Source organism: Pseudoalteromonas sp. CuT4-3 (assembly GCF_035666335.1).
In the GTDB taxonomy this organism is placed as follows: domain Bacteria; phylum Pseudomonadota; class Gammaproteobacteria; order Enterobacterales; family Alteromonadaceae; genus Pseudoalteromonas; species Pseudoalteromonas atlantica.
Genome location: NZ_CP142030.1, coordinates 2,419,845 through 2,477,515 on the forward strand (window position 1 = coordinate 2,419,845; position 57,671 = coordinate 2,477,515).

Consider the following 57,671-nt stretch of genomic DNA (forward strand, 5'->3'; position numbering starts at 1 on the left):
AGCTAAGCCATCGACCATTGAAAAGTCTGAGTGAACCCGTAAATGTACAAAATCTGGAGCAGCCATTATTTATGCCTCGCCCTTTGCTTGCATTAGCACACGTTGTACCGGCTTAAAGCTTTTACGGTGCTCATCAATAGCGCCGTATTGCTCAAGCGCTGCAAAATGTGCTTTAGTTGGGTACCCTTTGTGCCCTGCAAACCCGTATTGCGGGTAGCGAGTATCAAGCTCAAGCATTTCATCATCACGCGCTACTTTGGCTAAAATAGAGGCTGCTGAAATTTCAGCCACTAAACTATCGCCTTTAACAACTGCTTGAGCCGGCATAGCTAATTTAGGTAAGCGGTTACCATCTACAAATACAAACTCTGGTTGCGTACTTAACCCCTCAACTGCACGTGTCATTGCAAGCATAGTTGCATGCAAAATGTTTAACTCGTCAATTTCTGTTGGGCTACAACGACCAATGGCATAACACAGCGCTTTTTGTTTTATTTCTATAGCCAGTGCTTGGCGCTTTTTGTCGGTTAGCTTTTTAGAGTCAGCTAAACCTGCAATAGGATTCGCTGGGTCAAGTATTACCGCAGCGGTAACAACATCGCCGACAAGCGGGCCACGCCCTACTTCATCTACACCGGCAATTAAGGTTACGTTGGGTCGTTCAATTTGCATTTATTAACTCCGCCACAGCCTTGGCTGCTTGTTTGCTGGCATTTAATCTAATTTTTTCGTGGATGGCTAAAAAGCGTGCTTTTAGTTCTTTATTATCGGTATTTAGCATAGGCGTAAGTGCGCCCATTAAATTAGCCACGTTACATTCACTTTGTAAAAACTCCGGCACTAGCTCTTCATCGGCTAATAAGTTTGGCAGTGAAAAATATTTAATATTAAAGGTAAACAAGGTTTTAAAAATCCAATAGCTCATTGGCTTAATTTTATAACCCACCACCATAGGCTTTTTATACAGCATGCCTTCAAGCGTTGCTGTGCCTGATGCAAGTAAAATGGCATCAGCTGCTTGCATGGCTAGTTTTGACTGACCATCGAGTAGGTTTACATTTAAATTTGGTGCAGTGGCATTTAAAATCTCACTAAATTGCGCTTTGCGTTTTTCGTTAACCAGCGGCACCACTATTTTAAGGTCTGGGTTTTGCGCTTGTAACTGCGCAGCTGTATTTATATAGGTTTCGCTGAGTAAGCCTACTTCTGAGCCACGGCTACCTGGCAGTAAAGCCAGTACTTTGTCGTCGGTATTTAGGCCAAGTTCTTGGCGAGCTTGGCTATCGTCGTGCTCAAGCGCTATATCGTCAGCTAAGGTGTGTCCTACAAATGTACACGGTACTTGGTGCTTATCGTAAAATTCTTTTTCAAATGGCAGCAAAGCAAGCACTAAATTTGTGGCAGCACTAATGGTATGAATGCGTTTTTCGCGCCACGCCCAAACCGACGGGCTTACGTATTGAATGGTTTTAATACCGGCATCTTTTAAAGGCTTTTCTACGCGTAGGTTAAAATCGGGCGCATCAATACCTATAAATACATCGGGTGGGTTATCTTTAAAGTGCTGCACCAGCTGCTTACGTATTTTAAGTAAACGCGGTAAACGCCCTAATACTTCAACCAGCCCCATTACCGAGAGCTCGTCCATGTCGTAAAGCGTTTTACAGCCTTGCGCCTGCATTTTTGGCCCTGCAATGCCTTCAAATATGGCATCTGGAAAGTGCGTTTTAAGTGCTTTAATTAAGCCTTCGCCTAAAATATCGCCCGACAGCTCACCTGCCACAATACCAATACGTAGTTGTTTTTTCTCTTTATTCATTCGACTTTATTTATCAGGCGTTCATAGCGGTTAGTTTACCGTGTTTTAATGTTTGGTTAAACGCTTTAAATTAACGATTATTTGTAACTAATTTAGTACCAAACGATTGTTTGTATTTCATACTGATGTAGCATGGTGAATATATATTAACTTTTTCTAATATGTTTATTGACAAAAATTGTGCAAACGTAAATAATATTCCAAACTTTCAGTAATTACTGAAAGTTCATTAATTTTAACTTTGCCAATTATTAATTGCCTTGTTAACCCGTCACCCTCAAGGAGCCAAAAATGATAGATGAAACCTTTGTGGATCTATCGCGATTACAGTTTGCTGTTACCGCACTCTTCCATTTCTTATTCGTACCTTTAACCATAGGTATGACCTGGATTTTAGTTATTATGGAATCGGTTTATGTTATGACCGGTCGCGAAATTTATCGTGATATGACTAAGTTTTGGGGAAAATTGTTTGGTATTAACTTTGCTATTGGGGTGGCAACGGGCCTGACCATGGAGTTTGAGTTTGGTACTAACTGGTCTTATTACTCGCATTACGTAGGCGATGTATTTGGCGCCCCGCTCGCTATTGAAGGCTTAATGGCATTCTTTTTAGAATCGACCTTTGTGGGTATGTTCTTTTTAGGCTGGGATAGGTTAACTAAACGCCAACATTTGGGCGCTACATTTTTAATGGCGCTAGGTACTAATATGTCGGCGCTGTGGATATTAATAGCTAACGGGTGGATGCAAAACCCAGTAGGGGCAGAGTTTAACTATCAAACCATGCGTATGGAAATGACCAGCTTTGCAGAGCTTGTATTTAACCCTGTAGCGCAGGTTAAGTTTATTCATACGGTATCGGCAGGTTACGTAGCCGCTTCTATGTTTGTACTGGGCATTAGTAGCTGGTACATATTAAAAGGCCGTGATTTAGCCTTTGCTAAGCGCTCGTTCTCTGTGGCATCGGGCTTTGGTTTAGCATCAATACTGTGTGTTATTTTATTAGGTGACGAATCAGGCTACGAAGTAGGCGAAGTTCAAAAAGTAAAACTAGCAACAATAGAAGCTGAGTGGCATACAGAAGAGGCCCCTGCTGCGTTTACCGCGCTTGGTTTTCCTGACTCAGATGAGCAGGTAACTCATGCAGCAGTAAAAATACCTTACGCACTGGGTATTATTGCTACCCGCTCTTTAGATGAGCAAGTTATTGGTATTTCTGATTTAGAGAAAAAACACGAGGTACGCATTCGTAACGGAATGATAGCGTACGAATACCTCCAAAAGCTAAGAAATGGCGATGACAGCGAAGAAAACATAGCTAAATTTGATTCTCTTAAAGCCGATTTAGGTTATGGCTTGCTGCTTAAGCGCTATACCCCCAATGTAGTAGATGCCACAGAAGAGCACATTCAAATGGCAGTTAAAGACTCGTTCCCTAAAGTGGGGCCTATGTTTTGGTCATTTAGGATTATGGTGGCCTGTGGTGTAGCTATGCTGGCCGTATTTGTATTGGCATTTTATTACAACGCACACCGTATTATTGAGCAAAAACGTTGGCTACTGTGGGCTGCAGTATTAAGTATTCCGCTACCATGGATTGCAATAGAATTTGGTTGGATCGTTGCTGAATATGGTCGCCAGCCTTGGGCTATATCAGAAATATTACCGACCTTTTTAGCCACCTCGTCACTCACGGTAAACGATATTTTGATTAGCTTAACTGGGTTTATTATTTTTTACACTGGCCTTGCCATTGTAGAAGGTTGGTTAATGGTGCGTTTTATTAAACAAGGCCCAAGCTCGTTACATACAGGTAAGTATCACTTTGAGTTACCAAACAAAGCAGATAAAGACGCAGGAGAGCAATTATGATTTTTGATTATGAAACATTAAAAATGCTGTGGTGGTTGCTCATTGGCGTACTGCTAATAGGCTTTGCAATTACCGATGGCATGGATATGGGCGTAGCGATGCTGCTTCGCCTAGTTGGTAAAACAGACTCAGAGCGCCGCACGGTAATCAACACCATTGGCGCCCACTGGGACGGTAACCAAGTATGGTTTATTACCGCAGGCGGCGCTTTATTTGCAGCGTGGCCTATGGTGTATGCCGCTGCATTTTCGGGTTTTTACTTTGCCATGATGCTGGTCTTGTTTGCGCTATTTTTTAGACCTTTAGGTTTTGATTACCGCTCAAAAATAGACTCTAAACGCTGGCGTAATAACTGGGATTGGGGCTTATTTGCAGGCAGCGCCATTCCGGCTTTAGTATTTGGTGTGGCATTTGGTAACTTATTTTTAGGTGTACCGTTTAATATTGATAACTTACTGCGTGTAAGTTACCAAGGCTCGTTTTTTGGCTTACTCAACCCATTTGGCCTACTGGCAGGTTTAATTAGTATCACCATGTTAATTGCCCATGCAGGCATGTGGCTACAACTGCGCACAGCAGATGCCGTTGCAGCGCGCTCAGCGCAATATGGCCGCTACGCATTAGTGGTATTTATTGTACTGTTTGCGGCTGCTGGTTTTTGGGTGGCAAACATAAATGGCTACCAAATTGTTTCTATGCCTGATACGCAAAGCCATGCAGATCCGTTGGCAAAAGTTGTAAGCACAGCGCAAGGTGCGTGGCTTAATAATTACAGCGAGCGTCCATGGACAATGACCTTCCCTATTTTAGGCTTTGTTATGGCACTCAGTGCTTTACTGTTCTCTAAACTAAACAAGCCAGCGCTTGGGCTTATTTCAACCAGCATTATGTTAATTGGCGTTATTATGACGGCGGGTGTGTCGCTGTTCCCATTTATTATGCCATCTGTTAATAACCCAGATATTAGCTTAACTATTTGGGATGCGGTGTCGAGCCACAGAACGCTTAATATTATGTTTGTTGCTGTTGTTATATTTATTCCGTTAATTTTGGCCTACACCACCTGGTGTTACGTAAAAATGTGGCGCAGAGTAACGGTAGACGAAATTGAAAACAACACGCACGGTAGCTACTAAGGAGACTAAATTATGTGGTATTTCGCTTGGATTTTAGGTGTACTTTTAGCCTGTACCTTAGGTGTTATAAATGTAATGTGGTACGAGTTTCATCAAAATAAAAACAGCATAGCTGATGATGAACAACCGATGCACGATTTACTAAACGAAGCTAACAACACAAAAGATGACGACTAATCCCCGACCAAATCGCGCGCAGCAGCAATCTCTGCGCGCTTTTTTAAAGCGGCAAAGTAAGCCTGCGGGTGCATGGTTAAAGTTAAGTATTGCACTGGGCACATTTAACGCTATTTTAATGATTGCAGGCGCCTATTTAGTGGCACAAACTATTCATAACGTAATGTTTGAAGGTGCAAGCCTTAGCCAAGTAACCCACTTACTTTGGCCACTTACGGGTATTATTTTACTCAGAGCCCTGTTTTTAGCTATCAGTGAAAGGCTCAGTGCTTATGCGGCACTTAAAATAAAGTCGGCTATGCGCCAAACCTTATTGACCAAATTAACGCAACTTGGCCCAAGTTATATTGAACAACACGGCCAAGGAGCAACGCTCAACACCGTGCACGATGGCGTTGAAGCACTGCACGACTACTACGCTAAATACTTGCCTGGCGTTGCTTATAGCGCGCTTATTCCGCTGGCAATATTGATGGTTATTTTTCCAACCGACTATAAAGCAGGCTTAATATTTTTATTAACCGCCCCGCTTATTCCGTTTTTTATGATTTTGGTGGGCTCAAAGGCCGAGGCGTTAAATCAAAAAAGATGGCAGCAACTAGCCGTACTAGGTAATTACTTTTTTGACCGCGTACAAGGTTTAACACAACTTAAATTGTTTAACGCAACACAAAAAGAGCTTAAACAAATAGCCAAAATTTCTGATGACTTTAGGCACGCTACACTCGGTGTGTTAAAAATTGCCTTTTTATCATCATTTGCGCTGGAATTTTTAGCCACAATTAGTGTGGCGCTGGTGGCGGTAATCATTGGTTTTAGACTGTTTTTTGGCACGCTTGATTTTGCAACCGGCTTTGTTGTTTTACTACTTGCCCCAGAATTTTACTTACCACTGCGCCAATTAGGCAGCCACTACCATGCCCGCTTGCAAGGTATAAGCGCAGCGGCCGATATGGTCACTATTTTAAATGCCCCACTTCCTGAGCAATCACAGCAACATGAAACAAAGTTTGAGGAGCATATAAGCTCAATAAACATAAACAACTTAAACTTTACCTACCCAAACAGTAACGAAGGCATAAAAAATATAAACCTTACGCTACCCGCTAAAGGATTAGTGGCAGTAGTAGGTGCTAGTGGCTCAGGTAAAAGTACTTTATTTGATTGTTTATTAGGGTTTCATCCGCAGGTGATTGAACAAATAAGCATTAATAATAAACCACTTGATGCTACAAGCATTAGCACATTACAAAACGCAATTGCGTGGATCCCACAAACCCCAACGCTTTTTTACCAAAGCATTAGCGATAACATAAAAATAGCCAAGCCAGCCGCTACGCAACTAGAGCTTGAGCAAGCCGCACACCAAGCGGGCGCCTTAGATTTTATAAAGACGTTAGAGAATGGGTTCGACACCCTGATAGGTGAGCAAGGTGAAGGGCTCTCTGGCGGTCAAAAGCAGCGTATAGCCCTCGCGCGGGCGTTTTTAAAACAAGCGCCTATTTTAGTGCTTGACGAACCGACAGCCCACCTTGATAGCCAAACCGAGCAGCTTATTCAGCAGGCTATAAATAATTACGCTAAAAACCACTTAGTGTTGGTCATTGCCCACCGGCTAAATACAGTCAAAAACGCAAGCAATATCCTTGTTATGCAAAATGGCGAAATAGCACAGCAAGGTACTTACAGCCAACTTGAGCAACAACAAGGCGCATTTAAATCACTCCTTAATTTACAAGCGCAAGGAGCAAACAATGACTAATTTTATAAGGCTATTAAAGCTTTGCCGCCCGCATTATAAAGCCATGCTACTGGGTACTTTTTTAGCAACGCTAACGGTACTTGCAAACGTGGGCTTATTAGCTATATCGGGGTGGTTTTTAGCCTCAATGGCGGCAGCGGGTATCGCAGGCGTACAAATGAATTACTTTACACCTGCAGGAACCATTCGATTTTTAGCGATTGTACGAACTGCATCACGCTATGGTGAGCGCTTAGTAACACATAACGCGACGTTTTTATTACTTAGTGAAATACGCGTTAATATGTTTGCCACGCTAAGTAAGCTAAACAATGTAGATTTAGCAATGAGCCGCAGCGCCGATTTAGTTAACCGCTTACAAAATGACGTGGATGCGCTTGATAAGTTTTACTTAAACATATTACTGCCAATGCTGGTAGCGCTGTTGAGTGTGCCCATAATTATGGTGTTTATGGCGGCTTATAACGCCAATGTTGCGCTTATTTGTTTTATAGGCATTTTATTAATTGGTGTTGTTTTACCTGCGCTGTTAAGTGCTAAATTAAATAAAAATAGCCATAAAGAAACACAGCTCAGTGCACAACTTAGAGCTGAGCTTTCTGACACCCTAACCGGCCTTAGAGAGCTGAGTATTTATCAGGCACGTGCTGGGCAAATTTCAAAATGTAATGAACTAAATGAGCAATATAACCAACAACTTTATAGTCGCCATAAAGCACTCGCAAATAGCGACGGTTTAAGTTTGCTGGTTGTGCAGCTAGCTATGCTTGGCGCCATAGTCACTATTGTGCCTTTGGTTTACAGCGGCGCTATGGTAAATGTTGAGCTTGCTATGTTAAGCCTATTTGTATTAGCAAGCTTTGAAACTGTATTGCTGTTGCCAAATGCATTTATAGAGCTGCCCACTGTACTCAAAGCCGCTGAGCGGCTATTTACACTGGAAGATAAAGTCACAGCGCAAGAAGCTAATAGCGCTGAGTTAATTGAGATGCAGTTTGATAAAAACAATACAACTTTGGCGCTTAATAACATTGGCTATAAATACCAGGAGCACAGTGCTTTAACTAATATCAGCTTTACCCTTAAAGCACAGCAAAAAGTAGCGATTGTAGGCAGAAGCGGCAGTGGTAAAAGCACCTTGGTTAATTTACTCACAGGGTTATGGCCAGTGCAGCAAGGCAGTATTAGGCTAAGCGATGAAAATAACGCAGAAGAACTCCACGCACTAAGCAGCAACACCCGCGCAAGCGTTATTAATATACTCGCGCAGCAGCATCATATTTTTGATGGCACATTAAGTGAAAACTTACGCTATGCAAAGCCAAGCGCCACAAAAGAAGAAATGCTTGAAGCCATTAACCTTGCACAGCTAAAACCTTGGTTTAATGAGCTACAAGATGGATTAAAAACCCGTTTAGGCACAGGTGGGAGAAGTGTTTCTCAAGGCCAATCAAGGCGCATAGCCATTGCGCAAGCTTTATTACAAAACCCAGCTATTTTAGTCCTTGATGAGCCTACAGAAGGGCTTGATAACCAATCTAAGCAAACGGTAATGAGCGCTATTATGCAGGTAATGAGTAACGCAAGCGTACTTACCATTACCCACGACCCTGCTCTTTTAGCGCAAATGGATAACATTATTTGGCTAGAAAATGGCAGCCTTGTAGCGCAAGGCACTCATAAAGAGCTTAGCGAAACATATACCGATTATGTTGCCTTAACTACTCGGTTCTAATACGCTGATTGATACATCTATAACGCCGACTTTAGGGTCGGCAATTTTTTTAAACATACCTAACGATAAATCAATAACCCGCCCTCTAACGTACGGGCCTCTATCGTTTATTCGCACGATCACCGATTTGTTATTTGCCAAGTTTGTAACCTTCACTTTTGTACCAAAGGGTAATTCTAAATGCGCAGCAGTGGATGCGTTTTGGCTAAATGTTTCGCCGTTTGCTGTTGTGCGACCATGGTATTTATTAGCGTAATAAGAGGCTTTACCTAACTGAGTACGCTCGCCATTAGTAGAGGTAACTATAGGTTGGCTGCTACACGCAGCTAAAATTGATAAAAAACTGAGGGTAAAAATTAACTTAGTAAAAGACATAGATGCGCTTTAATTATAAAAATTCGCGCAAAGGTTAACCTTACGTGGCTGAGTGTGTACTGAATTAAAATATTTTATAGGCAATAAAAAACCACCGTCGATTACTCTTAGGTGGTTTTTTTAAAAAGCATAAGGCGTTTATCTTACGATACCGCGCTCAGAGCTTTGCACAAAATCAATCATGGTTTGTACTGCAGGGTACTTAGCGGCATCTTCATTTAGTGAGGCAATTGCTTCGTCCACACTTAAGCTCTTACGATAAAACGCTTTATAAGCACGGCGTACGGCCATAATTTCGTCGCTTTCAAAGCCACGACGCTTCATACCTTCTTTATTGGTCGCTGCAGGGCCTGCTGGCATACCAATGGTGGTTACAAATGGCGGTACGTCTTTATTAACACCTGAGTACATGCCAATAAATGCGTGTTCACCAATTTTACAAAATTGATGCACACCTGAGTTACCACCTAAAATAACCCAATCGCCTACATGCACGTGCCCTGCAACGCTTGCGTTATTAGCAAATATAACGTTATTACCAATTACGGCATCGTGAGCAACGTGGGTATACGCCATAAATAAGTTATTGCTACCAATTTTAGTCACACCTTGGTCTTGAATAGTACCACGGTGAATGGTTGCACACTCACGTATAACGTTGTTATCGCCCATAATAAGAGTGGTTGGTTCGTTGTTATATTTTTTGTCTTGGCAGGCTTCGCCTACTGACGCAAATTGAAAAATATGATTGCCAGAGCCAATAGTAGATGGCCCTTTAATAACAACGTGAGACTCAATAATACAGTCATCACCGATCACAACATCATTGCCAATATAGCTATATGGACCAACTGAGACATTGTTGCCTAGTTTAGCGCCAGGTTCGATTATTGCTGTAGAATGGATCACTATTAAAACTCTCTTCTCGCACACATAATTTCGGCACTACATACAACCTTGCCGTCGACTCTTGCTTCAGCGGCAAATTTCCATATATTGCGACGCTCTTTTAAAAACTCTACATGCAAATGCATTGTATCGCCCGGTATAACTGGCTGTTTAAAACGTGCGTTATCTACTGCAGCAAATAAGTAAAGCTCGTTATCGCTACGGTTTTCTACTGTTTTAAATCCTAATAAACCGGTGGCTTGCGCCATGGCTTCTAATATTAGCACACCAGGGAAAATTGGCTGATTTGGAAAGTGGCCAGTAAAAATAGGCTCGTTAACCGATACATTTTTAATCGCATGAAGTGACTCGCCAGGCGTAAAGTCAATTACACGATCAATTAAAAGCATCGGGTAGCGGTGTGGTAATAAACTTAAAATTTCTTGAATATCAAGGCTATTTAATTCGTTTGCCAAAATAGCATCCTTATTAGTGTTCAACGTTATGACTTAGCCAATGCTTCAAGCGCTTTGAGACGTGATTTCATGTCTGAAAGATTACGCAAGTGGGCAATTGATTTACGCCATTCTTTATTAGTTGTATGGGGCATACCAGATGAGTAAATACCCGGCTCGGTGATCGATTTAGTCACCATACTCATGCCGGTAATTATAACACCATCACATACTGACATGTGACCATTAATTGCGGTCATGCCACCTATTTGGCAGTTTTTACCAATGGTTACACTACCTGCTAGTACAGTACAGCCTGCAATTGCAGTACCCGAGTTAACTTCAACGTTGTGTGCTATTTGACATTGGTTATCGATGATCACATTACTATGAATAATCGTGTTATCGAGTGCGCCGCGGTCAATTGTTGTGCTTGCGCCCACTTCTACCTTGTCGCCGATAATCACAGAGCCTAGCTGAGGAATTTTAACCCACTGCCCGCGCTCGTTTGCATAGCCAAATCCGTCACTGCCAACCACACTGTTTGCTTGAAATAAACAATCAGCGCCAATTTCAACATCGTGATAAATAGTCACACTCGGCCAAAGCTTTGTGCCAGAGCCTATTTTAACACGTTCACCGATGAAACTGTTCGGACCAATTTGTGCGTTATCACCAATTACAGCACCGGCTTCTATAACAACATTTGCGCCAATGGCAGCACTTGTGCTTACCGTTGCATTTGGGTGAATAGTCGCACTAGCGTGTATACCTTGCTGCGCCGCTTGCGGGGTTGTATCCATAAATTGTGCAAGCTTTGCGTAGCTCACATACGGATTTCCAACAATGATTTTTGCGCCACTAAAATACGGTGCATCGGCTTCGCTAAGAATCACTGCGCTGGCTTGTGTGGTTTCAAGCTGCGTACGATATTTTGAGTTCGCTAAAAATGCAATATGCCCAGAACGGGCATTTGCAAGTGTAGCTATTTTTGTAATTTCTAAAGCGCCATCACCTTGAAGTTCGGCGCCTAGAAGTTCCGCAATGTGCGAAAGCGTATAATTTTGCATAGAGTGATTATTTCTTACTAACTGCTGATACAACTTTGCTTGAAAGATCAGTTACTTCTTTAGGGTTAAAGTAAATAGTAGTGTCTTTAACTTTAACTTCATCGAAGTCGCCATCTTTAGCAATTTCTTCAATTGTTTTAATAATTAAACCCTGAACTTTAGCAAGTTCTTGGTTTTGACGTGCTTTGATTTCTTGCTCTAAAGGACGACCTTTTTCAGCAAGGTTTTGTTGCATGCCTTGAATTTTATCACGTAGTGCATCTTTTTGAGCTTGGCTCATTGTAGTGCTTTCACGCTTAAATTTTTCTGCTTCAAAGCGAATGTCGCCTTGTAGTTTTTCAAGCTCTTGACGACGCTCAGCAAACTCAGTTTGTAAAGACTGCTCAATTTTAGCCATTTGAGGAATTTGCTTGTAGATCTCTTGCATATCAACAATGCCTACTTTGTGGGCAAATGCACTTGCAGAGGTGCCCATCATCAATGTTGCTAACACGGCTACTGCTGTTGATTTAAATAATTTTTTCACAAAAAACTCCTTTAGAAAGTGTTACTAATATTAAAGCTGATGGTCTTTGTATCGTCATCTTCTTCTTTTTGCAATGGATACGCAAAACTAATCAGCATTGGACCCATTGGAGAGATCCATTGTAAAGATAAACCGGTTGATACCCTAAAGCGCATTGGATCAGAGTAATCATCTAACTTAGCACGCTCATCTGGCGCTAAGTTTTGGAAACGGTCAACGTTAAATTCAGTATCCCATACGTTGGCAGCATCTACAAAGAAACTGGTACGTACAGAGCTGGTATTTTCTTCATCTAAGAACGGCGTAGGTACAATGAGCTCCATACCTGCAACCGCTTTTGCATTACCACCAATACGCCCTTGCGGTACTAAAATATCAAACTCATCAGAGCCACCGATGCTACCGGTTGTAGTACCATCAGCACCTGGCGTACCAGGGATTGATAAAGGAACACGTGATACAGCACGCGGCAGTATAGTATTACGATCAAAGCCACGTAGTTCCATTTCCGTTATACGGAAGAACTCTTGGAATGGCAGTGTTTGCTCATAACCATTGGTTGACCCATAACCATTACCGTAACCAAGCGCTGCACGTGTTGAGAACACCCAACGGTGGTCATTAGATATTGGCCAGTAAAAACGCGAATCGTAGTTCAGTTTAAAATACTGAAGATCAGAGTTAGGCGTTGTGGCTGTTAAATTTAATGTTTGGCGCGAACCCGCTGTTGGGAATAAACCACGGTTAACTGTGATACGCGACCAACCAACGCTTAGCTCATATTTAGTAAAGTCAAAGCCAGCATCTGGGTTTTCTTCATCTAAGAAGGTTTCGCGTAGTACGCGAGTTTGTTCGTACTCGGCAATTTCTGAAAGTTCTTCTTGAATCCAACGTACGCCAAAGTTAACACGGTTTACCGCATCAATTGGGAAACCAATATTGGTACCAATACCGTAACTTGTTGATTTATAATCTACTAAGCTAAATTTACTGGCATCGTAGTTGTTGTAAAAAATACTGCTGCCTTGCGATACACCATCTGGCGTAAAGTAAGGGTCGGTGTACGACAAGCTAATGCTTTCAGAACCAGTAGAGGTATTTAAGTTTAAGCCAATTTGATTACCCGTACCTAAAAAGTTAGATTCGGTTACACCAATATTAAACTGAAGCCCTGCGTATGAGCCATACGCTAAGCCCGCGTTAAAGCTACCGGCCGATTGCTCTTTTACTGTAAAGTCTACGTCTACTTGGTCATCTACACCCGGTACTGGTACTACGTTAAAGTCAACAGTTTCCATGTACGGTAAACGTTGAATTTGCAGCTTTGAGCGCTCAAGGTTTTGATTAGATAACCAGGCACCTTCAAGTTGTGTCATTTCGCGACGAAGTACTTCATCAGCGGTATTTTGGTTACCACCAACGATGATACGACGTACGTACACACGCTTGCCCGGATTTACCGACAGCGTAAGTTGCACTTCTTGTTTTTCATCATCAATTTCTGGAATTGTGCGTACTTCGGCATTGGCATAACCAAAGCGCGCTAAGTAGCTTTTGATAAATTCTTCAGATGAGGTCACCACTGAGCCATTGTAAAGCTCGCCGGCGCGAAGTGGGATAACGCTTTTGATTAGCTCTTCTCGGCCAAGTAAATCACCGATAAAGTCAAAACCTTTAACTGTGTACTTAACACCTTCTGTTAAGTTAGCAGTTACATACACAGATTCGCGCTCAGGACTTACTGATACTTGCGTAGAGTCGATATTAAAACGTAAGTAACCGCGGTCTAAGTAAAAGCTGCGAATTTTTTCTAAATCGCCTTCAATGGTTTGTTTTTGGTAACGGTCGCTACCCATAAACTGCCACCACGGTAAATCTTGTTGCGATTCAGCAAGCTTTAAAAGCTCTTCGTTAGAGAATAATTCGTTACCCACTAAGTTGATTTGACGAATAGAGGCGGCTTCGCCTTCGTCAAATTCTAGCTTAAGCTTTACACGGTTACGTGGCAGCTTAGTTACGCTAATATCAACGGTGGCATTGTATTTACCAATACTGTGGAAAAACTCAACCAACCCTTTTTCGATATTATCGATAACGGTTTTATCAAGCGGTTCACCTTGGCGAATATCTTGCTGATCGAGTGATTCGTTAAGCTGCTCGTCTTTTATATCTTTATTGCCTTCAAATTCAATAAAGCTAATAGTAGGACGCTCAGTCACTTTAAAAATAACGTTATTACCATCGCGTAACGCTTTGATGTTGTCAAAGTGACCTGAACGATAAAGTGACTTTATTGTTTTTGAAATCGTATAGTCATCAACGTTATCGCCCACATTGATAGGAACATGCGTTAGTGCTGCACCAAGTGCTACACGTTGCAAACCTTCAATTTTTAAATCTTCAACAATAAAGGAGTTTTGGCCCAGGGCTGCAAAACTTGCACCCAATAAACTTGAAACTGCCAAATGTTTTTTTATAGCCATTTTATTATCTTTATCCTTTACAACTGTATTACCGCTTAACATCAAAACTAATAATTAGTGATGCTTACAATCGTGTTCTAATTAGTAATTGTCACGCTGTAACTACAAACGCGATACATCATTGAACAAAGCGAAACATGTTAAAAATATGAGCAGCAATGCGCCCACTTTAAAACCAAATTCTTGTGTCTTTTCAGAGACCGGCTTTTTACGGAAAAGTTCAATTATGTAATACATTAAGTGTCCACCATCAAGCACTGGCAGAGGTAATAAATTAAATACACCCAAGTTAACGCTTATTAGCGCTAAAAAGCTTAAAAAGGCGACTAGCCCGTAGCTTACGCTAGTTCCTGCACCAACTGCAATGCCCACAGGGCCACTTAAATTTTTAACCGAAACCTGACCTGTAATTAAATTACCAATCATGTCAAAGCTAAGCGTTATAAGGCGCCAGGTCTCTTGGGTACCACGAGCAATACTATCAAGCGGACCAAAGCTTCGGGTTTCAACATAGCCCTCAGGCCAAGGTTGAACAACCGGCGCAACACCTAAAAACCCTTGTTCAATACCGTGCTCATTAATGCGCGATTTAGGCGTTACTGTTACGCTATTTATACTATCTTGTCTTTTTACACTAAATTGTAAAGATTTGTTAGCCGATTGCGTAATAAGATTAACTAATTGCTGCCAATCGCTTATTGTTTCACCATTTACAGCGATAATCGTATCGTTAACCTGCAAATTAGCCAGTTCGGCTGCTGAATTTTTAGTAATAGCCGCAATGGTTAATGTGGCTTGCGGTCTAAACGGTACAATACCCAACGAACTCAGTGGCGGCACGTCTTGTTGATCGAGCTTCCAACCCTCTACGTTAAGCATTTTTGTTTGCTCTTGGTAGTTTTTGTTACGCACTACTACGGGCACGCTTTGCTCACCTAAGCTCGACATAAGTGCAAAAGTTGCATCTTGCCAGGTGGCAATTGTGTCATCACCAATTTTAATAATTTGTTCAGAGGGCATAATGCCCGCCTGCTCTGCTCTGCTACCTTCGGTAATACTACCCACTACAGGTTTTACCGATTGCACGCCCACCATGTACATAGCCGCCAACGCCACAATAGCAAATAAAAAATTAGCCAGCGGGCCGGCTGCTACTATGGCTATACGGGCCTGAACCGATTTAGCGTTAAATGACAAATGGCGCTCATTTTCAGGTACCTCATCCACGCGTTCATCAAGCATTTTAACGTAGCCACCCAGCGGAATAGCGGCAATTACGTATTCTGTATTGTATTTATCGTGCCACTTTAAAAGCGGTTTACCAAAACCAATCGAAAAGCGCAGCACTTTAACACCCATTTTACGGGCCACCCAAAAGTGCCCATATTCATGAATAGCAACTAAAATGCCCAGCGCTAAAATAAACGAGCCAAGATTCCAAAAAAAATCTAACATATTAATGAGTCACTTTTGTTATTAGGTCCGCTGCACGTTGGCGGGCTTGTTGGTTACACGCTAATATTTCATCTAGGCTTTGTACGTTAGTGAATGTGGCCGCATCAAGCGTTTGTGCATTAATTTTATAAATGTCAGTAAAGCCAATTTGGCCTTTTAAAAATGCCGCAACCGCTATTTCGTTTGCTGCATTTACCGTTGTGGTTGCGCCTTGCCCTGCGCTGCACGCATCAATAGCAAGTTGTAAATTTGGATAACGCGCAAAATCAGGTTTTGTGAACGAAAAATCACAAATATCCGAAAAGTTGAGTGGTTTTACACCCGCGTTAATTCGATCTGGGTAAGCGAGTGCGTGTGCAATAGGTGTGCGCATATCGGGGTTACCCATTTGCGCTAAAATGGAGCCATCGTGGTATTGCACCATAGAATGAATAATACTTTGCGGGTGGATCACCACATCAATATCGCTGGTGTCACAATTAAACAGCCATTTAGCTTCAATAAATTCAAGCCCTTTGTTCATCATGGTGGCTGAATCTACCGATATTTTTTGCCCCATAGACCAATTAGGGTGAGCGACGGCTTCACTAACCGTAACCTCTTTTAAGGTATTTATATCGCGCGTTAAAAATGGCCCACCAGAGCCGGTAAGCAATATTTTACTTACGCCATGCTCTTGTAAATTTTGATCAGCGTTTGCGTTTTGAAGTGAATGAGGTAAGCACTGAAAAATAGCGTTATGCTCGCTATCAATAGGCAACAACGTGGCTTTATGCTGTTTTACTTTATCAATAAACAACTGCCCTGACATAACCAACGATTCTTTATTGGCAAGCAGTACTTTTTTACCTGCTTCAACGGCGCTTAGTGTAGGCAGTAAACCGGCAGCGCCAACAATAGCTGACATGACGGTATCGACATCGGGATGCGCACATAAATCGCTCATAGCCTGCGGTGAATGCATTACTAAGGTTTGGCATGGCGTATTATTTAAATACGATGATAGTTGCTCTGCAGCGCTTTGTGTGGCCATAACCGCATATAACGGTTCGTGCTCAATACACAGCTCTGCCATTTTTTTTGCATTGTGGCCTGCAGTGAGGGCAAATACGTTAAATAGCGCTTTGTTTCGCGCTATAACATCTAATGTACTTAACCCAATTGAACCTGTAGCGCCTAAAATAACAAGTTGTTGCTGTTGGCTCATAAACTCAAGGTCCATGCATAGCACATTACAAACATTGGGGCTGCTGCGGTTAAGCTGTCAATTCTATCTAAAATACCGCCGTGGCCGGGTAAACAGCGACCACTGTCTTTTAGGCCGGCTTCACGTTTAAACATGCTTTCGAGTAAATCACCAACAGCCGAAAACAAGGCTATAAAGGCGGTCATTACGGCATAAATAGGCCATACAGCAAAATCCACACCGGTAAAGTGACAAAAAGCTAAAACAAATATAATCGATGCAACCACACCGCCTGCTAGGCCTTCGATGGTTTTATTTGGGCTCACCTTTGGCATAAGCTTGTGCTTACCAAAACTTTTGCCTGTAAAATAAGCCCCTACATCGGCGCTCCACACAATACCAAGTACCACTAAAATCAGTACCGAGCCAAAGTGCGTTGATTCAGCGTATTGCGCGCTACGTAAGGTATTGAGTGCAAGCCAAAGTGGGATTAAAGTAAGCAACCCGGCAATGCCGCGCATTACCAAGCCTTCGTTCCATGCTTTGGCCATGGCTGGGTAGCGCCAAATTAAATAACTGGCCACAATCCACCAAGCAAACGAGAGCGTAAATAAGTAATTTGCATCCCCGACCAGCTGGCCGTTTTGCCACAGTGATTCAATCGGCCAATGTAAATTTAGCAGCGCCAATAACGCGCCAATTAACACCACAAACGCACCACGTTTTAATTTTGTGCATAGGCCCATAAAAGCAGACCACTCCCACGCGCCAAGTAAAACAATAATACCGGCAAAATAACTAAACAATGTTAGTGGAGTATAAAAAACCAAGGCTAGCGCTAACGGCGCTAATACAACCGAGGTTAAAATTCGTTGTTTTAACAAAATAGTGACCCTTATTCTATTTTAGGTTTGAGCGAGTAATTGTTTTATTTGTTCGCCCGTACAACCAAAACGTCGCTCTCTGGCAACGTAACACGCAATGGCCTCAGCAAATGCTGCTTCATTAAAATCAGGCCAAAGAGTTTCGGTAAAGTAAAGTTCCGCATAAGCAGCTTGCCATAGTAAAAAGTTACTAATACGAACATCACCACCCGTGCGAATTAGTAAATCCGGCTCCGCTTGGTCTGCCATGCTCATATGCTGTGCTAAGCGCTCTTCTGTAACATCCTCTGCCTTGAGTTGTCCGTTTGCAACTTGTAGTGCTAGTTGCTTTGCTGCATTTGCCATATCCCATCTACCGCCATAATTAGCGGCCACGTTTAAATGCAAACCGGTGTTATCTGCTGTTAGCTCATGTGCAGCGTTTACTTTGCTACGTAAACTTTCAGAGAATCGTGATAAATCTCCAATAATGGTCAGTTTTACATTATTTTTATGAAGCTTTTTTACTTCCTTTGTTAAAACAAACAAAAAAAGCTCCATTAAAGTGTTTACTTCGTCTTCGGGGCGGCGCCAGTTTTCACTACTAAAAGCAAATAAGGTTAACGATTGTATCCCTAATTTAGTACAAAACTGAACAGATTGACGAACTGCGTCCACGCCTTTTTTATGCCCGAACACACGAGGTCTATTTCTAGCTTGCGCCCAACGCCCGTTACCATCCATGATGATGGCAACATGTTTAGGTAAACATTGCTGTGAAATTGTATCAGCGTCTAGAACCATAAATATTGAGTATTCCATAAAAAAACGCCGCCTAGTATACCCTAGACGGCGTTTCAAAACTAATATATTTCATAACCTGCATTGAGGTTATTTAGCTGTTTAGATTTCCATCAACTCAGCTTCTTTCGCTGTTAGTTGTGCATCCATTTCTTTGATAAATTTATCTGTAAGCTTTTGAATTGTATCTTCTGCTTGACGCGCTTCATCTTCAGAAATTTCTTTATCTTTTAATAAAGATTTTACATCGCCATTAGCGTCACGACGAATGTTACGCACAGCAACACGGCCGCTTTCAACTTCGCCACGTACAATTTTAATTAAATCTTTACGACGCTCTTCTGTAAGCGGAGGAAGTGGTACGCGAATTACTGTACCAGCAGACATAGGGTTTAAACCTAAGTCAGACGCCATAATTGCTTTTTCTACAGCTTGCGCTAAAGACTTATCGAATACGCCGATAGCCAGCGTACGAGAGTCTTCAATCGTTACATTAGCCACTTGGTTAAGCGGTGTATCAGCACCGTAGTACGATACCATAATGCCGTCTAAAATTGCTGGGTGAGCACGACCTGTACGAATTTTTGATAGTTGACTACCTAGTGCTGCTACACTTTTTTGCATGCGCTCTTGCGCATCTTTTTGAATATCGTTAATCACGGTTTAATCCTAATTATTTGATTACTTCATCTGAGGCTTGTGAAGAGATAAGTGTGCCTTCTTCTTCACCCATAATTACGCGTTTTAAGGCGCCTGATTTATTCATGTTAAATACGCTCAATGGCATATTATGATCGCGAGCGAGTGTAAACGCCGCTAAATCCATTACTTTTAGTTCTTTATCAATAATTTCATTGTAGCTTAAGTGACGGTAAAGCGTGGCTTCTGGGTTTTTAACCGGATCATCACTAAATACGCCATCAACCTTAGTCGCTTTAATTACAGTGTCGGCTTCAATTTCAATACCGCGTAAACACGCAGCAGAATCGGTAGTGAAGAACGGGTTACCCGTACCTGCTGCAAAAATAACAACGCGGCCAGATTTTAATAAGCTAATTGCCTCAGCCCAGTTGTATGCATCACATACACCGTTTAGAGGGATTGCCGACATTAAACGACAATTAACAAATGCACGGTGTAGTGCATCACGCATTGCAAGGCCGTTCATTACGGTTGCAAGCATACCCATGTGGTCACCAACTACGCGGTTCATGCCAGCTTCTGCTAGTGATCCGCCACGTAAAAAGTTACCACCGCCGATAACCAAACCCACTTCTACGTCGAGTTCTACCAGCTCTTTAATTTCTTGGGCCATACGATCTAGCACTTTTGGGTCGATGCCGAAGCCTTCGTCTCCCATTAAAGCTTCACCACTTAATTTGAGAAGAACACGTCTAAAAATAGGTTTACGATTGATAGTCATAGTATTGGGGCCAACTTTTTATTAAATTATGGGTAAAAAATAACCGCGCTTATGATAAACATAAAAGCGCGGTTATTTTAAAGAATTTCTAAGCGTGACGCAAAAGCAAATAGTACTTTAATGGCATCTAATTTCCTTATGCATCACAAATAGTTAATCTTACTCGCCTTTTGCAGCTGCAATTTGAGCAGCAACTTCAGCAGCAAAATCTTCTTCTTTCTTCTCGATACCTTCACCAACTTCTACACGTGCGAAGCTAGTAACTGTTGCGTTTTTCTCTTTAAGAATTTCGCCAACAGATTTTTTAGGCTCCATGATGAAAGCTTGACCAGTAAGAGAAACCTCACCAGTAAATTTCTTCATGCGGCCAACAACCATTTTTTCAGCGATTTCAGCAGGCTTGCCTTCGTTCATCGCGATGTCGATTTGAACTTGCTTTTCTTTTTCTACAACGTCAGCAGGTACATCTTCAGGCGTTAAGTACTCTGGGTTTGAAGCAGCAACGTGCATTGCAATGTGCTTAAGTGTTTCTTCATCAGCAACACCTGCAACAACAACACCAATACGCTCACCGTGACGGTATTCAACAAGTGTTTCACCAGTGATGTACTGAAGACGACGTACGTTGATGTTTTCACCAATTTTAGTTACTAGCTCAACACGGTCTTCTTCAAACTTAGCTTGTAAGTCTTCGATAGTGATTGTTTCAGCGATAGCAGCGTCAGCAACTTTGTTAGCAAACGCTAAGAAGCTTTCGTCTTTTGCTACGAAGTCAGTTTGACAGTTAACTTCTACTAGTACTGCAACACCATCGTTTTGCTTGATGATGATAGTACCTTCAGCAGCAATGTTACCTGCTTTCTTAGCAGCCTTTGCAGCACCGCTCTTACGCATGTTTTCAATCGCTAACTCGATGTCGCCATCAGTTTCAGTTAACGCTTTTTTACAATCCATCATGCCAGCGCCAGTACGCTCGCGTAATTCTTTAACTAGGGCAGTAGTTACAGCCATTAGTAAATCCTCAAATCTGAAATCAGGTATTAGATAAGCGGGTAAACCGCTCTACAAGAATAGCAAGTCTTCACCTTAAAAAGATGAAGACTTGATGACAGCTAATTACTCAGCTTCTACAAAGTCGTCTTTCTCAGCTTGAGCAACGATGTTGTTCTCACGACCTTCAGTGATAGCAGCTGCAACAGAGCTAGTGTAAAGGTTGATTGCACGGATAGCATCATCGTTACCAGGTACGATGTAATCAACACCGTCTGGGTTAGAGTTAGTATCAACGATTGCAACAACTGGAATACCTAGGTTGTTTGCTTCACGGATAGCAATGTGCTCGTGATCAGCATCGATAACGAAGATAGCGTCTGGAAGGCCACCCATGTTTTTGATACCGCCAAGGCTCTTTTCAAGCTTTTCCATTTCGCGAGTAAGCATTAACGCTTCTTTCTTAGTTAACTTCTCGAAAGTACCGTCTTGGCTTTGAGCTTCAAGGTCTTTAAGACGCTTGATTGACTGACGAACTGTTTTCCAGTTAGTTAACATACCACCTAACCAGCGGTGGTTAACGAAGAACTGGTCGCTTTGTAAAGCAGCTTCTTTAACTGCTTCGCTTGCTGCGCGCTTAGTACCAACGAAAAGAACTTTACCTTTGTTTGCAGCAGCACTTGATAAAAACTTAAGTGCGTCGTTGAACATTGGTACTGTTTGCTCAAGGTTGATGATATGTACACGGTTACGTGCGCCGAAGATGAAAGGCTTCATCTTAGGGTTCCAGTAACGTGCTTGGTGACCAAAGTGAACACCAGCTTGAAGCATATCGCGCATTGAAACGTTTGCCATTTTGTAAATCCTCTATGTAGTTTAGGGTTAGGCCTCCACATATCCCATAGCACCAACACCGAAGTATTTAAACTTCAAATGCACCCAAGTGTATGTGACGATACGTGTGTGTGTTAAAATAAAATTGTGTTTGCCTTAAATACAAAAAATCATTTAAGAATTTATTTGTAAAAAGACGGCGCGCTTTATACCATATTAAAATTAAATACTCAACGTCGCGTGCAAAATTTGTGCGACGATAAATGTTAAAAAACGCAACTTTGGAGCCTCAATGAGCGCTGTGATCAAGACCCCTGAAGAAATTGAAAAAATGCGTGTAGCCGGGCGTTTAGCGGCAGACGTACTTGAAATGATTGAACCACATGTAGTGCCAGGTGTGACTACTGATGAGCTAAATACAATTTGTCATGATTATATTGTAAATGTGCAAGATGCCATACCTGCGCCACTAAATTACCACGGTTTTCCTAAGTCGGTTTGTACCTCTGTAAATCATGTAATTTGCCACGGTATTCCAAATGACAAACCGCTAAAAGATGGCGATAGCGTCAACATTGATGTAACCGTAATTAAAGACGGTTACCACGGCGACACCTCAAAGATGTTTCATGTAGGTACGCCTAACATTCAAGGTAAACGCCTTGCACAAGTAACACAAGAAAGCTTATACCTTGCCATTAAAATGGTAAAACCAGGTGTGCGCTTAGGCGATATTGGTGAAGCAATTCAAAAATACGCAGAGAGCTTTAACTACTCAATTGTACGTGAATACTGCGGCCACGGTATTGGTAGCGAATTTCATGAAGAGCCTCAAGTAATGCACTACGGTAAAGCAGGTACTGGCGAAACACTTAAAGCCGGTATGTGTTTAACAATAGAGCCAATGGTTAACGCAGGTAAGCGCCAGTGTAAACTTTTAAAAGATGAGTGGACTGTAGTTACACGCGACCGTAGTTTGTCTGCACAGTGGGAACACACCCTATTAGTGACTGAAAATGGTGTTGAAATTTTAACGCTGCGATCAGATGATACTATCGACAGGATTATCGAACACTAATAAAAACCGAGCCACTTGATAAAAGTATTTAACCTCTAATCGGGTTAATACATTTAATAACATACTGAATTATATGTAATATTTAATTTATTTTTTCCAAGTTGGAGATTTTCAGTGAAAACAAATCGAATTGACGCGCCAAATAGCGAGCCTATTTGCAAGTGGATTCAACACTGTTAACACTGAAAATAGCCGCTGGGGATAGACTTATTACTTCACGTTCAGGTTATTTATCAATGCTAACGGTTCAATAAGGAGCCAGCCCACGTGGCATTACCCAACAAAGTAAAAAAGTTGCTTAGCGATGCTGAGCAACTGAGCGTTTATCGCGATTGTTCTAGCTATTTTTATAAGTGGTTACATAACGAATTTTCTAAGCAACCAGTTGGTAATTTAATTAATGCCCGGGCTGAGTTTATAGACCGCCTGCTAATTAAACTGTTTCATGTTTACGATTTAGCTCACGAGCCTGATCTTGCCCTTATTGCCGTGGGCGGGTACGGCCGTGGCGAGCTACACCCCTACTCCGACATTGACTTTTTATTGCTTGTTACGCAGCCGCCTAGCGAGCAAATATGCGAAAAAATAGGCCAGTTTGTTACCATGCTATGGGATCTCAATTTAGAGATAGGCCACAGTGTGCGTACCATTGAACAAGCCATAGAGCAAAAACGTGAAGACGTTACCTTTGCCACCAGCTTGCTCGAAAGCAGGCTCATTTTTGGTAATCACATTGAGTTTGAAAAACTCAAAACGCATATTATAGAAACCCCTGTTTGGCGCTCAGGCGAATTTTTTGTAGCCAAAGTGCAAGAGCAAAACCTACGCCATAAAAAGTGCCACGGTACTGCTTACAACCTAGAGCCAAACATAAAAGAAAACCCCGGTGGCCTTCGCGATTTACAAACCATTATTTGGGTTGCTAAAAAGCACTTTAGAGCCGAAACCCTACAAGAGCTAATTAGCCACGGCTACTTAACGCATGAAGAGTTTCAGGAGCTTTCGGAGTGCCTAGAGAACCTTTGGAATATTCGCTTTGCACTGCATTTAGCCGCTGGGCGCTCAGAAAACCGTTTGTTGTTTGACCATCAACCACACACAGCTGAAATACTTGGCTTTGGTAGCGATGGTAAAGCCTCGGTTGAGCGCATGATGAAACGCTTATTTAGAATAATGAGCCGCGTACGCGAGCTTAACCAAATGCTGCTATCGTACTTTGAAGAAAGTATTATGCCAGAGAGCAGCGAAGCGCCAGTGATTGAATTAGACAAAGACTTTGAACGCGTTGGGCACCAAATTAGGGTTAAAAACCCATCGGTATTTTTTAGACGCGATCAACTTTTTGTTTTGTTTGAGCATATTGCCGACAACCCCGAAATTACCCATATTTACCCAAGTACTATTCGTACCATTAGGCAAGTACGCAGGCGCCTATTAGGTGACTTACAAGATTACGCAGCGTGCCGCGAGGCATTTATGCGTATAGTAAAACACCCTAACGGCATGGGCCGCGCATTCACGCTCATGCACAAACACGGCATGTTGGCCGCGTATTTACCACAATGGCGTAATATATTTGGGCAAATGCAATTTGACTTATTTCATGCCTACACAGTAGATGAGCACACCCATAAATTAATCAATAATATTTACCAATATTTTGATAAATCTAAAGTGAGCGAGTTTCCTATTTGTAGCGAAATAGTAACCCGAATGGATAAGCCTGAGCTGCTTTATTTAGCGGGTATTTTTCATGATATTGCTAAAGGGCGTGGCGGCGATCACTCAGAGCTAGGCTCGGTTGATGCCATTGCTTTTTCTAAATTACATGGCTTCCCATCATCTGATGGCAAGCTTATATCGTGGTTAGTTGTTAACCATTTACTTATGTCGGTTACTGCGCAGCGTAAAGACATAAATGACCCAGGTGTTATTAAAGACTTTGCCTCACGCGTAAAAACAGAGCGCCAACTCGATTACCTCTATTGTTTAACTGTTGCCGATATACGCGCAACCAACGACAACTTATGGAATGATTGGAAAAACACCCTACTACGCGAATTATACTTGCATACTCAGCGTGCATTACGCCTAGGGCTTGAAAACCCAATGGATCAACGCGACCAAATACGCGATAAAAAACACCAAGCTAAACAGCGCTTACTTAATTTGGGCTACCTAGAAAACCAAATTGATTTAATTTGGAGCCGCTTTAAAGCCAATTACTTTACTGCCTTTAGCGAGCAGCAAATATCATGGCAAACCGAGCACCTATTAAAATGCGCAGACTTAAGCCTACCCAGTGTCATTGTTTCTGATAAAGCAATGCATGGTGGCACGCAAGTGTTTGCTTATAGCCCATATTCTGGGCCGTTATTCGCTCGCTTAGTTAGCGTAATTGGTTCTAAAAAGGCGCAAATACAACACGCTCAAGTGCTTACTACCAAAGATGGCTACGCCCTATTTAACTTTGTAATACTTGAAGTGAGCGGCGACCCTATTGCAAGTAGCCGTGCTCAGTCAATTAAACGGGGGCTTGAGCAAGCACTTAGCGAACCACGTAAAAAAATACGCTTTAAAAAGAATCGCTCGCAACGATTTAAAGACTTTAATATTAAACCTAAAATAGTGCTGCGCCCTCATGCCCGTAAAGATCGCAGCCTAATAGAAATTCAAGCTGTTGATATACCTGGTTTACTTACTAAAATTGCCGAAGTTTTCCAAGCGCATTTATTACACATTCACGCAGCCCGTATTACAACGGTAGGTGAACGTGCAGAGGATTTCTTTGTCGTATCAAATAACGAATACCAAGCGCTGACTGATGAAGAGCAAGCCAAAATTCATCAGGCATTACGTAAAAAATTCAACGCCGAAACAGAATAAGGACACACCATGTCAGATTTAAAAACCATGATAGAAAACGCCTGGGATAACCGCGATAGCATTAGCCCAAGCAGCGTATCTAGCGATGTAAAACAAGCGATTATTGACGCACTAGAGCTTCTTGATAGCGGCGCAGCCCGTGTTGCTGAAAAAATATCAGGCGAATGGGTCGTACACCAATGGCTTAAAAAAGCCGTTTTATTATCGTTCCGTATTCGCGATAACCAACCAATGAACGACGGCGTAAACCAGTTTTACGATAAAGTACCGCTTAAATTTAGCGACTACACACCGGAGCAATTTCAGCAAGGTGGCATGCGCGTAGTGCCAAATGCTGTAGCACGTAAAGGCAGCTTTGTAGGTAAAAACGTCGTACTTATGCCATCGTATGTGAACATTGGGGCATTTGTAGATGAAGGCACCATGGTTGATACATGGGCAACTGTTGGCTCGTGTGCACAAATTGGTAAGAACGTACACTTATCGGGCGGCGTGGGCATAGGCGGCGTTTTAGAGCCACTACAAGCTAACCCTACCATCATTGAAGACAACTGCTTTATTGGCGCACGCTCTGAAATTGTTGAAGGTGTAGTAGTAGAGGAAGGCGCTGTTATTTCAATGGGCGTTTACATTAGCCAAAGCACCCGTATTTACGACCGTGAAACCGGCGAAATTCACTACGGCCGCGTACCTGCAGGCGCTGTAGTTGTGCCAGGTGCATTACCATCAAAAGATGGCACTCACAGCCTATACGCTGCAATTATCGTGAAAAAGGTAGATCAACAAACACGCGAAAAAGTAGGCATCAACGCCCTACTACGCTCAATTGATGATTAAAAGAAGCGATAAGCTTTTAGCTGTAAGCCCTAAGCTGATTGGTGTTAAACGTAGGTTGGGTTGAGTGAAACGAAACCCAACGACACATTAAAGCTTAGTGTTTTAGCAAAATTAAGAAAGCTCTAAGCCCTTTGGGTTTAGAGCTTTTCTGTTTAGATTAGAGTTTATCTCTTAAATAGCTAAACCGTTGGGTTTCTCTGTGCTCAACTCAACCTTAATTCAAAGCAATATACGTTTACAAACAAACGACTGAATTAGCCAACACACCCAAGATATAATAAGGTAGTAAAGCATACTTGAAAGTTAGCAATTAATATTAAGGATTAATATGACAAAAACTGCTTTACGCTCAACTATTTTGCTACCGGTATTTTTGCCCGCGGTATTTATTATTCTGCTTTTGGTCATTGGTACAAGTAGCAACCCTGAACTGGCAGGGCAAGCATTCAGTGTCGCCCTCAAGTGGATAACAGAAACCTTTGGCTGGTTTTATATGTTATCAGTTGCCATCTTCTTAGTTTTCATCGTTTGTGTTGCCGCCTCCAGCTGGGGAAATATCAAGCTAGGGCCTGATCATGCGCAACCGCAATACAGCTTTGGCGAATGGTTTGCCATGCTATTTTCGGCCGGTTACGGAGTCGCATTACTTTATTTTGGTGTAGCAGAACCCGTGCTCCATTATGCATCTCCGCCCGCGGGCGCCGCAGAAACCGTTGATGCCGCTAAGCAGGCTATGCAAATTGCATTTTTTCATTGGGGTTTTCATATATGGGCAATTTATGGGATTGTTGGTTTAGTGCTTGCTTACTTTGCATTTCGCCACGGCCTTCCGCTGTCTATTCGCTCAGCCTTGTATCCACTTATTGGTGATAAAATATATGGCCCTATTGGACACACTGTTGATGTGTTTGCCATATTAGGCACGCTATTTGGTATTGCCACAACGTTAGGGCTTTCGGTTACTCAAATTAATGCCGGGTTGCACTACTTATGGCCAAGCATCCCTATTAATACCACGGTACAAATTACCGCTATTGTTATTATTACCGCAGCGGCAACGCTTTCTGTGGTGGCAGGTATGGATAAAGGAGTGAAGCGTTTATCTATAATAAACATGACACTCGCCGTATCATTAATGGCCTTTGTGTTTTTTATTGGCCCGACTATTCATATTCTTGAATCGTTTTTACAAAATACCGGCAGCTACCTCAGTGGTATTGTTGAGCGTACTTTTAATTTACAAGCCTATAGCCGTAGTGATTGGATTGGTAACTGGACCCTATTTATATTTGGCTGGACTATAGCGTGGGCACCCTTTGTTGGTATGTTTATCGCTAAAATTAGCCGCGGCAGAACCATTAGGCAATTTGTTGTGGGCGTGATGCTAGTTCCGACTATTTTTACCTTTTTATGGTTTTCTGTATTTGGCGATACCGCGCTAAATTTAATAATGAATGAAGGGTTTAATACTTTAATAACCGATGTTCAAGCAAACCATGCCGTTGCGCTATTTCAATTATTTGAAGTGCTACCGTTATCGTTTATTATTTCGCTACTAACGGTTATCTTAATTATTACCTTTTTTGTAACCTCATCTGACTCGGGCTCGTTAGTTATTGACTCCCTCGCCTCTGGCGGGAGTATTGATACGCCTGCATGGCAACGGGTGTTTTGGGCTGTGCTTGAAGGCGCTGTGGCTGCTGTTTTATTAGTAGCAGGTGGGCTAAGTGCACTACAAACTATGACAATAGCCAGTGCCCTACCCTTTGCTATTATTATGCTTATTGCAACCGCGGGACTTTGGCGCGCACTTACCATTGAAGGCCATCGCGATACGAGCTTACAAGCACATGCGCTCAATAGCCGTAATGTTAACCTATCTCATTGGAAGCGCCGGTTAGCCGCTATGGTTAATTATCCGAATAAGGAAAAAGTGCATACCTTCATCAGTAGTGTGGTGGTACAAGCAATGCAAGCTGTACAAGCAGAATTAAAAGCGCGCCAGTGGCATGCCGAGGTAGATTTTGATACTGACTTAGGCCGCGCCCATTTAACCGTACTACGCCATGAACATGTTGATTTTGTGTATGATATTCGCCTTACTGAGCACCCAATGCCAAGCTTTGCCTATACAGAGCTAAAACCGGATGCTGATAACTCCGAGATGTATTACAAGGCAGATGTTTTCTTACGCCGCGGTGGGTTATCTTACGATGTATATGGCTACAGTGAAGATGATATTGTGAAGGACATTCTTGATCAATTTGAGAATTACTTGCACTTTTTAGGTAACAGCCCAGGGGAACTTCCGTGGGATATGGCCGAACACGATGACATGTTAAATAGCGACAAACCTTAAATAAGCGCTTTATTTAACAGCGCAATTTTGATGCAATAAAAAAGGCACTGAAAAGTGCCTTTTTAGTCTGCTCAATTAATTTTTTAATTACAGCGCGTTAAATACGTCGTCTGTTTTAGCTGCGCAAATAAAATCGTTTTTGTGCAGGCCTTTAATTGAATGGCTCCACCACGTTACGGTTACTTTGCCCCACTCGGTTAATAAACCAGGGTGATGGCCTTCATCTTCTGCCATATCACCTACTTTATTGGTAAACGCCATAGCTTGTTTAAAGTTTTTAAACTTATAAACACGCTCAAGTTGCATAATGCCGTCGCGTACCTCTGGTACCCAGTCTGGAATTTTTGTAATAAGTTGGGCAAGCTCTTCCTCAGATACCTTTGGCGCATCTACGTGACAGGCTTCGCATTTTTGTTCACTTAATGAAGACATTTTAAATCCTTACTTTAGCGTTTCTTTTTAAATTAAAGTTAACCGGCTAATTTTTCTTTAGGTGGAAATTTTGGGTCGTGCAAACCAAGCGCTTTAGCTTGCTCAACCAAAGTCATAATATCCATTTGCGATATATCAAACAGATCATGAATCGAATTTATGGTGTAGTACTGTGGTTGCATAATATCAATGCGGTACGGCGTACGCAGCACATCAATTACGCTCATAGGCGTTATCTCTGGTGTATCTGAATACACGTACTGGGTTTCACCTGGGCTTGATAATATACCACCGCCATATATACGCAGGCCGTTTTCGGCTTGCATTAAACCAAACTCAACCGTAAACCAATACATACGTGCAAGGTATACACGATCTTTTTTCTGCGCTGCATACCCTAGCTGGCCGTATTTGTGTGTGAATTCGGCAAAGTCAGGGTTTGTTAGCATAGCGCAGTGGCCAAATATTTCATGGAAAATGTCAGGCTCTTGCAGGTAGTCAAACTCTTCTCGACTACGAATAAACGTCGCTACCGGAAATTGTTTGTTTGCCAATAACCTAAAAAATTCATCAAAATCGATAAGCGCAGGTACAGGCGCTACTTGCCAACCGGTGGTGGCAAGAAGCACTTCGTTAAGTTCGCTTAACTGCGGAATACGATCGTGTGGTAGGTTTATTTTTTTAAGCCCATCCATGTACTCATCACAAGCTTTGCCTTCTATGCACGCAAGTTGGCGCGTAACAAGCTCAGACCAAATTTTGTTTTCTTCTTCGCTCCAATGAATAACACCGTTTTCATCGGGTGTTTTAGAGGTGTATTTACTTGCTTTAGCCATAATAACCTTCTTGGGGTTAAGCCCTAAATGTGTGTCAGTGTGATACTCAAGATTAGTGAATATCTAATGCTGCCATACTATGCAAAAGTGAAGAAAAGTTTAATAGTTAGGCGGATATCTACATTTAGCACGATCCCCTAAAGTGTACATATAAAATTACACCACCGGCATTAATATTATACAACCAATAAAATGAAGGCGTTAAGGGTAAATTTATCTGTACAGAAATAAATACACCTAACAAATTAATGTAAAAGCTTGGTTTAAGTCGTCAATAATATCGTTAACATCTTCAAGCCCTACAGAGAGTCTTATTAAGCCATCACTTATGCCTGCGGCTGCTCGCTCCTCGGGTGTGTAAGGAGAATGCGTCATTGATGCAGGGTGCTGAATAAGCGTTTCGGCATCACCTAAACTTACAGCAAGTGTGCAAAGCTTCATGCTATCTATAAACTGCGCTCCTTGAGCAAGGCTGCCTTTAATTTCAAATGCAATAACGCCGCCTGCGGCTTTCATTTGCTTGCCTATATATTTGTTGCCGGGGTGCGATTTAAGTCCAGGGTAATAAACAATATTAACCTGTGGGTGCGTCTCTAAATATTCGGCAACCGATTGCGCGCTTTGGCAATGGCGCTCCATGCGTATAGCTAAAGTTTTTAATCCGCGATTAATAAGCCATGCGTCGTGCGGGCTTATGGTGGCACCAATATCTTTAAGTACCGTCATTTTTATTAAGGTAATGTGCTCATGCGTTCCACACACAAGCCCCGCTACTACATCGCCATGGCCGTTTAAGTACTTAGTGGCACTGTGTACAATAATATCTATGCCGTACTGCTTAGGTGATTGCAGCAGTGGCGTTAAAAAGGTGTTGTCGACCACACTAATTAAATTATGTTGCTTAGCGAACGCGCCAATTAAGGCTAAATCAATGACTGCCATTGTGGGGTTGATTGGCGTTTCTACAAATATCATTTTTGAATTAGGTTTTATAGCAGCGCGAAGCTCGCCTTCGTTGGTCATATCAACAAAAGTTACTTCAATTCCCCAGCGCGGTAACATGTGAGCAAAAAACGCAAAAGTACATCCATACAATGCACTTGATGCAATTAAATGATCGCCCTGCGATAAAAAGCTTAATACCGACGCCGAGACAGCCCCCATACCTGTAGCGGTAGCAGCAGCAGCTTCGCAGCCCTCTAACTGTGCTACTTTTTGCTCAAGTTCGGTGGTGGTTGGGTTACCTAGGCGGGTGTAAATATAACCGAGCTCATCGCCTGCAAAACGCGCGGCACCTTGTGCTGCATTTTCAAAATGAAAGGTAGAGGTTTGATACAAAGGCGACGTGAGTGCGCCGTGCGGATCGTTTGCTTTTTGCGGGCCATGAATACATTGGGTATTAATATGCTGCTTGCTCATTGTGTGATCTCGTTTTTATTATGTGTGTCAATTACATAAATAAAACGCACCGCAGTTTAAATCACAAGCATGCCGGATGCTCAGATGGCTATTTGTGCAAAAACCGCTCAGTGCGGTTTTGTACACAAATATTGCCACTGCTACTTTAGGTCGTTGGCTCGGCCTTTTTACGGTTCATAATTTTGCTGGCAATACTTTGCACTGTGCCTTTTAACAAGCTGCGTTTGTTTTCAAGCCTTGGTAATGGGCGGCTAAGCTCCATTGCTTTGTAACCAATACGTGCTGTAAAAATACCGGCGCTTACACCTTGCGCTGCACGCCCCGAAAGCTTACCTAAAAGCTCAGCACTGAGTGCTGTGGCTGCTAAATCAGATACAAGTTCAGCACTGCCTACAAACATAACTTGCTTTATAAGCATACGGTAGAGCTTAATGCGGCTTGCGTAACCAAAACCAATGCCATAAATTTTACCAATTTGCTCTATTAACTTAGTACCGCGCCAAAGCACCGCCATCATGTCCACCAGCGCAAGGGGGCTTAGGGCAACAAGCAACGCTGACTCTGTCGCAAAGCGGTTTATAAGCTTTTTAGCTTGCGTGTCTTGCGTTATAAGCAAGCTATTTGCGTAAAGGGTCATTATTTCTTTATCGCTATGATGGGTAGCCACTTGGTTTTTAAACGCTTCGAAGTTGTCTAGTTGTTGGTGCTTGTTTAGTTTTTCAAGCCAGGGTAATGCGCCACCTACTTGCTCACTATTTAAGAGTCTGTCGGCTTCTTGGCGGTGTAACTGATTACGCTTTAAACTGCGCAGCATTCTGTATTCGCGCCATAGCATGCGCCCAATTAGCAACACACCGCTTACTACCGCCGTTAAATACACGCCGCCTAAAATGACCGACTGCTGAAACGCAAACACTAACGAATAAGCAAACTCAAGTAGCACGAGCACTAAAAAGCTTACAGCAAACACCCCTTTCAGCGTTTGCCATTTAGACTTTTTATATACCGGCTCTAGGTCTATTTCTTCATCAAGAAGTTCATCTTCAGGCTCTTCAATGTATTCACTTTGACCCTGGGTAATTATTTTTGCAGGAGCAAGCGTCGCCTCAACCTGCTCATCAGCTTGGCTATCAATTCGCCTACCTGCTTGGAAAGTTTGCTGTGTGTCGTTCATGATAATTTGTCTCCTAACAAGTACTGCATCACATGATCAAGGCGAATATGCTTAAGTTGCTTATCGGGGTTTGGCATAGGCGCAAACGATAAAAACTCAAAGCCCTGCGCTGGCCACTCATTTTTATTAAGCATGCGCTTTGGTGGCTGTGGGGGTAAATAAGTAAGCCAATCTTGCTCGTTTAATGGTTTACCATAAATACAATCAAGCGTTTGGCCTTTATCGGCCACTTGGCGCGGCTGCGTTGCTGCAATTGACGACATTGCCATGGTTTCTATTTGTACGCCATCAAACTTTAAGTGATTACTTTGCTCATGCACTAGCGAGTCAAGTAGTAGTGCTAAATCTTTATGATGCTTTGCACTTATGTGATCTGACTTATTTGCAGCAAATAGTATTTTATCTATGTTGGGTTTAAATAAACGCTTAAAAAAGCCCGACTCGCCATAATTAAAATGTGCGAGTAATTGGTTTATTACACTACTTTGCTCTTGGAGTGTTTCGTGGCCTTCGTTTAAAGCGCTGAGTACATCTACCAACACAATTTGGCGGTCAAAGTGTTTAAAGTGCTCATTATAAAATGGCTTAACCACCTCTTTTACATAGGCGTTAAAGCGTTTAATTAAATGCGCTAAGTTAGAGCCGGGCACTACCTCATCACTTTTTATATGCTGCGCATTTACCGGAAAAAACAACAAAAGCGGCGCACCTTGTAAGTCGCCAGGCATTAGCATGCGCCCAGGTTGTAACATGGCAAGCTTAGTATCTTTTTTAAGGCCCACCAGCATACTTTGATAAAGCGCCGCAATGTGTGCAAGCAAGCCTTCATCTACAGGCGCATTTAAATCAAGCTGTTCAAACGCGTTTAAAAATTCTGTAGAGGTATTCACACGTGGGTGCTGTAGTAACAGCGGGTATTGTTGCTCGCACCATTGACTATAGCTTTGCTCAAGCATGGGTAAATCAAGTAGCCACTCACCAGGGTAGTCGATAATGTCTAAATACAGCGTAGATTGCGGCGAAAAATGCCCACGCAACCCAGATGCGCTTTGGTATTTAATTGCTAAACGCAGGGTGTTAATACGCTCAGTTGATGCAGGCCATGTAGGCATCCCATCAGTTGGGAGCAAGGCATTAAGCGCGCGCGGATAGTCAAACGTAGGAACTTTTAACGCCTCTTGCGGCACCACTTTAGTGGCTATATGGCGGTGCTCTCGCATTACATCAAAAAACGGTAAGTTTTTATCATCGCTTTGTGTTGTAAGGTGCTTAACAAGTGCGGTAATAAACGCGGTTTTACCACTGCCACTTAGGCCGGTTACGGCCAATTTTACGTGTTGATCTAAACTGCGATGAAGGGCTTTTTGGGCTGAACCTTTAATACTTTTAAAGGTTTTTTTGGCAAATGAAGTGCTACTCATAATGGGCTAGCACTTCATTGATGCTGTTAATCACCGAACAAAGTGCTATTAAATCCTTTAAAGTTTGTTGATTTCACGGCTAACCGTAAACTCGCTTGAAGTAACATGGCGCTCCATATCTTGAAGACGCGTGTCTATTCGCGTTAAACGCTCTTTTAAGTCTTGCAATGCGCGGCGCGGTGGCTCGCCTTTTTGCCATACTTTAAATTTAACTTCTAGCGGATCGTCAGTTTTAGTTGAGCTACTAGTATGTATAGTTGTGGGGTCTTTTTTATCTAAAATAAACCACGCTGCAATATACGCTACCACAAATAATGGGCCACCCGTTAGCAGTACCGCACTAACAAAAATAATGCGAACTAACCATAACTCCATATTAAAGTAGTCACTTAATCCCGCACATACACCGGCGATTTTACCGCGCTGTGGGTCTCTTAATAATTCGCGTTTGGCACTCATACTTTGCGTCTCCATTGTGGTGACTCTTGATCGAGTAATGCTTCAAGGGTTTCTACTCTATCAGCCATTTTTTCGGCCTTGTGGGCAAGTTCCAATAACTGGCGATGTTCATGCTCACTTAACCCTTGGCTCACTTGCTTTTTGCTACGGTAGTGCAAAATTAACCACAGTGGCGCAACAAAAATCATGAACAAGATAAATGGTGCAATTAGTATCTCTGGATCAAACATAATCCTCTCCTGACAATCCGTAATCGATGTTTTAAGCAGTGGGGCACTTTAAGTACCCCTTTATAAGTTATTTATCAGCTAGCTTCTTTTTAAGTTCGGCAAGCTCATCATCTATCTTTTCATTTTTTTGTAGGTCGGCAATTTCATCTGCAAGCGACTTTTTACCTAAATCGTAAGACTCTATTTGAGATTCTAGTCCATCAATTTTAGTTTCGTAGCGCTCAAAGCGATTAAGTGCATCTTCTACTTTAGAGCTATCAAGGGCTTTTTTCACTTCAAGGCGCGACTCAGCCGAACGTTGACGTAAAATAATTGCCTTTTGACGTGCTTTAGCATCGGCTAGCTTTTCTTGTAGAGTGGTGACTTCTTGCTGAAGTTTCTCAATATGAGACTCTACATGCTCAAGCTCAGACTCTACTGCTGCGACTGCTTCTGCCGATTTTTGCTTTTCTAGTAATGCTGAACGCGCTAAATCGTCGCGGTCTTTACTTAGTGCAAGCTCTGCTTTGTCTTGCCAATCACTTACTTGTGCTTTTAGTGTGTCTACACGACGTACTAATTCTTTTTTCTCAGCCAGTGTTTTAGCTGACGTAGAGCGCACCTCTACCAATGTGTCTTCCATCTCTTGGATAATAAGACGAACCATTTTTTCTGGGTCTTCTGCTTTATCTAAAATGGCATTGATATTAGAATTAACAATGTCTGCAAAACGTGAAAAAATTCCCATAACATTTACCTCTGTAATATAAACTTAGTTGGTCTGCTGTAACTAGTATCAATATGCTTGCCAACTTTTTAAAATCTAAAATACACTTTATTTTCATTAAGTTAAACTAAATATACAAATTCCTTTAGTTATCCCTGATTATGAAATACACTAACTGTTAGCAAAAATGACCAAGAGTTAGGAAAAATGAGCCAATATCGCCAACAGGATAATTTACTCGGCCAATCTGATAGCTTTTTAGCTGTACTTGATCAGGTATCGCAGTTAGCTAATTTAGATAAGCCAGTGCTTATTATTGGCGAGCGAGGAACCGGTAAAGAGCTTATAGCCGCCCGTTTACATTTTTTATCAAAGCGTTGGGATCAAAACTACGTAAAGCTTAACTGTGCAGCCCTTAACGAAAACCTCCTCGAAAGCGAATTATTTGGTCATGAAAGCGGTGCTTTTACCGGGGCAAGTAAACGTCACGAAGGTCGCTTTGAGCGCGCTAACAGCGGTACCTTATTTTTAGATGAGCTGGCTAATACATCGGCCATGGTACAAGAAAAGCTTCTGCGCGTTATAGAATACGGTGAATTTGAGCGGGTTGGTGGTAAACACACCGTAAAGGTAGATACTCGTTTAGTGTGTGCCACCAACGAAGATTTACCCCACCTTGCTGAACAGGGCGAATTTAGAAGTGACTTACTTGACCGCTTAGCCTTTGATGTAATTACCCTGCCACCACTGCGCGAACGTCAAGACGATATTATGCTACTCGCTGAGCAATTTGCGATGAATATGGCACGCGATTTAGAGTGGGAGTTATTTAGTGGCTTTACCCGCAGCGCCACCGAAGCCCTGCTAAATTACGATTGGCCGGGTAATATACGCGAGCTTAAAAATGTAGTTGAGCGAAGCTTGTATCGTCATGGTAATGAGCATATCCCCGTTCACCAGATTATTTTAGACCCGTTTGAAAGCCGTTTTAGACCCAAAGCACGCATTAAAGCTCCTATTGCAACACCGCCTGCCCCAGCTGAGCCTACAACACTAGCCACACCTGTTAGCGAGGTTAGTAACGAGCTTAGCGCCCCAATTGAATTTCCGTGTAGCTTAAAAGAGCGCTCTAACGAATTTGAAATAAATATGATTAATAAAGCCCTTGAGCATAGCCAATTTAATCAAAAGAAAACTGCAGAAGTACTCGGTTTAACGTATCATCAATTACGTGGTTATCTTAAAAAATACAATTTATTAGAAGATAAATAGTTAGAGGTTATGCGAGTGCATAAAATACTACTTGTTTTACTAGCCAGCACCTTAACAGGCTGCTTTGATAGTAAAGAAGAAATAATAGAAGAGAAAAACCAAGGCCTCGTTTATTGCGCCGAAGCGAACCCTGTGTCGTTTAATCCGCAAGTAACAACCACTGGCTCAACTATTGATATTATTGCTAATCAGTTATTTGACCGTTTAATTAGTATTGACCCCGTTACTGCAGATTTTAAAAGTGAGCTGGCAACCGATTGGAAAATTAGCAACGATGGAAAGTCGGTCACCTTTACGCTGCGTAAAGGCGTAAAATTTCATTCTACCTCGTACTTTACCCCTACTCGCGATTTTAACGCTGATGATGTTATTTTTACCTTTAGCCGATTATTTGACGTTTACAACCCGTACCATTTTGTAGGCGATGCAAACTACCCGTATTTTCAAAGTGTGGGGCTCGATCAGCTTATTCGTAAAATTGTACGCGTGTCTGACTATCAAGTGCGCTTTGAGCTATTTCACCCAGAAAGCAGTTTTTTAACGAACATGGCCACCGACTTTGCCGTGGTGCTGTCGCAAGAATACGCAATGCAATTAAAAGCGCGAGATCAAACTAATTTATTCGATCAGTACCCTATTGGCACAGGCCCCTACATTTATAAAGAGTACCGACGCGATCACTTAGTGCGCTTTTACCGCAACCCCCTTTATTGGAAGCACGATGTTGCCCTTGAACAGCTGGTATACGACATTACGACAAACGGCACTACACGCATAGCAAAAATGCTCACTAAAGAGTGCGATGTAACCTCACACCCAAGTAGCGCACAACTGAGTATTTTAGCGCAACGAGACGATATAAACGTTGAAAAAGAAACCAATTTAAATATTGGTTATTGGGCCTTTAATACTGAGCGCGCCCCTTTTGATGACATTAGAGTGCGCAGAGCCCTTGCGCATGCAATTGATATAGACAAAATAATGCAAGCCGTTTATTACGGTAATGGTATACGCGCGCAATCTATTTTACCGCCGACTTCGTGGGGCTTTGAACCACAAGAAAACATGCCTATGTTTGACCCAGAGCTAGCTAAAAAACTACTCATAGAAGCGGGGTTACCTAATGGCTTTGATATGACCATTTGGGCAATGCCGGTGAGTCGAATATACAATCCTAATGCCCGCAAAATGGCTGAGCTGATGCAAAGCGATTTACGCAAAATAGGTGTTAATGTAAGTATTGTTGAATACGAGTGGAATACTTTTATTCAGCGTATAGGTGAGCACCGCCACGATAGCGTATTACTCGGCTGGGCTGCCGATACCCCCGATCCAGATAACTTTTTTAGCCCATTGCTAAGCTGCACCGCCACTTTTAGCGGTAAAAACCCAGCCAATTGGTGTAACCCACAGTTTGACTTATTGCTTACCCAAGCGCTCGACACCACCGATTTAAGCTTACGCAAGCAGTATTACGATCAGGTTCAAGCGCTCATTGTTGATCAGCTCCCGTTAGTGCCTATTGCTCATGGTATGCGTTTTCAAGCAAATAGTGCCGATGTAGAAGGGATAACCCTTGGCCCATTTGGGGCGATTTCACTCGCAAATGCGAGGAAAAAATAATGATACTTGACTATATATTACGCCGCCTTGGCTTATTTTTGTTTATGATTTTAATGCTAAGCATATTTACCTTTTCGCTTAGCTACTTGTTCCCAGGGGATCCGCTTAGCAACCTAAGTGGCATTCCTAGCGGTAATTTTTCTCAGCACAGTGAGCTTGAAGATAAATACATGTATGACAGCAACTACGTTATGCAGTATTTAGCGTTTTTAGGGCGTATATTTCAAGGTGATTGGGGCGTGTCGTTTGCCTCGGGAGATAACGTTTTTCAGCACATTTTAGATTTAATTCCAGCAACTTTAGAACTGTGTGTTTATGCGCTTATTGTATCGGTTGTGGTAGGTGTACCAGCGGGCATTTTGGCTTCAGCATACACACGCCGTTGGCCAGATAAATTAATTAGCTCTACCACCATGATTGGTTACTCTATTCCGGTTTTTTGGTTAGCGCTGTTACTTATTATGATTTTTTCGCTCAAGCTGGGCTGGTTTCCTATGTCGGGTAGAATGGGGTTACTATTTGAAATACCGCCTAATACCGGGTTTATATTAATCGATATTATGCTCGCAGGCTTCCCGTACAAAGGTGAAGCATTTATAGATGCACTGCATCACTTAACATTGCCGACCATAGTACTGGCCATGTTTCCTACCACTGTTTTAGTGCGCTTTACCCGCGACTCTATGCTTAAAGTAATGGATCAAAGCTTTATAAAAACAGCCAGGGCAAAAGGCCTTAATCGCCGCCAATTAATCATGCATCATGCGCTGCGCAATGCGCTATTGCCGGTAATAAAACAAATAGGGCTGCAATTTAGTACGCTTATTACGCTTGCCATGATAACCGAAGTTATTTTTTCTTGGCCGGGTATTGGCCGTTGGCTAATCGATAGTATTTACCAACGAGACTACCCTGCTATTCAAGGCGGTTTAATGGCGGTGTCTATGTTTGTTATTATTGCCACTATTGTTGCCGAGCTTACATATACTCTGTTCGACCCAATTTCGCGGAATCAGGCACATGGTAAAGTTTAAATTATTTTCTGAAGAGTCGAATAAATCGCCGCTGGCGCGTTTTTGGCGCAAATTTAAAAACAATCACCCCGCCTTGGTGGGATTATGGATTTTTATGGCGTTTGCGCTATTGGCCGCCAGTGCGCCCTTTTTAGCGCCGTATGGAGTTAACCAGCAACATAGCGATGCTTTACTTATACCGCCATCATGGCGAGAAATGGGTGATGTGCGCTTTATTTTGGGCACCGATGATTTAGGACGCGATGTACTCTCGCGCTTAATGAATGGCGCAACCTACACGTTTGGCTTATCGGTGGTGGCTGCATTTATTACCACCATTATTGGTGTGCTTGTTGGCACTTTTGCCGGCATTAGCCGCGGCCTTCGTTCAAGCTTTTTAAATCACTTGCTTGATATCACGCTCTCTATTCCGTCTTTGCTATTGGCGATTATTATTATTGCAGTGCTTGGGCCGGGCTTAATGAATACAGTGTGGGCCATTATACTGGCGTTATTACCGCAATTTATTCACTCTATTCGTAATTTAATTGTTGATGAGCTAAGTAAAGACTACATTACCGCTTTTAAGCTTGATGGTGCCTCTAACTGGCATATTTTGTCGCGGGGTATTTTTCCTAATATTTATGAGCACATTGTGGTTATTTTTACCACCGCGCTTTCTACTGCTATTTTAGATATTGCTGCCTTAGGCTTTTTAAAACTTGGTGCACAGCCCCCTACAACCGAATGGGGCGCCATACTGGCTGAGAATTTAGGCCTTATATATTTAGCACCTTGGACCGTTGCGCTACCGGGTGTATTATTATTTTTAGCGGTTTTGTCTACCAATTTAGTAGGTGATGGCCTACGAAAAGTGCTTAAAGCACGTAAGGCTGATTAAATGCAATTACTCGACGTTAGAAATTTAACCATAGAGCTGCGTACCTCTGAAACGGTGATTCGCGCTGTAGACAGAGTCAGCTTTAGCCTAAAAGAAGGCGAAGTACATGGCTTGGTGGGTGAGTCGGGCTCAGGTAAAAGCTTAATAGCCAAAGCCATTGTTGGGGTACTTAACGAACGCTGGCATATAACAGCCGATAGAATGCATTGGCGCGGTGTTGATTTAATGCGCTTAACCCCAGAGCAACGAAGAAAAACAGTCAGCCAAGACATTGCGATGATTTACCAAGACCCTAGCCGCTGCCTTGACCCAACCGCTAAAATATTTGACCAAATAGCCGAAACACTGCCTGAAACATCCACTAAAGGCTTTTTTTTAAAGCGCAATAGAGAACGTAAAGACCGCGTAAAAGCACTTATCCATAAAGTGGGTATTAAAAACCACGATGCTGTGCTTGATAGTTACCCGCACGAGCTCTCAGAAGGCGTGTGCCAAAAGGTCATGATTGCCATGGCCATAGCGCGCACTCCTAAGCTACTAATTGCTGATGAGCCGACTACAGCGCTTGAAAGCACCACCCGTGCACAGGTATTTAGGTTGCTAAAAAGCTTAAATCAATTAAAAAATATGTCTATTTTGATGATTTCTCATGAGCTTGAAGAAATAGCCGACTGGTCGCACGGTATTCATGTTTTATATTGTGGGCAAATGGTTGAAGCCGGCCCTACACAACGTATTTTTCGCCAGCCTCGCCACCCTTACACGCAAGCGTTATTAAAAAGCTTACCCAATTATGAGCAAGGCTTAGCACACAAAGAACCCTTTTATGCACTTAAAGGCACTATCCCTACTTTGCAACATTTACCTATAGGTTGTCGATTAGGCCCACGCTGCCCTCAAGCACAAAAAGAATGTGTAATTACCCCTGCACTTACTAAGCACCATGGGCACAGCTATGCGTGTCATTTTCCGCTTATTAAGGAGATGAAGTAATGCAACCGGTATTAAAAGTACAAGCGCTTTGTAAAACCTTTAACATACGTGCCGGTTTATTTAGCCGCAAAAAATTTGAGGTACTAAAAAATATCTCTTTTTGTGTGGGCAAAGGCGAAACAATCGCAGTAATCGGTGAAACCGGTGCGGGTAAAAGTACACTCGCTAAATTACTCGCAGGGGCCGATAGCGCTGACAGTGGGCAAATTTTATTAGAAAGTAACATTATTGAAGATGACGGCGTGCGCGATGATCAATGTCGACATATCCGCATGATATTCCAAGACTCCGCTGCCTCGCTCAACCCAGGTCTCACCATAGGTGATATGCTAGATGATTGCTTGCAGTATAATACCGATTCAGACCAACTAGCTCGCCAAGAAAAAATAGATGCCACGCTTTCCAAAGTGGGACTGCTAATCGATCATCAACATTATTACCCTCACATGTTTAGTGTAGGCCAATTGCAGCGTGTAGCGTTGGCGCGGGCGCTCATTTTAGACCCTAAAGTGGTGGTGCTTGATGAAGCGCTATCGGCTTTAGATCCCTCCGTCCGTGCGCAAACAGTTAACTTATTACTTAAGCTGCAAAAAGAAACCGGTCTAACTTATGTACTCATTACGCACCATTTAAGTTTAGTGCGCCATATCAGCGATCAACTAGTGGTGCTTGAAAAAGGTGAGGTAGTAGAATATGGGCGTACCGAAGAGGTGTTTCAAAATCCGCAATCAAAAGTAACACAACGCCTAATTTGCTGTTAATACTAAGCTTATATTTATAAGCAATACTGCCTAATCATTTTACTAAGCACATTGAAGTTATAAAAAAGGCGCGTTACTTATAAAGTAACGCGCCTTTTTTAATGCGTCGCGATTATTCTGCTGCTTGCTCTACCACAGGTAGGTTTAGCTCAGCTTTAGCCTTTAAAGACTCAATAAACGCTAAGTAGTTTTTGTTAGCTTGCGCCATAGTAATATTTTGCTGTACTTGCGGGTCGATATTTGCGGTTACTTGCGCATCGCTTACCGATTTAAGTGCAACAATTGCCGCATCGCCGTTGTTTAAATCAACCACATCTGTGCTTGGTGCATCATTAGGACGAGGCATTTTAAACGCTTGCGTTACAATAGCAGGCGAAACCGTGTAGCTTTGACGCGTTAAGCTCGCTTCTTCACGTACCGTTAGGTTTTGCTCACTGGCCACATCGCTTAGCGTTTTACCTGCTTGGACTTGTGCAAATAACTCACGTGCTTTTTCTTTAGCAAGTGTTGATGCTTTTTCATTAACTAAACGTGTTTTGATTTGCTCACTCACTTGCGCAAGCGGTTTAGTTGCAGATGGCTCGTATTTATTTACACGTACTACAATAACGTGCTCATCACCTAGCTCAATCACTTCTGAGTTTACTTTATCTTCAAGTAATTCTACTGAGAACAACTGTGAAATTACCGCAGGTGTATTAAGTGGCTCTGGCAATGCATTACGTGCAACAAGTGGCGTGGTTTTAACTTCAACGTCTGCCACTTCTGCTGCATCGTCTAAACGGTCAGAAATCTCAAATGCTAAGGCACCCATTTCTGTTTGCTTTTCGTAAAACGCATCTACTTTTTCAGTTTGCTCAAGCTCTGCACGTAAGTCGGCTTTTACGTCGTCATACGCTTTCACTTGCTCTGGCTGTAAGTCAGTAAGTTTAATAATGTGATAACCAAACTCTGATGCTACAACTTCTGAAATATCACCTTTGTTTTGAAGCGCAAATGCAGCATCTTCAAAAGCTGGGTCCATTACATCGCGCTCAATCCACTCTAGGTCGCCGCCCATTTCGCCACTCACAACATCATCAGATGATGACTCTGCAAGCTGTGCAAAATCAGCACCTTGCTCTAACTGCTCATGTAATGCGTTGGCTTTTTCAAGCGCGGCATCATCATCTTCGCTGTTATCAATTAAAATGTGCGATACACGGCGTTTTTCAGGCTCGATGTATTGTGCTTTATTTTGCTCATAATACGCTTTTACGTCGTCTTCTGTTAGCGACTCTACGGTGATATCTTGTGCTTTAAGCTCAATGTAATCAACCGATACACGCTCTGGCGATAAAAATTGTGATGCGTTTAGCTCGTAGTAATCAGCAATTTCTTGCTCAGATACGTCTACGTTTGCTTGTAACGCTTCTTTGCTTAACACAAGGTAGTCTATGCTACGCGTTTGCTGCTGCAGGGCTGCAGCGCGTTTAAGCTCGTTTTCAAGTGCAAACTCAGTACCAGCAACCGCAGACACTAATTGGCTGCGTGTCATGTCTTTACGTAAGTACTCACGAAAAGCATCTGGTTGAAAGTTCATTTGACGAATTACTTGTAGGTAACGGTCGTTATTGAATTTTTCACCAATTTGAAAGTACGGTAGTTCTAAAATTGTTTTACGTACGCTGTCGTCGCTTACGCGAAGGCCTAAATCTGCCGCTAATTGTGATTGCAATTCTTGTTGTACTAAGCGGTCAATTACACCTTGACGAATTTGCGCCATGTAATTTGGATCTGCACTGATTTGTGCAAAGTATTCGCCAAATTGTTGCTCTAAACGGCTACGTTCGTTTTGATAAGCACGATTAAATTCGGTTTGGCTAATTTTAATTCCATTTACTTCAGCAACGGGTTGTTCTGGGGTTTGACCTAAGTAACTACCGATCCCTGCTAAGGCAAAAGATAAAATCACCGCGCCTAAAATTATTTTGGCTACAGGACCCTGTGAGCCCTCTCTGATTTTCTCAAGCATTTGTTTATCTCTTATTGATCAAGGTATTTTACCTTGTCATATGTAAAAAAAGCGTATCTTACCAGATACGCTTTTTCACTTGAAGTAACTGGCGGTGAAGTTACTTAATTCATCGATTAGGATAATTAAGTTTATATACACTCGCCATAACTAATCTGTATTTAAACAGTGATTAGTTTACTGCGTCTTTCAGCGCTTTACCGGCTTTGAAAGAAGGAATATTTGCCGCAGCGATTTGGATAGTTTCACCAGTTTGTGGGTTACGGCCTGAACGAGCAGCACGCTCGCGTACTGAGAAAGTACCAAAACCTACAAGTGCAACTGAATCGCCATCTTTAAGCGCTCCAGATACAGACTCGATGAATGAATCTAGTGCACGACCTGCAGCCGCTTTAGAAATGTCAGCGTCAGCTGCGATTTGATCGATTAATTGAGATTTATTCACAATATCATCCTCTTTCATTGTTATTATCAAGAGCGATTGTTTTTTAAACTAACATCACTTTTTTGAAAATTTTAGAGCAAACTTTTAATGCTCACATGATTATATTTTTCTTAAGCCTAGGCCCCATAAGGGCTAGGCTCGAAAACCAGTGCTTAACTTATCATACCGATTAGATTTGAAAAGCCCTTTAAAGCACTTTTTTTGGGTTTTTTATTGGTTTTTCGGTGTTTCGACTGAAAAACTCTCAACAGGATGCACTAAAGCTAACTTTAATACTTCATCAATCCATGTAACTGGGTGAACATCTAAGCCTGCCAGTACGTTATCTGGGATCTCTTTTAAGTCACGTTCGTTAATTTTAGGAATGATGACTGTTTTAATTCCACCACGGTGTGCAGCAAGTAGTTTCTCTTTTAAACCACCAATAGGCAGTACTTCACCGCGCAGTGTTATTTCACCTGTCATTGCTACATCGGCTTTAACGGGGTTACCTGTTAAGCTCGATACTAAACCCGTTACCATTGCTGCACCGGCGCTTGGACCATCTTTAGGGGTCGCACCCTCTGGTACATGCACATGAATGTCGCGTTTTTCGTAAAAATCGTTATTAATACGGAACGTATCAGCACGATTACGAACCACCGTCATGGCCGCTTGTATCGACTCTTGCATTACATCGCCCAGTGAGCCTGTGTAGCTTAGCTTGCCTTTACCTGGCACAGCAGCACATTCAATGGTCAGTAAATCGCCGCCTACTTCGGTCCACGCTAAGCCTGTTACCTGGCCAATGCGATCGCCGTCTTCAGCTTTACCGTAGTCGTAGCGCTGTACACCTAAAAACTCTTCTAGGTTATCTTGATTGATAGTGACTGTTTTAGTCTCTTTATCAAGTAAGATATTTTTAACGGCTTTACGGCATAGTTTAGATACTTCGCGCTCTAAATTACGTACGCCCGCTTCACGCGTGTAGTAACGAATAATGCCAATAATTGCACTGTCTTCTATTACTAGCTCAGAAGGTTTTAAACCATTGCGTTTGACTTGCTTAGTAATTAAGTGCTCTTTTGCAATGTTTAGCTTTTCATCTTCGGTGTAACCCGATAAGCGAATAACTTCCATTCTGTCCAATAATGGACCAGGGATATTAAAGCTGTTTGATGTTGCTACAAACATTACATCCGATAAATCGTAGTCTACTTCTAAGTAGTGATCAGCAAAGTGGCTGTTTTGCTCCGGATCTAGCACCTCTAATAGTGCTGATGCTGGGTCGCCGCGCATATCAGATGACATTTTGTCGATTTCATCTAACAAGAATAATGGGTTTTTAACGCCCACTTTTGTCATGTTTTGAATCAGCTTACCTGGCATAGAGCCAATGTAAGTACGACGATGACCACGAATTTCAGCTTCGTCACGTACGCCACCTAATGCCATACGAACATATTTACGACCCGTAGAGCGTGCAATAGACTGCCCTAGTGATGTTTTACCAACACCCGGTGGTCCTACTAAACATAAAATAGGCCCTTTGAGCTTATTAGTACGTTGTTGCACCGCGAGGTATTCAATTATGCGTTCTTTAACTTTATCTAAGCCGTGGTGATCGCTATCAAGAATTTTTTGCGCGCCTGCTAAGTCTTTTTTCACTTTCGAGCGTTTTTTCCATGGTACGTTAATTAACGTATCAATGTATGAACGCACTACAGTGGCCTCTGCAGACATTGGCGACATCATTTTAAGCTTATTAAGCTCAGCTGATGCTTTTTCTTTCGCTTCTTCTGGCATACCTGATTCTTCAATACGCTTTTTAAGCGCTTCAAATTCGTCAGGTACATCATCAAGCTCACCAAGTTCTTTTTGAATGGCTTTCATTTGCTCGTTGAGGTAGTACTCGCGCTGAGACTTTTCCATCTGCTTTTTCACGCGGGTACGAATTTTTTTCTCAACTTGCAATAAGTCTATTTCACCTTCCATCAGTGCCATTAAGTATTCTAAGCGCTCTGTAACGCTTGAAATCTCTAACACTTTTTGTTTTTCAGGCACTTTTAATGGCATATGCGCTGCCATTGTATCGGCAAGGCGTGCTGGCTCATCAATACCTGAAACAGAGGTTAATACCTCAGGTGGAATTTTTTTATTAAGTTTTACATAGCCTTCAAACTGGCTAACAGCGCTGCGGATGAAAATATCTTGTTCTTGCTCATCCACTGAATCAGATTCGATGAACTGAGCATTCGCTACAAAAAACTCATCGTTATCTACAAATTCTTCAATTTGTGCGCGCTGCGTACCTTCAACTAAAACTTTAACTGTACCGTCTGGTAACTTTAATAACTGAAGTACAGTAGCAATAGTACCGATACGGTAAATATCGTCTTGCTCAGGTTCGTCTACAGTTGCATCTTTTTGTGCAACCAAGAAAATTTGTTTGTCTTTATCCATTGCCGCTTCGAGGCATTTTATTGATTTTTCACGGCCTACAAAAAGCGGGATCACCATGTGCGGATATACCACAACATCGCGCAGTGCTAACACTGGGATTTCGACTCGATCGGTTCTCTCAAGCGTCATTATAGTTTCTCTTCGCACTTCATTTATTTAAAAGATTACTCAAGTATATGGGGATAATCTAATTAAAGTTCAACAATTTTCCCCAACTCGTTCAAATTAATTATAAAAAAAGGAGCCTAAGGCTCCTTTTTTTATACAAATAGCTTAAAAACTACTCTGATGCAGCTTTATCTTGATTATTGTTTTCATAAATCAAGATTGGGTCAGATTCACCTTTAATCACGGTTTCATCTATAACCACTTTGCTTACATCATCCATTGATGGCAGCTCATACATAGTATCAAGGAGTACGCCTTCAACAATTGAGCGAAGTCCGCGAGCACCTGTTTTACGCTCCATTGCTTTGTGAGCAATAGCGCTTAGTGCATCATCACGGAACTCTAATTCAACGTCTTCCATACCAAACAATACAGAGAACTGTTTAGTAATGGCGTTTTTAGGTTCACTAAGTATTTGTACAAGTGCCGCTTCATCAAGCTCAGTTAATGTAGCAACAACAGGTAAACGACCAATAAACTCAGGAATTAAGCCGTACTTAACTAAATCTTCTGGCTCTACGTCTTTAAATGTTTCGCTTAAAGAACGGCTCGACGCTGACTCTTTAACGTTAACACCAAAGCCAATTCCGGTATTTTTATGGCTACGCTGTTCGATTACTTTATCTAGGCCTGCAAATGCACCACCACAGATAAATAAAATCTTAGAGGTATCAACCTGTAAAAACTCTTGCTGCGGGTGCTTACGACCACCTTGTGGTGGTACTGAGGCAACCGTGCCTTCAATTAGTTTAAGCAGCGCTTGTTGTACGCCCTCACCCGACACGTCACGTGTAATAGATGGGTTATCTGATTTACGCGAAATTTTGTCAATTTCATCAATGTAAACAATACCACGTTGCGCTTTTTCTACGTCGTAGTCACATTTTTGTAGCAGTTTTTGAATGATGTTTTCTACATCTTCACCTACATAACCGGCTTCGGTTAGTGTAGTTGCATCTGCCATAGTAAACGGTACATCAAGTAAACGCGCAAGTGTTTCTGCCAGTAATGTTTTACCACTACCTGTAGGGCCAATAAGCAAAATGTTACTTTTACCTAGTTCTACTTCTTGCTTTGTAGATTGGTTGCGTAGGCGCTTGTAGTGATTGTATACCGCTACAGACAATACTTTTTTAGCATGGTCTTGACCAATTACGTAGTCATCTAAGTGATTACGAATTTCTTTTGGCACAGGTAGTTTATCAGACGAATTATGCTTAGGAGCAATGTCTTTGATTTCTTCCCTGATAATATCGTTACACAGCTCTACACATTCATCACAAATGTATACTGAAGGACCTGCAATTAATTTACGCACTTCGTGTTGGCTTTTGCCACAAAAAGAGCAGTATAACAATTTATTACTTTTGTCGCCGTCTGTAGGAGTGTCAGACATTCAGCTACCTCTTTTATACGTTGGCTGCCAAATAAGGTTGGCAACTATTTCAAATTCGCTTTTAACTATACCAAAATTTACTGGTTTTCGCATAGTAACTCAAAGTGGCAAGCAATTATTTGCTTGCCTACACGCTTACTTGCTTTCGCGATTTGTAAACACTGAGTCAACCAGGCCGTAATCTACAGCTTGTGATGCACTCATAAAGTTATCACGGTCAGTATCGCGTGAAATAACATCTAATGGCTGGCCTGTATGCTCTGCCATTAAGCGGTTAAGTTTGTCTTTAATAGACAGAATTTCTTTTGCGTGTATTTCAAAGTCAGATGCTTGACCTTGGAAACCACCTAACGGTTGGTGAATCATTACACGTGAGTTTGGTAAACAAAAACGCTTACCTTTAGCGCCAGCAGTAAGCAAAAATGCGCCCATGCTTGCCGCTTGGCCAACACAAATTGTACTTACATCTGGTTTGATGAAGTTCATTGTATCGTAAATTGCCATACCAGCGGTTACCGAACCACCTGGTGAATTAATATATAAAAAGATATCTTTTTCAGGGTTCTCTGATTCTAAAAATAGCATTTGCGCTAAAATTAGGTTTGCCATGTTGTCTTCAACTTGGCCCGTTAAAAAGATAATTCGCTCTTTTAATAGACGCGAATAAATGTCATACGAGCGCTCACCTTTAGCTGTTTGTTCAACAACCATAGGGACTAATGCATTTAGGGGATCTGTCATACCAGTGTTCATACTTTTTTAATTCCTTATGCGCTTATGCTTTTTCTTACTAAGGAAGCATAGTTATCATTTTTCGCAAATTATGGGGCACAAACTAAAATGGCCCGGGCACACTGCATAAACAGAGTAACACGAGCCATTTAATCGTTAGCGAGCGCTTAAGTCAATGACTTATTAAGCACCTTGCTGAGGATTCATGATGTCATCAAATGCTTTTTCAACGTCAGACACGTTTGCTTTAGCTAAAATAGCTTCAACAGCTTGCTCTTCCATTGCAACATTACGCATTTGCTGCATAAGTTGATCATTTGCTTTGTAGTATTCTACTACTTCAGTTGGATCTTCGTAAGCAGATGCAACTGTAGCAATTAATGCTTCAACTTTTTCATCATCAACTTTGATATCGTTTGCTTTGATCACTTCACCTAGTAATAGGCCAGTTTTAACGCGAGTTACAGCTTGCTCGTGGAACAATTCAGCTGGAAGCTCAGGCATGTTTTTAGCGTCGCCACCAAAACGTTGAGCTGCTTGCTGACGTAATGCGTCAACTTCTTGATCAATAAGTGCTTTAGGCACTTCGATTTCGTTGTTTTCTAAAAGACCTTTAATCGCTTGGTCTTTCACGTTAGCTTTAACCGCTTGGTCTAGCTCACGTGTCATGTTCTTTTTAACTTCTTCTTTAAGCGCGTCTACGCCGCCTTCGGTAACACCGAACTTAGTTGCAAACTCTTCGCTTAATTCAGGTAGCTCTTGTGCTTCAACTTTTTTCACTGTGATAGTGAATTGAGCCGCTTTACCTTTCAGGTTTTCAGCGTGGTAATCTTCAGGGAAAGTTACATCAGCAACTACTTCTTCGCCTGCTTTTTTACCAACGATGTTGTCTTCAAAACCTGGGATCATACGACCTTGGCCAAGCTCAAGTGGGAAGTCTTCAGCTTTGCCGCCTTCAAACTCTTCACCGTCAATAGTACCTACGAAATCAACTGTTACACGGTCGTTTTCGCCAGCAGCTGCGTCAACATCAGCCCAAGAAGCGTGTTGCTTACGAAGTGTTTCTAGCATGTTTGCTAAGTCTTCGTCAGTTACTGTTACCGCTGGTTTTTCTACTGCAATTTTGTCTAAACCTTGAACTTCAACTTCAGGGTATACTTCAAACGTTGCAGTAAACTCTAAATCTTTACCTGCTTCAAGTGATTTAGGTGCAAATGATGGTGCGCCAGCAGGGTTAATTTTTTCAGCAACAATTGCTTCAATGTAGTTACGCTGCATTACTTCGCCAGCTACTTCTTGACGAACCGCAGGTCCAAAACGCTTGTTAATTACTGAAACTGGTACTTTACCAGCACGGAAGCCATCGATACGCTGCGTTTTTGACAGTTGTTGTAAGCGTTTTTTTACTTCGGTCTCAACGTTCTCTGCAGGAACGGTGATGGTCAGACGGCGCTCAAGGCCTTGAGTCGTCTCAACAGAAACTTGCATGATTTACCTCAATATTCAATTTTGGCGACTGTTCGCCTTCCTTACAAACAAAGTAATCTTCATGAGTCTTGATAAATTTTAAAGCGATTTTTCACTAAAAAGCATCCGTCACTACCATGAGATCCCATTGCTGCTCTGCCCTTCGGGCACTATGTTAAACAATAGACGCGGCATTATAACCTAATAATTATGATAGTCGAGTGTAGGGGGCAATTATTTGGACTAGTTTAGCTACGATCGAGACCAACTGCGTAAAAAACAGACTAACTGGTTCGTTAAAGCGATATTTTAGTAGGAAGTAGATAGAAGTTATTGCTGAGTGATTACTCGTTTACTTTCTTTAAGGTTAAGAAAGTGGTCGGCGATGCAGGATTTGAACCTGCGACCCCTTGGACCCAAACCAAGTGCGCTACCAAACTGCGCTAATCGCCGATAATCGTGTTGAATACTTAAATGTTGAATTTAAGACCACTTATGAGAAAGTGGTCGGCGATGCAGGATTTGAACCTGCGACCCCTTGGACCCAAACCAAGTGCGCTACCAAACTGCGCTAATCGCCGATACTCGAAGTAAATTGGGGTGACTGATGGGGCTCGAACCCACGACAACCGGAATCACAATCCGGGGCTCTACCAACTGAGCTACAATCACCACGGTATTTACTTTGTTTTCAAATGGCGCACCCGGAAGGATTCGAACCTTCGACCAACGCCTTAGAAGGGCGTTGCTCTATCCAGCTGAGCTACGGGCGCATCGAAAACTTCATAGTTTGCCTGTAAGCTATTCTATTATAAAAATAAAAGAAGTGGTCGGCGATGCAGGATTTGAACCTGCGACCCCTTGGACCCAAACCAAGTGCGCTACCAAACTGCGCTAATCGCCGATGCTTACGATTGCCTGCGAGTGACCTCGTTGACAACGGGGTGCATAATAGTGATTTGCCTGGGAGAGGTCAAACGTTTTTTGCATAAAATAAATCAATCGGTCATTTTTAGTTCATAATGGTTAAATATTGCAAAACTAAGCTGAAATTTAGACGCTTTTTTTGAAAACACCGGTTTATAACCTAAAAGCAACTTGGCGCTTCGGGCCTTTTCTGCGAAAATAGCCTGCATATTAAAAAAGCATTAATAAAATTAATTTTTTGCATACACCCCTCTTTATATGCAGATGCTTTTAAAATATAAGTATCGAAGTTTATTTAACCCCAATTAAAGGTCCCCCATGACGGCAAACATCATTGATGGTAAGGCAATCGCAAAACAAGTACGTAGTGCAGTGGCTGAGCGCGTAAGCGAACGCGTTGCAAACGGTTTACGTGCACCCGGTTTAGCAGTAGTACTGGTAGGGCTTGACCCTGCAAGCCAAGTTTACGTTGGCTCTAAGCGTAAAGCGTGTGAAGAAGTAGGATTTATTTCAAAGTCATTTGATTTACCAGCGCAAACCAGCGAAGAAGAACTACTAACATTAATTGATGAGCTAAATAATGATGGCGAAGTAGATGGTATTTTAGTGCAACTACCGCTACCTGAAGGCCTAGATGCTGAAAAGATTTTAGAACGTATTACACCACATAAAGATGTAGACGGTTTTCACCCTTACAATATTGGCCGCTTAGCGCAACGTATGCCGGCGCTGCGCCCATGTACACCCAAAGGGATTATTACCTTATTAGATTCAACGGGTGTGCGTTACAAAGGGATGCATGCGGTAGTTGTTGGTGCCTCTAATATTGTTGGTCGCCCTATGTCGCTTGAGTTATTACTTGCCGGTTGTACTACAACGGTATGTCACAAATTTACACAAGACTTAGAAACCCATGTGCGCCGCGCAGACTTATTAGTAGTGGCCGTAGGTAAACCTGAATTTATACCTGGTGAGTGGGTAAAAGAAGGTGCGATTGTGATTGATGTAGGTATTAACCGTTTAGATACAGGCAAGTTAGTGGGCGATGTTCAGTACAGTGTTGCAGAGCAAAAAGCTGATTTTATTACCCCTGTACCGGGTGGCGTTGGCCCAATGACTGTAGCAAGTTTAATTGAAAATACCCTCGAAGCATGTGAAAAATACCACAGTTAACTTAATGCCTTAGCATTAAAAAAGGGTTGCCAACTGGCAACCCTTTTTAGTTTAAAAGCTACTTTAACGCATTTACGCTTTACGCCATGTTGTTTTACCTGCTGAGTCTTCAAGCACGACACCGAGTGCATTAAGTGCATCACGTGCTTCATCTGCAGCGGCCCAATCTTTGTTTGCGCGCGCTTCATTACGTTTTACAATCAGCGCTTCGATAGTGGCCACTTCATCATCATCTTGCCCGCCTTGCAAAAACGATTCAGGTGCTTGCTGGGCAACACCAAGCACTTCGCCTATGCTGCGTAGCACAAATGCTAATTGACCCGCTTGCTGTGTATCGGTGTCTTTAACACGGTTTAGCTCTTTAGCCAGTTCAAATAAAACCGGTAACGCCTCTGGTGTATTAAAATCATCATTCATGGCTTTTCTAAATTTAGCCACGTACTCATTGTTTTCAATATCGCACGTTATTGGCTCAACACCACGAAGTGCTGTGTAAATACGTTCAAGCGATGAACGTGCTTGATCTAAATTCTCTTGCGAGTAATTTAGCTGGCTACGGTAATGCCCTGAGATTAAAAAGTAACGAACTGATTCAGCGTCATATGTTTTTAGTACCTCACGCACAGTAAAAAAGTTGTCTAATGATTTAGACATTTTTTCTTTATTTACTTGTACCATGCCTGTGTGGATCCATGTATTTACATACTTACCATTGTTTGCACAGCATGATTGCGCAATTTCGTTTTCGTGATGCGGAAACTGTAAATCAGAGCCGCCACCGTGAATATCAAAATGCTCGCCTAAATGCTTTGAGCTCATTGCTGAACATTCTATATGCCAACCCGGACGCCCTGCTCCCCACGGTGATGACCATGAAGGTTCGCCTGCTTTTGCTTTTTTCCACAATACAAAATCAAGCGGATCGTCTTTATCCTGTGCAACCTCTACGCGAGAGCCTGCTTGGAGCATACTTAAATCTTGCTGCGATAGTGCGCCGTACTGCTCAAACGTAGAAACATCAAAAAGCACGTCACCGTCGTTTGCTACGTACGCATGGCCTTTTGCAATTAAGCGCTCAACCATTTCGATAATTTCATCCATATGATTTGTAACCGTAGGTTCAATATCTGGGCGCAGCATGTTTAGGCTATCAAAGTCTTCGTGCATGGCTTGGGTCATACGCAGAGTTAGGTCATTAATTGACTCGCCATTTTCGTTTGCGCGTTTAATTATTTTATCATCTACGTCGGTAATATTACGTACGTATTTTAAGTCGTAACCAAGGTGGCGAAGGTAGCGGACAATAACATCAAACCCGACAAATGTACGCGCATGACCGATATGACAAAAATCATAAATGGTGATACCACACACATACATGTCGATTTTGCCTTCGACCATAGGTTTAAACTGCTCTTTTTGTCGCGTGAGTGTGTTGTATATTTGTACCATTTACTTTTAGTCCTTGACTGTTTGCTGAGTTGGCTATGTTAACACTTGAAAAGCCCCCGCTCTAGCGCTTTTTATACCCAAACCACCTCAATGCGCGTGTTTAAGTTGGAATTAAAACCAATTTAGGCAAGGCCTTGATTGTATGTAATAGAGGTTCTGTTGTTAAAATTAATAACACTGTAAAAATCAGTTTCAAACCACCCTGCTTATTGCTTAACAGGCTCTTGCTCTGTGCATGGTTATATATTGAGAGAAAATACCACAACGGCCAAATACCGCCTCGATATTAACCCCCTGTAAAACGCACAAGTATATACCTTGGGCAGCTTTGGATATATTGAACAAGCACTTTGTTTATCTTAGTTAACTAAGATAAAATAGCGCGACTAATTAAACCAGATATAGGAAACCACATGGTTGTTCTACACACTAATTTTGGTGGCATCACCATTAAAATGTTTGAGCAAGAAGCTCCAAACACAGTTAAAAACTTTTTAGAGTACGCAAACTCAGGTTTTTACAACGGCACTATTTTTCACCGCGTAATTGACGGCTTTATGGTGCAAGGCGGTGGATTTGTACCTGGTATGGAACAAAAAGACGTTAACGACCCAATTCAAAACGAAGCAAATAATGGCCTATCTAATAAAGTAGGTACATTAGCAATGGCGCGTACGCCTGATCCACATTCAGCAACAGCCCAATTTTTTATTAACGTTAACGACAACGACTTTTTAAACCACAGCAGCGAAACTTCGCAAGGCTGGGGTTACTGTGTATTTGCTGAAGTAGTTGAAGGCATGGACGTAGTAAATAAAATTAAAGGTGTAGCAACAGGCAGCGCTGGTTTTCACCAAGACGTACCGCTTGAAAATGTAATCATCGAAAACGTTACTGTAAGCTAAACGTTTACTCATACACTGAGTAATTAAGCGGGCATGGTACATTATGTATGCGCCCGCTTTTATTTAACCTAACTAGATGCCTCTATGACTTCTCAAACCTACTTTATTGCAGACTTACACCTAAGTGAAAACCGCCCAGATATTAGCGAGGCCTTTTATCGCTTTATAAATACGCACATTATTGGTAAGCCCGTAGATGCACTGTATATTTTAGGTGATTTTTTTGAAGTATGGGTTGGGGATGACTACGTAACAGAATTGGCTAGTGAGGTAGCAAAGCATTTAAAAGCCGTTAAAGATGGCGGTACACCAGTGTACTTTATACACGGTAATCGCGATTTTATTATGCGTGAGCAATACGCTAAACGCGCAGGTATGGTATTGCTAAACGAGCAAACGGTTATAGATTTATATGGCACTCCCACTGTTATTTTGCACGGTGATGAAATGTGTACCCAAGATATTGAGTATCAAAAGTTTCGTAAAAAAAGTCGCGGTTGGTGGTGGCCTAAATTAATGTTAGCAATGCCACTATGGTACAGAAAAAAAATTGCTCGCAATGCCAGAGAAAAAAGCAAATTAAGCCAAGCCGACAAACCCATAGAAATTTTAGACGTAGTAGATGACGCCGTACTAGCGATGTTTGCCAAGTATAATGTAAGCAACATGATACACGGCCACACCCACCGCCCTAACGTACACACTTACTCTGTAGGTAAGCAAACACTAACACGCACTGTGCTTGGTGATTGGTATACGCAAGGCTCATATTTAGTGGTTACTCCGCAAGGTCAAAAACTCATTAATACGCCCTTCGCATAATCTCAAATCCTGACTATTATTTAAGTACTTTTTGGTAATAGGATAAGGATATATGTATAAAGCTATTTATTGTTTGGTGCTTTGTTGCATTTTTTCCAAAGGGTATGCCTCAGAAAATTGGCAGCTCGTCGCCGAAAACTCCCCACCCTATATTGGTGAGCGCTTAATTGATAACGGCTGGGTTACTGCCTTAACTAAAGCGGCCTTAGCTAATCAAAATATTAATAACGACATCGAGTTTACCAGCTGGAACAGGGCGCTGGAGCTTACCAAAATAAATAAAAAAGATGCAATTTTAGGCGCTTTTTATACAAAGTCGCGTACTGATCTTTTTTATTACTCGCGCCCACTTGCTAACGTATACGTTGGACTATTTAAGCTCAAAGACAGACAAATAAACTATGACGGCAGTATGGACTCTTTACAGCCATACAGTATTTGTAAAGGCGTTGGCTATGCAGTAAGTGAAGTTTTTTCTGAAAGTAATGGCCTGGCCGTAACCTCAACTCGCGGGTTAATTAACAGTTTATATATGCTTCAAAAAGGACGAATAGACTTAGTAGCAGGCACTAAAGAAGTGGGTGAATACTGGTTAAAAAACACCGAAAAGCTTAATGAACCCGGCGCGCCACAAGTTGAATATATTTCGCCCGATTTAGAGCATCATCAACTGCATGTTATGTTTCCAAAGTCTGACCCTGATGCAAAACAAAAAAGAGACGCGCTTGAACAAGGCTTTTCTACTATTTTATACAATGGCACCGCAAAAGAGCTATTAGTAAAACATGGCTTTTCTCAAAGCACGGCGCTTGAGCTCATAGACTTTATAGAAAGAAGTAGCACACCTAACTAACCGGTGTGCTTGAAGAGCTAAATAACACTGCTTTAATTAGTAACTAGTGCAGGAGCGCCACTGTGAAATTTAAAGTCTTCATCAGGGCTAGTGATCAAATCAGCCTCAATTTTACCAAAAAAGTCGACTCGCTCAGTAATATCAAAATCAGCAATTTCTTGTGCCAGTGTTAAGTAATCTTGATAATGGCGCGCCTCAGAGCGAAGTAATGAAATATAAAAATCGCCTAAGCGTTTATCAACATGTGGAGCAAGTGCAGCAAAACGCTCACATGAGCGAGCCTCAATATAAGCACCTACAATTAGTTTATCGACTAATGCATTAGGCTCAAACGTTTTAACGTTACGTAGCATCCCTTTAGCGTAACGACACGGTGTAATACTGCGGTACTCTACTCCATACTCGTCCATTATTTCGAGCACTTGATAAAAGTGATGTAATTCTTCTTTTATTAGCATCACCATTTTATCTATTAAATCTTGCCCGTAAGGTGAGTTAGACTTTGGGATAATAGATTTTGTAAGTTTATTTTTAGCCGCTAAATCACGCCAATTACCTTCGCGTTTATAAATAAGTGTTTCAAAGGGCTTTAGCCATTCAAGTAATGCATCGCTGCTGTCTT

The 57,671-nt window shown here is 42.1% G+C and carries 52 protein-coding genes and 5 tRNA genes (2 of these 57 cut by a window edge); 19 read left to right on the forward strand and 38 right to left on the reverse strand.

Annotation, left to right across the window (positions count from 1 at the left end):
- The 3 genes in view from dnaE to lpxB are tightly spaced (at most 3 nt apart) and all read right to left on the reverse strand, a layout consistent with a single transcriptional unit that may run on beyond the window.
- Nucleotides 1-66: the start of a DNA polymerase III subunit alpha gene (gene dnaE, locus VOI46_RS11155; protein WP_054983466.1), read on the reverse strand. The gene continues 3,426 nt to the left of window position 1, outside the view; only the first 66 of its 3,492 coding nucleotides appear in the window; the start codon lies at nt 64-66; its stop codon lies beyond the left edge, outside the window.
- Between the two features lie 3 nt (nt 67-69).
- Nucleotides 70-672, reverse strand: coding sequence for a ribonuclease HII (gene rnhB, locus VOI46_RS11160; RefSeq protein WP_024033823.1), 603 nt, complete (start codon nt 670-672; stop codon nt 70-72).
- Nucleotides 662-1,819 (reverse strand): lipid-A-disaccharide synthase, encoded by a 1,158-nt coding sequence (gene lpxB, locus VOI46_RS11165; protein WP_324738013.1) that lies wholly within the window; start codon nt 1,817-1,819, stop codon nt 662-664. Before lpxB ends, rnhB begins: the two co-directional genes overlap by 11 nt.
- Nucleotides 1,820-2,110: 291 nt before the next feature.
- Between lpxB and VOI46_RS11170 the strand changes: the two genes are divergently transcribed.
- From VOI46_RS11170 to cydC, 5 genes are read left to right on the forward strand one after another with little or no spacing between them, the layout of a single operon-like run.
- The gene (locus VOI46_RS11170) at nt 2,111-3,694 is read left to right on the forward strand and encodes a cytochrome ubiquinol oxidase subunit I (protein WP_004586936.1); all 1,584 of its coding nucleotides are present in this window, start codon (nt 2,111-2,113) and stop codon (nt 3,692-3,694) included.
- Nucleotides 3,691-4,830: a cytochrome d ubiquinol oxidase subunit II gene (cydB, locus tag VOI46_RS11175; RefSeq protein WP_096739322.1), complete on the forward strand. Its 1,140-nt coding sequence runs from the start codon at nt 3,691-3,693 to the stop codon at nt 4,828-4,830. The genes VOI46_RS11170 and cydB overlap by 4 nt, the downstream gene beginning before the upstream one ends.
- A gap of 12 nt (nt 4,831-4,842) precedes the next feature.
- Nucleotides 4,843-5,007, forward strand: coding sequence for a cytochrome bd-I oxidase subunit CydX (gene cydX, locus VOI46_RS11180; protein WP_004586934.1), 165 nt, complete (start codon nt 4,843-4,845; stop codon nt 5,005-5,007).
- Nucleotides 4,997-6,769 carry a thiol reductant ABC exporter subunit CydD gene (gene cydD, locus VOI46_RS11185; RefSeq protein WP_324738014.1) on the forward strand — a complete coding sequence of 591 codons (1,773 nt, stop codon included), beginning with the start codon at nt 4,997-4,999 and terminating at the stop codon, nt 6,767-6,769. The genes cydX and cydD overlap by 11 nt, the downstream gene beginning before the upstream one ends.
- Nucleotides 6,762-8,504 carry a thiol reductant ABC exporter subunit CydC gene (gene cydC / locus VOI46_RS11190; RefSeq protein ID WP_004586932.1) on the forward strand — a complete coding sequence of 581 codons (1,743 nt, stop codon included), beginning with the start codon at nt 6,762-6,764 and terminating at the stop codon, nt 8,502-8,504. The genes cydD and cydC overlap by 8 nt, the downstream gene beginning before the upstream one ends.
- On the opposite strand, the gene VOI46_RS11195 is transcribed toward cydC, so the two are convergent.
- From VOI46_RS11195 to rpsB, 14 genes are all read right to left on the reverse strand, one after another.
- Nucleotides 8,487-8,879, reverse strand: a complete 393-nt coding sequence (locus VOI46_RS11195; protein WP_004586931.1) for a septal ring lytic transglycosylase RlpA family protein — start codon at nt 8,877-8,879, stop codon at nt 8,487-8,489. The two genes, cydC and VOI46_RS11195, sit on opposite strands and share 18 nt — an antisense overlap.
- Nucleotides 8,880-9,017: 138 nt before the next feature.
- The gene (gene lpxA, locus VOI46_RS11200) at nt 9,018-9,788 is read right to left on the reverse strand and encodes an acyl-ACP--UDP-N-acetylglucosamine O-acyltransferase (protein WP_324738015.1); all 771 of its coding nucleotides are present in this window, start codon (nt 9,786-9,788) and stop codon (nt 9,018-9,020) included.
- 2 nt (nt 9,789-9,790) lie between these two features.
- A complete protein-coding gene (gene fabZ, locus VOI46_RS11205) occupies nt 9,791-10,243 on the reverse strand; it encodes a 3-hydroxyacyl-ACP dehydratase FabZ (RefSeq protein ID WP_004586929.1) in 453 nt (150 codons plus the stop codon).
- Nucleotides 10,244-10,269: 26 nt separating this feature from the next.
- A complete protein-coding gene (gene lpxD, locus VOI46_RS11210) occupies nt 10,270-11,292 on the reverse strand; it encodes a UDP-3-O-(3-hydroxymyristoyl)glucosamine N-acyltransferase (protein WP_004586928.1) in 1,023 nt (340 codons plus the stop codon).
- A gap of 7 nt (nt 11,293-11,299) precedes the next feature.
- Nucleotides 11,300-11,818 carry an OmpH family outer membrane protein gene (locus VOI46_RS11215; protein WP_004586927.1) on the reverse strand — a complete coding sequence of 173 codons (519 nt, stop codon included), beginning with the start codon at nt 11,816-11,818 and terminating at the stop codon, nt 11,300-11,302.
- Between the two features lie 11 nt (nt 11,819-11,829).
- Nucleotides 11,830-14,301: an outer membrane protein assembly factor BamA gene (gene bamA, locus VOI46_RS11220; protein ID WP_024033814.1), complete on the reverse strand. Its 2,472-nt coding sequence runs from the start codon at nt 14,299-14,301 to the stop codon at nt 11,830-11,832.
- 102 nt (nt 14,302-14,403) lie between these two features.
- Nucleotides 14,404-15,756: a sigma E protease regulator RseP gene (gene rseP, locus VOI46_RS11225; protein WP_324738016.1), complete on the reverse strand. Its 1,353-nt coding sequence runs from the start codon at nt 15,754-15,756 to the stop codon at nt 14,404-14,406.
- A 1-nt stretch (nt 15,757) separates the two neighbouring features.
- Entirely contained in the window at nt 15,758-16,963 is a 1,206-nt protein-coding gene (gene ispC / locus VOI46_RS11230) for a 1-deoxy-D-xylulose-5-phosphate reductoisomerase (RefSeq protein WP_039972188.1), read from the reverse strand.
- Nucleotides 16,960-17,826, reverse strand: coding sequence for a phosphatidate cytidylyltransferase (locus tag VOI46_RS11235; protein WP_004586923.1), 867 nt, complete (start codon nt 17,824-17,826; stop codon nt 16,960-16,962). Before VOI46_RS11235 ends, ispC begins: the two co-directional genes overlap by 4 nt.
- A 21-nt stretch (nt 17,827-17,847) precedes the next feature.
- Complete coding sequence (locus VOI46_RS11240) at nt 17,848-18,627, reverse strand: isoprenyl transferase (protein ID WP_004586922.1); 780 nt, start codon at nt 18,625-18,627, stop codon at nt 17,848-17,850.
- A gap of 81 nt (nt 18,628-18,708) precedes the next feature.
- Nucleotides 18,709-19,266, reverse strand: a complete 558-nt coding sequence (gene frr / locus VOI46_RS11245) for a ribosome recycling factor (RefSeq protein ID WP_004586921.1) — start codon at nt 19,264-19,266, stop codon at nt 18,709-18,711.
- Nucleotides 19,267-19,279: 13 nt separating this feature from the next.
- Entirely contained in the window at nt 19,280-20,029 is a 750-nt protein-coding gene (gene pyrH / locus VOI46_RS11250) for a UMP kinase (protein ID WP_039972186.1), read from the reverse strand.
- Nucleotides 20,030-20,188: 159 nt separating this feature from the next.
- The gene (gene tsf, locus VOI46_RS11255) at nt 20,189-21,040 is read right to left on the reverse strand and encodes a translation elongation factor Ts (RefSeq protein WP_004586919.1); all 852 of its coding nucleotides are present in this window, start codon (nt 21,038-21,040) and stop codon (nt 20,189-20,191) included.
- Nucleotides 21,041-21,145: 105 nt separating this feature from the next.
- A complete protein-coding gene (gene rpsB, locus VOI46_RS11260; RefSeq protein WP_004586918.1) occupies nt 21,146-21,874 on the reverse strand; it encodes a 30S ribosomal protein S2 in 729 nt (242 codons plus the stop codon).
- Nucleotides 21,875-22,112: 238 nt separating this feature from the next.
- Here rpsB and map point away from each other — a divergent pair, with 238 nt between their 5' ends.
- The 4 genes from map to VOI46_RS11280 all read left to right on the forward strand — a co-directional run bounded on the left by map (nt 22,113) and on the right by VOI46_RS11280 (nt 29,013).
- Entirely contained in the window at nt 22,113-22,931 is an 819-nt protein-coding gene (map, locus tag VOI46_RS11265; RefSeq protein ID WP_223230592.1) for a type I methionyl aminopeptidase, read from the forward strand.
- 267 nt (nt 22,932-23,198) lie between these two features.
- A complete protein-coding gene (gene glnD, locus VOI46_RS11270) occupies nt 23,199-25,817 on the forward strand; it encodes a [protein-PII] uridylyltransferase (RefSeq protein ID WP_004586916.1) in 2,619 nt (872 codons plus the stop codon).
- A gap of 9 nt (nt 25,818-25,826) precedes the next feature.
- The gene (gene dapD / locus VOI46_RS11275; RefSeq protein WP_064386073.1) at nt 25,827-26,654 is read left to right on the forward strand and encodes a 2,3,4,5-tetrahydropyridine-2,6-dicarboxylate N-succinyltransferase; all 828 of its coding nucleotides are present in this window, start codon (nt 25,827-25,829) and stop codon (nt 26,652-26,654) included.
- Between the two features lie 328 nt (nt 26,655-26,982).
- The gene (locus tag VOI46_RS11280; RefSeq protein ID WP_004586914.1) at nt 26,983-29,013 is read left to right on the forward strand and encodes a BCCT family transporter; all 2,031 of its coding nucleotides are present in this window, start codon (nt 26,983-26,985) and stop codon (nt 29,011-29,013) included.
- An 87-nt stretch (nt 29,014-29,100) separates the two neighbouring features.
- Here VOI46_RS11280 and VOI46_RS11285 read toward each other — a convergent pair whose 3' ends face one another.
- The 8 genes from VOI46_RS11285 to pspA form a co-directional block, all read right to left on the reverse strand.
- Nucleotides 29,101-29,445, reverse strand: coding sequence for a 4a-hydroxytetrahydrobiopterin dehydratase (locus VOI46_RS11285; RefSeq protein WP_004586913.1), 345 nt, complete (start codon nt 29,443-29,445; stop codon nt 29,101-29,103).
- 38 nt (nt 29,446-29,483) lie between these two features.
- Nucleotides 29,484-30,281: a phenylalanine 4-monooxygenase gene (gene phhA, locus VOI46_RS11290; RefSeq protein WP_289076130.1), complete on the reverse strand. Its 798-nt coding sequence runs from the start codon at nt 30,279-30,281 to the stop codon at nt 29,484-29,486.
- Nucleotides 30,282-30,518: 237 nt separating this feature from the next.
- Nucleotides 30,519-31,700, reverse strand: a complete 1,182-nt coding sequence (gene megL, locus VOI46_RS11295; RefSeq protein ID WP_324738017.1) for a methionine gamma-lyase — start codon at nt 31,698-31,700, stop codon at nt 30,519-30,521.
- Between the two features lie 145 nt (nt 31,701-31,845).
- A complete protein-coding gene (locus tag VOI46_RS11300; RefSeq protein WP_004586910.1) occupies nt 31,846-32,874 on the reverse strand; it encodes a TIGR01620 family protein in 1,029 nt (342 codons plus the stop codon).
- Entirely contained in the window at nt 32,871-34,295 is a 1,425-nt protein-coding gene (locus VOI46_RS11305; RefSeq protein ID WP_324738018.1) for a YcjX family protein, read from the reverse strand. The genes VOI46_RS11300 and VOI46_RS11305 overlap by 4 nt, the downstream gene beginning before the upstream one ends.
- 57 nt (nt 34,296-34,352) lie before the next feature.
- Entirely contained in the window at nt 34,353-34,754 is a 402-nt protein-coding gene (pspC, locus tag VOI46_RS11310) for an envelope stress response membrane protein PspC (RefSeq protein ID WP_004586908.1), read from the reverse strand.
- The gene (pspB, locus tag VOI46_RS11315) at nt 34,751-34,984 is read right to left on the reverse strand and encodes an envelope stress response membrane protein PspB (RefSeq protein WP_004586907.1); all 234 of its coding nucleotides are present in this window, start codon (nt 34,982-34,984) and stop codon (nt 34,751-34,753) included. The genes pspC and pspB overlap by 4 nt, the downstream gene beginning before the upstream one ends.
- Nucleotides 34,985-35,051: 67 nt before the next feature.
- A complete protein-coding gene (gene pspA / locus VOI46_RS11320; RefSeq protein ID WP_004586906.1) occupies nt 35,052-35,711 on the reverse strand; it encodes a phage shock protein PspA in 660 nt (219 codons plus the stop codon).
- A gap of 186 nt (nt 35,712-35,897) precedes the next feature.
- Here pspA and pspF point away from each other — a divergent pair, with 186 nt between their 5' ends.
- Genes pspF through VOI46_RS11350 form a run of 6 tightly spaced genes read left to right on the forward strand, consistent with a single transcriptional unit; the run spans nt 35,898 to nt 42,253 of the window.
- Nucleotides 35,898-36,962 carry a phage shock protein operon transcriptional activator gene (pspF, locus tag VOI46_RS11325; protein WP_324738019.1) on the forward strand — a complete coding sequence of 355 codons (1,065 nt, stop codon included), beginning with the start codon at nt 35,898-35,900 and terminating at the stop codon, nt 36,960-36,962.
- A 15-nt stretch (nt 36,963-36,977) separates the two neighbouring features.
- Complete coding sequence (locus tag VOI46_RS11330; RefSeq protein ID WP_004586904.1) at nt 36,978-38,585, forward strand: ABC transporter substrate-binding protein; 1,608 nt, start codon at nt 36,978-36,980, stop codon at nt 38,583-38,585.
- Nucleotides 38,585-39,619 (forward strand): ABC transporter permease subunit, encoded by a 1,035-nt coding sequence (locus VOI46_RS11335; RefSeq protein WP_004586903.1) that lies wholly within the window; start codon nt 38,585-38,587, stop codon nt 39,617-39,619. The genes VOI46_RS11330 and VOI46_RS11335 overlap by 1 nt, the downstream gene beginning before the upstream one ends.
- Complete coding sequence (locus tag VOI46_RS11340) at nt 39,606-40,499, forward strand: ABC transporter permease subunit (RefSeq protein ID WP_004586902.1); 894 nt, start codon at nt 39,606-39,608, stop codon at nt 40,497-40,499. Before VOI46_RS11335 ends, VOI46_RS11340 begins: the two co-directional genes overlap by 14 nt.
- Entirely contained in the window at nt 40,500-41,492 is a 993-nt protein-coding gene (locus VOI46_RS11345) for an oligopeptide/dipeptide ABC transporter ATP-binding protein (protein ID WP_004586901.1), read from the forward strand. It begins immediately after the preceding gene.
- Nucleotides 41,492-42,253: an ATP-binding cassette domain-containing protein gene (locus VOI46_RS11350; protein WP_004586900.1), complete on the forward strand. Its 762-nt coding sequence runs from the start codon at nt 41,492-41,494 to the stop codon at nt 42,251-42,253. Before VOI46_RS11345 ends, VOI46_RS11350 begins: the two co-directional genes overlap by 1 nt.
- A 112-nt stretch (nt 42,254-42,365) precedes the next feature.
- Here the strand turns inward: VOI46_RS11350 and VOI46_RS11355 are convergent, their stop codons facing one another.
- From VOI46_RS11355 to VOI46_RS11405, 11 genes are all read right to left on the reverse strand, one after another.
- On the reverse strand, nt 42,366-44,267 hold the full coding sequence (locus VOI46_RS11355; protein WP_004586899.1) for a SurA N-terminal domain-containing protein: 1,902 nt from the start codon (nt 44,265-44,267) through the stop codon (nt 42,366-42,368).
- A 172-nt stretch (nt 44,268-44,439) separates the two neighbouring features.
- A complete protein-coding gene (locus VOI46_RS11360; RefSeq protein ID WP_286247754.1) occupies nt 44,440-44,739 on the reverse strand; it encodes an HU family DNA-binding protein in 300 nt (99 codons plus the stop codon).
- A 183-nt stretch (nt 44,740-44,922) separates the two neighbouring features.
- Nucleotides 44,923-47,283, reverse strand: coding sequence for an endopeptidase La (gene lon / locus VOI46_RS11365; protein WP_004586897.1), 2,361 nt, complete (start codon nt 47,281-47,283; stop codon nt 44,923-44,925).
- Between the two features lie 151 nt (nt 47,284-47,434).
- A complete protein-coding gene (gene clpX / locus VOI46_RS11370) occupies nt 47,435-48,718 on the reverse strand; it encodes an ATP-dependent protease ATP-binding subunit ClpX (protein ID WP_004586896.1) in 1,284 nt (427 codons plus the stop codon).
- Nucleotides 48,719-48,853: 135 nt separating this feature from the next.
- Complete coding sequence (gene clpP / locus VOI46_RS11375; protein ID WP_024033798.1) at nt 48,854-49,471, reverse strand: ATP-dependent Clp endopeptidase proteolytic subunit ClpP; 618 nt, start codon at nt 49,469-49,471, stop codon at nt 48,854-48,856.
- A gap of 162 nt (nt 49,472-49,633) precedes the next feature.
- A complete protein-coding gene (tig, locus tag VOI46_RS11380) occupies nt 49,634-50,938 on the reverse strand; it encodes a trigger factor (protein WP_004586894.1) in 1,305 nt (434 codons plus the stop codon).
- Between the two features lie 355 nt (nt 50,939-51,293).
- Nucleotides 51,294-51,370, reverse strand: a tRNA-Pro gene (locus VOI46_RS11385).
- A gap of 51 nt (nt 51,371-51,421) precedes the next feature.
- Nucleotides 51,422-51,498: transfer RNA gene (locus VOI46_RS11390), tRNA-Pro, on the reverse strand.
- A gap of 15 nt (nt 51,499-51,513) precedes the next feature.
- A tRNA-His gene (locus tag VOI46_RS11395) sits at nt 51,514-51,589 on the reverse strand.
- Nucleotides 51,590-51,613: 24 nt separating this feature from the next.
- Nucleotides 51,614-51,690 (reverse strand) — tRNA-Arg (locus VOI46_RS11400).
- 54 nt (nt 51,691-51,744) lie between these two features.
- Nucleotides 51,745-51,821, reverse strand: a tRNA-Pro gene (locus tag VOI46_RS11405).
- Nucleotides 51,822-52,162: 341 nt separating this feature from the next.
- Between VOI46_RS11405 and folD the strand changes: the two genes are divergently transcribed.
- Entirely contained in the window at nt 52,163-53,017 is an 855-nt protein-coding gene (gene folD, locus VOI46_RS11410; RefSeq protein ID WP_004586893.1) for a bifunctional methylenetetrahydrofolate dehydrogenase/methenyltetrahydrofolate cyclohydrolase FolD, read from the forward strand.
- 72 nt (nt 53,018-53,089) lie between these two features.
- On the opposite strand, the gene cysS is transcribed toward folD, so the two are convergent.
- Nucleotides 53,090-54,469 carry a cysteine--tRNA ligase gene (gene cysS, locus VOI46_RS11415; RefSeq protein ID WP_004586892.1) on the reverse strand — a complete coding sequence of 460 codons (1,380 nt, stop codon included), beginning with the start codon at nt 54,467-54,469 and terminating at the stop codon, nt 53,090-53,092.
- A 413-nt stretch (nt 54,470-54,882) separates the two neighbouring features.
- On the opposite strand from cysS, the gene VOI46_RS11420 reads away from it, so the two are divergent.
- The 3 genes from VOI46_RS11420 to VOI46_RS11430 all read left to right on the forward strand — a co-directional run bounded on the left by VOI46_RS11420 (nt 54,883) and on the right by VOI46_RS11430 (nt 57,049).
- Nucleotides 54,883-55,374 (forward strand): peptidylprolyl isomerase, encoded by a 492-nt coding sequence (locus VOI46_RS11420; RefSeq protein WP_004586891.1) that lies wholly within the window; start codon nt 54,883-54,885, stop codon nt 55,372-55,374.
- 84 nt (nt 55,375-55,458) lie between these two features.
- Nucleotides 55,459-56,196, forward strand: a complete 738-nt coding sequence (locus tag VOI46_RS11425) for a UDP-2,3-diacylglucosamine diphosphatase (protein ID WP_004586890.1) — start codon at nt 55,459-55,461, stop codon at nt 56,194-56,196.
- Between the two features lie 52 nt (nt 56,197-56,248).
- Nucleotides 56,249-57,049, forward strand: coding sequence for a transporter substrate-binding domain-containing protein (locus VOI46_RS11430; protein ID WP_004586889.1), 801 nt, complete (start codon nt 56,249-56,251; stop codon nt 57,047-57,049).
- 32 nt (nt 57,050-57,081) lie between these two features.
- On the opposite strand, the gene miaE is transcribed toward VOI46_RS11430, so the two are convergent.
- Nucleotides 57,082-57,671, reverse strand: the 3' portion of a protein-coding gene (miaE, locus tag VOI46_RS11435; RefSeq protein WP_004586888.1) for a tRNA isopentenyl-2-thiomethyl-A-37 hydroxylase MiaE. Its footprint extends 181 nt past the window's final position; only the last 590 of its 771 coding nucleotides appear in the window; its start codon lies off the right edge, out of view; it ends in the stop codon at nt 57,082-57,084.

What these genes read in the sequence shown, in the direction of transcription:
- rnhB (WP_024033823.1), bottom strand. Translation starts at nt 672, where the DNA reads ATGCAAATTGAACGACCCAACGTAACCTTAATTGCCGGTGTAGATGAA.
- lpxB (WP_324738013.1), bottom strand. Translation starts at nt 1,819, where the DNA reads ATGAATAAAGAGAAAAAACAACTACGTATTGGTATTGTGGCAGGTGAG.
- VOI46_RS11170 (WP_004586936.1), top strand. Translation starts at nt 2,111, where the DNA reads ATGATAGATGAAACCTTTGTGGATCTATCGCGATTACAGTTTGCTGTT.
- cydB (WP_096739322.1), top strand. Translation starts at nt 3,691, where the DNA reads ATGATTTTTGATTATGAAACATTAAAAATGCTGTGGTGGTTGCTCATT.
- cydX (WP_004586934.1), top strand. Translation starts at nt 4,843, where the DNA reads ATGTGGTATTTCGCTTGGATTTTAGGTGTACTTTTAGCCTGTACCTTA.
- cydD (WP_324738014.1), top strand. Translation starts at nt 4,997, where the DNA reads ATGACGACTAATCCCCGACCAAATCGCGCGCAGCAGCAATCTCTGCGC.
- cydC (WP_004586932.1), top strand. Translation starts at nt 6,762, where the DNA reads ATGACTAATTTTATAAGGCTATTAAAGCTTTGCCGCCCGCATTATAAA.
- VOI46_RS11195 (WP_004586931.1), bottom strand. Translation starts at nt 8,879, where the DNA reads ATGTCTTTTACTAAGTTAATTTTTACCCTCAGTTTTTTATCAATTTTA.
- lpxD (WP_004586928.1), bottom strand. Translation starts at nt 11,292, where the DNA reads ATGCAAAATTATACGCTTTCGCACATTGCGGAACTTCTAGGCGCCGAA.
- bamA (WP_024033814.1), bottom strand. Translation starts at nt 14,301, where the DNA reads ATGGCTATAAAAAAACATTTGGCAGTTTCAAGTTTATTGGGTGCAAGT.
- rseP (WP_324738016.1), bottom strand. Translation starts at nt 15,756, where the DNA reads ATGTTAGATTTTTTTTGGAATCTTGGCTCGTTTATTTTAGCGCTGGGC.
- ispC (WP_039972188.1), bottom strand. Translation starts at nt 16,963, where the DNA reads ATGAGCCAACAGCAACAACTTGTTATTTTAGGCGCTACAGGTTCAATT.
- VOI46_RS11240 (WP_004586922.1), bottom strand. Translation starts at nt 18,627, where the DNA reads ATGGAATACTCAATATTTATGGTTCTAGACGCTGATACAATTTCACAG.
- pyrH (WP_039972186.1), bottom strand. Translation starts at nt 20,029, where the DNA reads ATGACTATCAATCGTAAACCTATTTTTAGACGTGTTCTTCTCAAATTA.
- tsf (WP_004586919.1), bottom strand. Translation starts at nt 21,040, where the DNA reads ATGGCTGTAACTACTGCCCTAGTTAAAGAATTACGCGAGCGTACTGGC.
- rpsB (WP_004586918.1), bottom strand. Translation starts at nt 21,874, where the DNA reads ATGGCAAACGTTTCAATGCGCGATATGCTTCAAGCTGGTGTTCACTTT.
- dapD (WP_064386073.1), top strand. Translation starts at nt 25,827, where the DNA reads ATGTCAGATTTAAAAACCATGATAGAAAACGCCTGGGATAACCGCGAT.
- VOI46_RS11280 (WP_004586914.1), top strand. Translation starts at nt 26,983, where the DNA reads ATGACAAAAACTGCTTTACGCTCAACTATTTTGCTACCGGTATTTTTG.
- VOI46_RS11285 (WP_004586913.1), bottom strand. Translation starts at nt 29,445, where the DNA reads ATGTCTTCATTAAGTGAACAAAAATGCGAAGCCTGTCACGTAGATGCG.
- phhA (WP_289076130.1), bottom strand. Translation starts at nt 30,281, where the DNA reads ATGGCTAAAGCAAGTAAATACACCTCTAAAACACCCGATGAAAACGGT.
- megL (WP_324738017.1), bottom strand. Translation starts at nt 31,700, where the DNA reads ATGAGCAAGCAGCATATTAATACCCAATGTATTCATGGCCCGCAAAAA.
- VOI46_RS11300 (WP_004586910.1), bottom strand. Translation starts at nt 32,874, where the DNA reads ATGAACGACACACAGCAAACTTTCCAAGCAGGTAGGCGAATTGATAGC.
- VOI46_RS11305 (WP_324738018.1), bottom strand. Translation starts at nt 34,295, where the DNA reads ATGAGTAGCACTTCATTTGCCAAAAAAACCTTTAAAAGTATTAAAGGT.
- pspC (WP_004586908.1), bottom strand. Translation starts at nt 34,754, where the DNA reads ATGAGTGCCAAACGCGAATTATTAAGAGACCCACAGCGCGGTAAAATC.
- pspB (WP_004586907.1), bottom strand. Translation starts at nt 34,984, where the DNA reads ATGTTTGATCCAGAGATACTAATTGCACCATTTATCTTGTTCATGATT.
- pspA (WP_004586906.1), bottom strand. Translation starts at nt 35,711, where the DNA reads ATGGGAATTTTTTCACGTTTTGCAGACATTGTTAATTCTAATATCAAT.
- pspF (WP_324738019.1), top strand. Translation starts at nt 35,898, where the DNA reads ATGAGCCAATATCGCCAACAGGATAATTTACTCGGCCAATCTGATAGC.
- VOI46_RS11335 (WP_004586903.1), top strand. Translation starts at nt 38,585, where the DNA reads ATGATACTTGACTATATATTACGCCGCCTTGGCTTATTTTTGTTTATG.
- VOI46_RS11340 (WP_004586902.1), top strand. Translation starts at nt 39,606, where the DNA reads ATGGTAAAGTTTAAATTATTTTCTGAAGAGTCGAATAAATCGCCGCTG.
- VOI46_RS11345 (WP_004586901.1), top strand. Translation starts at nt 40,500, where the DNA reads ATGCAATTACTCGACGTTAGAAATTTAACCATAGAGCTGCGTACCTCT.
- VOI46_RS11350 (WP_004586900.1), top strand. Translation starts at nt 41,492, where the DNA reads ATGCAACCGGTATTAAAAGTACAAGCGCTTTGTAAAACCTTTAACATA.
- VOI46_RS11355 (WP_004586899.1), bottom strand. Translation starts at nt 44,267, where the DNA reads ATGCTTGAGAAAATCAGAGAGGGCTCACAGGGTCCTGTAGCCAAAATA.
- lon (WP_004586897.1), bottom strand. Translation starts at nt 47,283, where the DNA reads ATGACGCTTGAGAGAACCGATCGAGTCGAAATCCCAGTGTTAGCACTG.
- clpX (WP_004586896.1), bottom strand. Translation starts at nt 48,718, where the DNA reads ATGTCTGACACTCCTACAGACGGCGACAAAAGTAATAAATTGTTATAC.
- clpP (WP_024033798.1), bottom strand. Translation starts at nt 49,471, where the DNA reads ATGAACACTGGTATGACAGATCCCCTAAATGCATTAGTCCCTATGGTT.
- tig (WP_004586894.1), bottom strand. Translation starts at nt 50,938, where the DNA reads ATGCAAGTTTCTGTTGAGACGACTCAAGGCCTTGAGCGCCGTCTGACC.
- folD (WP_004586893.1), top strand. Translation starts at nt 52,163, where the DNA reads ATGACGGCAAACATCATTGATGGTAAGGCAATCGCAAAACAAGTACGT.
- cysS (WP_004586892.1), bottom strand. Translation starts at nt 54,469, where the DNA reads ATGGTACAAATATACAACACACTCACGCGACAAAAAGAGCAGTTTAAA.
- VOI46_RS11420 (WP_004586891.1), top strand. Translation starts at nt 54,883, where the DNA reads ATGGTTGTTCTACACACTAATTTTGGTGGCATCACCATTAAAATGTTT.
- VOI46_RS11425 (WP_004586890.1), top strand. Translation starts at nt 55,459, where the DNA reads ATGACTTCTCAAACCTACTTTATTGCAGACTTACACCTAAGTGAAAAC.
- VOI46_RS11430 (WP_004586889.1), top strand. Translation starts at nt 56,249, where the DNA reads ATGTATAAAGCTATTTATTGTTTGGTGCTTTGTTGCATTTTTTCCAAA.